This window comes from Tsuneonella suprasediminis (genome assembly GCF_003605755.1).
GTDB lineage: Bacteria > Pseudomonadota > Alphaproteobacteria > Sphingomonadales > Sphingomonadaceae > Tsuneonella > Tsuneonella suprasediminis.
Genome location: NZ_RAHJ01000018.1, coordinates 57,672 through 115,342, shown reverse-complemented (window position 1 = coordinate 115,342; position 57,671 = coordinate 57,672). Strand labels below are relative to the sequence as shown.

General features: G+C 60.7%; 41 protein-coding genes (2 of these 41 cut by a window edge). 23 read left to right on the top strand and 18 right to left on the bottom strand.

The features are described 5' to 3' along the window. A protein-coding gene (locus tag D6858_RS06515) for a phosphoglycerate kinase (RefSeq protein WP_120108438.1) crosses the window boundary here: on the bottom strand, window positions 1-485 show its beginning. 715 nt of this gene lie to the left of the window's left edge; the window shows 485 of its 1,200 coding nt (coding positions 1-485); the start codon lies at window positions 483-485; its stop codon lies off the left edge, out of view. 77 nt (window positions 486-562) lie between these two features. On the opposite strand from D6858_RS06515, the gene D6858_RS06510 reads away from it, so the two are divergent. Next, window positions 563-1,588, top strand: coding sequence for a universal stress protein (locus tag D6858_RS06510; RefSeq protein WP_120108435.1), 1,026 nt, complete (start codon window positions 563-565; stop codon window positions 1,586-1,588). Window positions 1,589-1,632: 44 nt separating this feature from the next. Here the strand turns inward: D6858_RS06510 and D6858_RS06505 are convergent, their stop codons facing one another. Together D6858_RS06505 and D6858_RS06500 are read right to left on the bottom strand one after the other, a co-directional pair. Then, entirely contained in the window at window positions 1,633-2,538 is a 906-nt protein-coding gene (locus D6858_RS06505; protein ID WP_120108432.1) for a fructose bisphosphate aldolase, read from the bottom strand. Between the two features lie 218 nt (window positions 2,539-2,756). Further along, entirely contained in the window at window positions 2,757-3,536 is a 780-nt protein-coding gene (locus tag D6858_RS06500) for an IS5 family transposase (RefSeq protein WP_205664912.1), read from the bottom strand. 247 nt (window positions 3,537-3,783) lie between these two features. Between D6858_RS06500 and D6858_RS06495 the strand changes: the two genes are divergently transcribed. The 5 genes from D6858_RS06495 (at window position 3,784) to D6858_RS06475 (ending at window position 10,411) form a co-directional block, all read left to right on the top strand. Further along, window positions 3,784-5,361: an ABC1 kinase family protein gene (locus D6858_RS06495; protein WP_205664894.1), complete on the top strand. Its 1,578-nt coding sequence runs from the start codon at window positions 3,784-3,786 to the stop codon at window positions 5,359-5,361. A gap of 70 nt (window positions 5,362-5,431) precedes the next feature. Further along, window positions 5,432-7,246: a phosphogluconate dehydratase gene (edd, locus tag D6858_RS06490; RefSeq protein WP_120108427.1), complete on the top strand. Its 1,815-nt coding sequence runs from the start codon at window positions 5,432-5,434 to the stop codon at window positions 7,244-7,246. A gap of 72 nt (window positions 7,247-7,318) precedes the next feature. Beyond that, on the top strand, window positions 7,319-8,953 hold the full coding sequence (locus tag D6858_RS06485) for an alpha-D-glucose phosphate-specific phosphoglucomutase (RefSeq protein ID WP_103022889.1): 1,635 nt from the start codon (window positions 7,319-7,321) through the stop codon (window positions 8,951-8,953). Window positions 8,954-9,091: 138 nt separating this feature from the next. Continuing rightward, complete coding sequence (locus D6858_RS06480) at window positions 9,092-9,619, top strand: hypothetical protein (protein WP_133305252.1); 528 nt, start codon at window positions 9,092-9,094, stop codon at window positions 9,617-9,619. Window positions 9,620-9,667: 48 nt separating this feature from the next. After that, window positions 9,668-10,411 carry a Bax inhibitor-1/YccA family protein gene (locus D6858_RS06475; RefSeq protein WP_420823821.1) on the top strand — a complete coding sequence of 248 codons (744 nt, stop codon included), beginning with the start codon at window positions 9,668-9,670 and terminating at the stop codon, window positions 10,409-10,411. A gap of 260 nt (window positions 10,412-10,671) precedes the next feature. Here D6858_RS06475 and D6858_RS06470 read toward each other — a convergent pair whose 3' ends face one another. Further along, the gene (locus tag D6858_RS06470; protein ID WP_082134960.1) at window positions 10,672-12,045 is read right to left on the bottom strand and encodes an SAM-dependent methyltransferase; all 1,374 of its coding nucleotides are present in this window, start codon (window positions 12,043-12,045) and stop codon (window positions 10,672-10,674) included. A gap of 249 nt (window positions 12,046-12,294) precedes the next feature. On the opposite strand from D6858_RS06470, the gene D6858_RS06465 reads away from it, so the two are divergent. From D6858_RS06465 to D6858_RS06440, 6 genes are all read left to right on the top strand, one after another. Continuing rightward, window positions 12,295-12,576, top strand: a complete 282-nt coding sequence (locus D6858_RS06465) for a DUF2933 domain-containing protein (protein WP_224199591.1) — start codon at window positions 12,295-12,297, stop codon at window positions 12,574-12,576. A 2-nt stretch (window positions 12,577-12,578) separates the two neighbouring features. Beyond that, window positions 12,579-13,232: a methyltransferase family protein gene (locus tag D6858_RS06460; RefSeq protein WP_046904092.1), complete on the top strand. Its 654-nt coding sequence runs from the start codon at window positions 12,579-12,581 to the stop codon at window positions 13,230-13,232. A gap of 52 nt (window positions 13,233-13,284) precedes the next feature. Further along, window positions 13,285-14,400, top strand: a complete 1,116-nt coding sequence (locus D6858_RS06455) for an NAD(P)/FAD-dependent oxidoreductase (protein WP_103022885.1) — start codon at window positions 13,285-13,287, stop codon at window positions 14,398-14,400. 2 nt (window positions 14,401-14,402) lie between these two features. Next, window positions 14,403-14,588 (top strand): YHS domain-containing protein, encoded by a 186-nt coding sequence (locus tag D6858_RS06450; RefSeq protein ID WP_046904089.1) that lies wholly within the window; start codon window positions 14,403-14,405, stop codon window positions 14,586-14,588. Window positions 14,589-14,948: 360 nt separating this feature from the next. Then, on the top strand, window positions 14,949-15,974 hold the full coding sequence (locus D6858_RS06445; protein WP_165859652.1) for a universal stress protein: 1,026 nt from the start codon (window positions 14,949-14,951) through the stop codon (window positions 15,972-15,974). After that, window positions 15,974-24,193: a GH36-type glycosyl hydrolase domain-containing protein gene (locus tag D6858_RS06440; RefSeq protein WP_240623730.1), complete on the top strand. Its 8,220-nt coding sequence runs from the start codon at window positions 15,974-15,976 to the stop codon at window positions 24,191-24,193. The genes D6858_RS06445 and D6858_RS06440 overlap by 1 nt, the downstream gene beginning before the upstream one ends. Window positions 24,194-24,302: 109 nt before the next feature. Here the strand turns inward: D6858_RS06440 and cls are convergent, their stop codons facing one another. Both cls and D6858_RS06430 read right to left on the bottom strand, forming a co-directional pair. Continuing rightward, the gene (cls, locus tag D6858_RS06435; protein WP_158246581.1) at window positions 24,303-25,724 is read right to left on the bottom strand and encodes a cardiolipin synthase; all 1,422 of its coding nucleotides are present in this window, start codon (window positions 25,722-25,724) and stop codon (window positions 24,303-24,305) included. A 288-nt stretch (window positions 25,725-26,012) separates the two neighbouring features. Next, window positions 26,013-26,606, bottom strand: a complete 594-nt coding sequence (locus D6858_RS06430; RefSeq protein ID WP_120108418.1) for an RNA polymerase sigma factor — start codon at window positions 26,604-26,606, stop codon at window positions 26,013-26,015. 207 nt (window positions 26,607-26,813) lie between these two features. Here D6858_RS06430 and D6858_RS06425 point away from each other — a divergent pair, with 207 nt between their 5' ends. Together D6858_RS06425 and mrdA are read left to right on the top strand one after the other, a co-directional pair. Beyond that, entirely contained in the window at window positions 26,814-27,536 is a 723-nt protein-coding gene (locus D6858_RS06425) for a lysophospholipid acyltransferase family protein (protein WP_047822097.1), read from the top strand. 255 nt (window positions 27,537-27,791) lie between these two features. Beyond that, entirely contained in the window at window positions 27,792-29,699 is a 1,908-nt protein-coding gene (gene mrdA, locus D6858_RS06420; RefSeq protein WP_165859651.1) for a penicillin-binding protein 2, read from the top strand. A gap of 4 nt (window positions 29,700-29,703) precedes the next feature. Here the strand turns inward: mrdA and D6858_RS06415 are convergent, their stop codons facing one another. The 5 genes from D6858_RS06415 to D6858_RS06395 all read right to left on the bottom strand — a co-directional run bounded on the left by D6858_RS06415 (window position 29,704) and on the right by D6858_RS06395 (window position 37,285). Continuing rightward, a complete protein-coding gene (locus tag D6858_RS06415) occupies window positions 29,704-30,705 on the bottom strand; it encodes a hydroxyacid dehydrogenase (protein ID WP_046904082.1) in 1,002 nt (333 codons plus the stop codon). After that, on the bottom strand, window positions 30,702-33,122 hold the full coding sequence (ppsA, locus tag D6858_RS06410) for a phosphoenolpyruvate synthase (protein ID WP_120108412.1): 2,421 nt from the start codon (window positions 33,120-33,122) through the stop codon (window positions 30,702-30,704). The genes D6858_RS06415 and ppsA overlap by 4 nt, the downstream gene beginning before the upstream one ends. A gap of 120 nt (window positions 33,123-33,242) precedes the next feature. Beyond that, on the bottom strand, window positions 33,243-34,481 hold the full coding sequence (locus D6858_RS06405) for a cation:proton antiporter (protein ID WP_047822095.1): 1,239 nt from the start codon (window positions 34,479-34,481) through the stop codon (window positions 33,243-33,245). Next, a complete protein-coding gene (locus D6858_RS06400; protein ID WP_120109495.1) occupies window positions 34,478-36,082 on the bottom strand; it encodes an L-lactate permease in 1,605 nt (534 codons plus the stop codon). Before D6858_RS06400 ends, D6858_RS06405 begins: the two co-directional genes overlap by 4 nt. Window positions 36,083-36,241: 159 nt before the next feature. After that, the gene (locus D6858_RS06395; protein ID WP_120108410.1) at window positions 36,242-37,285 is read right to left on the bottom strand and encodes an alpha/beta fold hydrolase; all 1,044 of its coding nucleotides are present in this window, start codon (window positions 37,283-37,285) and stop codon (window positions 36,242-36,244) included. Between D6858_RS06395 and D6858_RS06390 the strand changes: the two genes are divergently transcribed. Further along, entirely contained in the window at window positions 37,284-38,213 is a 930-nt protein-coding gene (locus D6858_RS06390; protein WP_120108407.1) for a 1-phosphofructokinase family hexose kinase, read from the top strand. The genes D6858_RS06395 and D6858_RS06390 overlap by 2 nt on opposite strands. Window positions 38,214-38,298: 85 nt before the next feature. Further along, window positions 38,299-40,692: a heavy metal translocating P-type ATPase gene (locus D6858_RS06385; RefSeq protein WP_088712491.1), complete on the top strand. Its 2,394-nt coding sequence runs from the start codon at window positions 38,299-38,301 to the stop codon at window positions 40,690-40,692. A gap of 54 nt (window positions 40,693-40,746) precedes the next feature. On the opposite strand, the gene D6858_RS06380 is transcribed toward D6858_RS06385, so the two are convergent. After that, entirely contained in the window at window positions 40,747-42,402 is a 1,656-nt protein-coding gene (locus D6858_RS06380) for an acyl-CoA dehydrogenase family protein (RefSeq protein WP_120108404.1), read from the bottom strand. 82 nt (window positions 42,403-42,484) lie between these two features. Between D6858_RS06380 and D6858_RS06375 the strand changes: the two genes are divergently transcribed. The 5 genes from D6858_RS06375 to D6858_RS06355 all read left to right on the top strand — a co-directional run bounded on the left by D6858_RS06375 (window position 42,485) and on the right by D6858_RS06355 (window position 48,825). Further along, window positions 42,485-43,819, top strand: a complete 1,335-nt coding sequence (locus D6858_RS06375) for a hypothetical protein (RefSeq protein ID WP_240623727.1) — start codon at window positions 42,485-42,487, stop codon at window positions 43,817-43,819. Between the two features lie 86 nt (window positions 43,820-43,905). Next, window positions 43,906-45,270, top strand: a complete 1,365-nt coding sequence (locus D6858_RS06370) for an MBL fold metallo-hydrolase RNA specificity domain-containing protein (protein WP_120108401.1) — start codon at window positions 43,906-43,908, stop codon at window positions 45,268-45,270. Then, window positions 45,267-46,805: a thymidine phosphorylase family protein gene (locus D6858_RS06365; protein WP_120108398.1), complete on the top strand. Its 1,539-nt coding sequence runs from the start codon at window positions 45,267-45,269 to the stop codon at window positions 46,803-46,805. The genes D6858_RS06370 and D6858_RS06365 overlap by 4 nt, the downstream gene beginning before the upstream one ends. Continuing rightward, window positions 46,802-47,719: a ribose-phosphate pyrophosphokinase gene (locus tag D6858_RS06360; RefSeq protein ID WP_120108396.1), complete on the top strand. Its 918-nt coding sequence runs from the start codon at window positions 46,802-46,804 to the stop codon at window positions 47,717-47,719. Before D6858_RS06365 ends, D6858_RS06360 begins: the two co-directional genes overlap by 4 nt. Window positions 47,720-47,775: 56 nt before the next feature. Beyond that, window positions 47,776-48,825 (top strand): type II glyceraldehyde-3-phosphate dehydrogenase, encoded by a 1,050-nt coding sequence (locus D6858_RS06355; RefSeq protein ID WP_103022876.1) that lies wholly within the window; start codon window positions 47,776-47,778, stop codon window positions 48,823-48,825. 272 nt (window positions 48,826-49,097) lie between these two features. On the opposite strand, the gene D6858_RS06345 is transcribed toward D6858_RS06355, so the two are convergent. Continuing rightward, window positions 49,098-49,727: an RNA polymerase sigma factor gene (locus tag D6858_RS06345; protein WP_120108393.1), complete on the bottom strand. Its 630-nt coding sequence runs from the start codon at window positions 49,725-49,727 to the stop codon at window positions 49,098-49,100. Window positions 49,728-49,815: 88 nt separating this feature from the next. Between D6858_RS06345 and ppk2 the strand changes: the two genes are divergently transcribed. Further along, a complete protein-coding gene (gene ppk2, locus D6858_RS06340; protein ID WP_205664893.1) occupies window positions 49,816-50,640 on the top strand; it encodes a polyphosphate kinase 2 in 825 nt (274 codons plus the stop codon). Between the two features lie 6 nt (window positions 50,641-50,646). Here ppk2 and D6858_RS06335 read toward each other — a convergent pair whose 3' ends face one another. The 5 genes from D6858_RS06335 to D6858_RS06315 all read right to left on the bottom strand — a co-directional run bounded on the left by D6858_RS06335 (window position 50,647) and on the right by D6858_RS06315 (window position 56,219). Next, entirely contained in the window at window positions 50,647-51,678 is a 1,032-nt protein-coding gene (locus D6858_RS06335) for an ABC transporter permease (RefSeq protein WP_240623726.1), read from the bottom strand. Between the two features lie 79 nt (window positions 51,679-51,757). Then, window positions 51,758-52,849, bottom strand: coding sequence for an ABC transporter permease (locus tag D6858_RS06330; RefSeq protein WP_205664892.1), 1,092 nt, complete (start codon window positions 52,847-52,849; stop codon window positions 51,758-51,760). Window positions 52,850-52,872: 23 nt separating this feature from the next. Next, window positions 52,873-54,594, bottom strand: coding sequence for an ATP-binding cassette domain-containing protein (locus tag D6858_RS06325; protein WP_240623725.1), 1,722 nt, complete (start codon window positions 54,592-54,594; stop codon window positions 52,873-52,875). Between the two features lie 6 nt (window positions 54,595-54,600). Continuing rightward, window positions 54,601-55,605 carry an HlyD family secretion protein gene (locus tag D6858_RS06320; RefSeq protein ID WP_120108382.1) on the bottom strand — a complete coding sequence of 335 codons (1,005 nt, stop codon included), beginning with the start codon at window positions 55,603-55,605 and terminating at the stop codon, window positions 54,601-54,603. Beyond that, window positions 55,602-56,219, bottom strand: coding sequence for a TetR/AcrR family transcriptional regulator (locus tag D6858_RS06315; protein WP_165859650.1), 618 nt, complete (start codon window positions 56,217-56,219; stop codon window positions 55,602-55,604). The genes D6858_RS06320 and D6858_RS06315 overlap by 4 nt, the downstream gene beginning before the upstream one ends. Window positions 56,220-56,361: 142 nt before the next feature. Here D6858_RS06315 and D6858_RS06305 point away from each other — a divergent pair. Continuing rightward, window positions 56,362-57,671, top strand: a protein-coding gene (locus D6858_RS06305) for an IS3 family transposase (protein WP_120108378.1) whose coding sequence is annotated in 2 segments (ribosomal slippage) — window positions 56,362-56,698 and window positions 56,698-57,671 — 1,353 coding nt in all (it continues 42 nt past the right edge of the window). Because the reading frame shifts where the segments join, the coding sequence is not laid out codon by codon here.

Below are 57,671 nucleotides of genomic sequence, written 5' to 3'. Positions count from 1 at the left end.
ACTCCCACCGTGGATGCATGCGCCCGGTGTGAGGCCGAGAACGCATCGTTGACATAAAAATCCGCAAGATCGGCCATCGCGCTTGCAAGCTCGGGATCGTTGCTTTCTTCGCCTGCGTAGAAGCGGGTGTTTTCCAGTAAGGCAACATCGCCCGCCTCCAGCTCGGAAACCGCGCGCTGCGCTCCCGGGCCAGTCCAGTCTTCGAGAAAATGAACCTCGTCTCCGAGCAGGGAGCTGTAGGTTTTGGCAACCGGCGCGAGCGAGAATGCCGCGTTCGGTTTTCCTTTGGGACGACCAAGATGCGAGAGCAAAAGGATTACCGCGCCGCGCCTTCTGAGCGCCATCACCGTTGGCAAGCTCGCTCGCAAGCGCGTATCATCACCGACCGCGCCGTCGTTTCCGATTGGTACATTGAAGTCGACCCGGACCAGCGCAATTTGGCCAGCGATTTCGCCCAGATCATCGAGGGTTTGCGGAACCGACATGCGACTATTGCTCCTTGCTGCAGGAATGGGGCGAAGTCGCGGCTCAACCGCGCGCGCTTCCCTCCATTAGGGACGGAATGGCGCGCGAAGGCTTACATAGCAGCAATGAGATAGCGAAAGGCGCCGCCGAAAAGTGTAAGTCGCGCGGGCTTCCGGCGTCCTTTTGGATCAGGTCCAGCAGGGGCGAACGCAAGGCATCTGCCAAGAGTGGCCTGATATGCGTCACTCCAGCGGAGCGCCGGGCGGCTTGCCGAAGCTCGCAAGGTTACAGGAAGGGAATGAGACAAATGAAAACAGTGCTGCTGCACGTCAATCGCGACGCCGGACAGGTCAGCCGCCTGGCTGCGGCGATCGATCTCGTGCGAGATCACAAGGGCCTCCTCATCTGTCTGCAAGCCACAAGCTGGAATTCCTATGTTTTTATCGGTGATCCTTATGGTGCAAGCTATATTTCGCCCGAAGCGTTGCAATCGGTTCGCGATGCGGAAAATGAAGATCGCCAATTGATCGAGAGCCGCCTGGCGCAAGAAGGCGTTGAGTGGGAATGGCGCCGCGTCGAGGGTTCCGCCGGACAGGCGCTGGCTGCGCACGCGACGCTGGCCGATCTGGTGGTCATTAGTCAGCCTGAGCAGAAAGATGCCGTTCTGCCGCGAGCCGCGCCGCTCGCCGCCGATCTTGTCGTTCATATCCAGTCTCCCTCGCTGGTCGTACCGCTCGGCGGAAAGCGGTTCGCGCCTAGGGGGAATGCGATCATTGCGTGGAATGGATCCGCCGAAGCCGGGCATGCCGTTCGCTTGAGCCGATCACTCTTGCGCGATGCTGCTGAGGTCCACATCGTAACCGTTAGCGAGGACAAAGAAGGTTCGTCGCCGGACGAACTTGCGCAATATCTTGCACGACACGGCATCGAAGCGCAGGCCCGGCGGCAACCCGCCGATGATGCATCGATCGCTGAAGCGTTGGTGGCTGCGGCGAACGATCTTGGAGCGGCTTACATCGTGCTTGGTGCCTATGGGCACTCGCGTATCCGGGAAACGATACTCGGTGGGGTAACCCAGGAGATGATCCTGCAAAGCCCGATTCCAATGATTCTCGCGCATTAGATTGGAATAGGCAGAACGGACATGGGACCTGGTCGACCGGCAATTTATCGATCGGCCAAACGCTTGACTGTCGAAGCCCGGTAGATGCGCTCGACGGCGCGCCCGAGCACATCGTTGAATTCCTGATCTTGCATGTGCGCCCGCAAATCCTGCAGCAAAGCCCGGCTGAAGCTCGCGATCATGCCGCGGTTTCTTTCGAGCGCGGCGCAAGCGGCATCCTGGGAGAGCCCACCCGAAAGGGCGAGCACCCGCGCGCAACTGGGATGGGCAACGAGGGGCGCGTAAAGCCCGTCCGAAACCGGCAGCGAGAGTTTCAGGACCACACGGCGGCCATAGCCTTGCCCATCGAGCGCATTGCCGAGTTCGGCCAGAAGGATTCTCTCGCACTCGTCGCGCGTTGCACTTGCGATATTCACTTCCGGTTCGATAATCGGCACAAGTCGCTGGTCGAGGACATGGTTGGCCAGCTCGAATTGCTGGCGCACGACATCGCCGATCCCCCGGTGCGATGCGACGTTGATCACTGAACGCATCTTGGTACCAAGAACGGCCCTAGAGCGCGCACGGGACAGCAGGCTTTCAAGATCCGGCATGGGCTTCATGAGCTGGACGCCGCCCGTATCTTTCTCCAACCCTTGGTCGATCTTGACGAAGGACACGATCCCCCGCCGCCAGAGAAACTCTGGCACCGGTACGGTGTCAATCTGCGCATCCATGGTCCGCTCGAAGAGAATAGCGCCGAGCACCCTTCGCCCATCGATGCATGGGGCTTTCATGATCCGCACGCGAAGTTCATGGATAAGCGCGAACATCTCGTCCTCTCCGGAATACCGGTCCGCGCCGATGCCGAAGGCCTGAAGGGCAGCAGGTGTCGAGCCGCCGGACTGGTCGAGGGCCGCTACAAAACCGGCACCACCCACAAGCTGCGCCATCATTTCCGCATATTTCATGGGGTCTCCCCGGCTCCAGTCTATGCAAACGCGACCGATCGACGCGGCCGCGAATAATATCGTCAATGCGTAGAGAATGGACGCCTTTGGCAGCGCTTGATTACAAACGCCGCTACCGGCGAGCAGACCTTGGGCGGCAATACCCCTCGGTCAGTGTAGCAACTTCGCCGCGCGGGTTCTCCTTCTCAGAGTCTGACTCGAAACTATCTGGCGTAAGTTCATAGGCTTGCCAGTCTGCGAGTGAGCATCTGCACGGCCGCGGTGAAGAGCCAGCACCGGGCTGATGCTATGGTGGTTTCGAAGTCTTTAGCGAGGCGGCGGTTTCTGCCCAGCCAGGCGAAGGTTCTCTCGACGACCCAGCGCCGAGGCAGGACCTCGAAGCCTTTTGCCTTGTCGGATCGCTTGATGATCTCAATGGTCCATTGTCCGAGACGGGCGATGCCGCGCTTCAGTTTCGGTCCTGCATAACCGCCATCGGCGAAGAGATGCCGTAGCCACGGGAAGGATGTAACAATCTCGGCCAGCACCAGCGGAGCACCATCGCGGTCCTGGATGTCGGCAGTGTGGATCATGCCATGAACCAGATTGCCGTCGGTATCGGTGATGATGTGGCGCTTGCGCCCCTTGATCTTCTTGCCTGCGTCATAGCCGCACGGACCGCCGCTTTCAGTGGTTTTGACAGACTGGCTGTCGATCACTCCTGCACTGGGCGATGCCTCCCGGCCTTGCGCAGTGCGAAGGTCTTGCAACAGGTAATGGTTGATCAGTTCCCACAGACCCGCATCGCGCCACTGGTAGAACCAGCGCTGAACTGTCGAGACTGGTGGAAAGCAGGGCGGCAACATCCTCCACGGCAGGCCACCACGCAAAAGGTAGAGGATCGCCTCCACCACGCGCCGCATCGGCCATTTGCGCGGACGACCAGTATCGGACGGTGCGGGGAAGAAGGGCTCCAGAAGCGCCCATTCCGTATCCGTCAAATCGCTTGGCAAAGCCAGCCCCTAGCGCGCATACTGCGAACGGGTGGTATCGGTCCACATCACTGATCTCCAGAAGTTCTTCGCAAAACTCCTGAATCAGCCCTGGATTTGGCCGTCAAGCTAACTCGCTGATATCACCCAACTTAGTTTCGGGTCAGGCTCTCAGGCCAGCCCCGCACAGTAATCCACCCGCATTTCGAGCGTCCAATCATGGTGAGGACACAAGAGGTCAGAGCGGGCTATGATAATCCGGGGAATTCAGATCATGTGGACAGCAACCCGGCTCCTGCTGGATGTGCTGAGCGCAATGATGCTGAATCGGATGGGGTTCGGTCGGCGCATGACCACGCTTCCGCAAAGGACCACGCGGCGTCTCGAAAATCTCGGCCCGACCTTCACCAAGCTCGGTCAGGCGCTGAGCGAGCGCCGCGATATCCTCGATGCGAACTGGGCCGCGAGCCTCTCGAACCTGCAAAGCAAGGCCGCTCCTTTCCCTGCCGATGCAGCGGTAGGGATCATCGAGCAGTCATTGGCCGCGAACACGGCAACGGCCTTTGCCGGCTTTGAACGCGAGCCTCTGGCCGCAGGGTCGGTAGCACAGGTCCACGCCGCAAAGCTGCATGACGGACGCGAGGTGGTCGTCAAGGTCCTCCGGCCCGGAGTGGGCGAGCAAATTGCGCGAGATATGCGCATCCTGCTCGTATTGGTGCGCCTGTTTCAGCACGTCATACCTGCACTGAGACGCCACCGCGCGGCGGCCCTGGCGAAGGAGCTTTCGCACAATCTGAAAAGGGAAACCGATTTGCGGCAGGAAGCGCGCAACATCCGCCTGTTCGCCCGCGCTTTCGCTGATTCTGAGACGGTTTACATTCCCGATGTCGTCGACGAGATGTCGGACGCCTCAGTCATTACGCAGGAGCGCAGCATGGGCACCCCGCTGGATGAGCGCGAGGCCATCGAGCGCGGCAATACGCTCACCGAGACTTTCATCGATTTCTATCTGCAACAGTTTTTCGTTCTTGGTGCCTTTCATGCCGACCCGCATCCGGGAAATTTGCTGATCATGTCGGACGGGCGTCTGTGCGTGCACGATTTCGGAGCTGTCGGCAGGCTCGACATTGGCACCCGCGAGGCTCTGCTCGGTTTTGTGGCAGCGTTCATTTACCTCGATTCCGAATGGCTCACCGATGCGGCGATCGACCTCGGTCTCCTTTCGGTCACTGCCGACCGCGCGGCACTTACCCGCGGCGTGGACGGTATCCTGGCGGAGCTGCAGGGCGCCGCCATGTCGGAATGGTCTCTTGCCAAGACCATGCTCGATATCGGACGGTTGTCGGGGTACAGGACACTCAGCTTGCCGCCGCATCTGGCCGCCCTGGTCCGTACTGTGTTCACGGCAGAAAGCACCCTGCGCAAGCTCAACCCCGAGGCGGACCTGCTGCTTGTATTGCAGGCGACCGGAAACCGATTTCTCGCTAATCGGCGCAGCGCCGTGATCGGCAATCTCCATACTCCCCGGCTCGAATGGGAAATCGCCCGATTTGTCCGGCGGGCACCCACAATCGGCGCCGGGTGGCTACAAAGGGTTCCCGCCGGGGCGGCGGGGCATCCGATCGGATCTCTCGCCCCTGGAAGCGGGCTTGACCATGCTGTCAGGCAAGTCGCCTTGGCAATTGCCGCGCTCGGCAGCTACCTCGCCTCGGCAGCGTTGATGCTGGCCGATCGGGGTCCGCGCGTGCTCGGCGATATTCCTCTTCCGGCAGCCATCATCCTTGCAGCGGCCCTCCTGCTGACCATTCAAATCCTCATCCAATCGCACCGTCAAAGCGAGCAACAACAATGAGGGAAATGCACAGTCAGGCAGCGCGCGCCACGGCTCATGGCATTTCCCAAACGTCCCGGAGGGACCGCGCATGAACCCTGTCGTCGAAGCCGTTACTGCCCGTATTGCCAACCGTTCGAAGCGGCGACGCGACGCCTATCTCGCCTTCATTGACCGTCAGCGGGATGCCGGCCCGCGACGAAGCGCGCTTTCGTGCAGCAATCTGGCGCACGCATTTGCCGCATCGGGCGAGGACAAGCAGACCATCGCGGGCGCCCATGCGATCAATATCGGAGTGGTCACCGCCTATAACGATATGCTCTCGGCGCATGCGCCCTATTATCGATATCCCGAGCAAATCAAGATCTTCGCCCGCGAGGTCGGCGCGACAGCGCAGATTGCGGGCGGCGCACCGGCGATGTGCGACGGCGTCACCCAGGGCCAGGACGGCATGGAGCTCTCGCTGTTCAGCCGCGATACAATCGCGCTCGCCACCGCGGTAGGGCTCAGTCACGCGATGTTCGAAGGCGCGCTCCTCCTCGGCATTTGCGACAAGATCGTGCCTGGCTTGTTGATCGGAATGCTCCGTTTCGGACATCTGCCTGCGATCCTCGTGCCCGCCGGGCCGATGCCGTCAGGACTGCCAAACCGCGAAAAGGCGCGCATTCGCCAGCTCTTCGCCGAAGGAAAGATCGGGCATGACGAACTGCTCGAAGCCGAGAGCGCCTCCTATCATGCCCCTGGCACCTGCACATTTTACGGCACCGCCAATTCCAACCAGATGATGATGGAGGTGATGGGCCTCCACGTGCCGGGCGCTGCGTTTGTCAATCCCGGCACGAAGCTGCGGCAGCAACTTACGCGCGCTGCAGTGCACAGGATTACCGAGATCGGATCTGAGGGCCAGGATTACCGTCCGCTAGCGCATTGCATCGACGAAAAGGCGATCGTCAATGCTGCCGTGGGTCTGCTCGCAACCGGCGGCTCGACCAACCACACCATTCATCTGCCGGCCATCGCCCGTGCCGCTGGCCTGGAGATCGACTGGAGCGATTTTGAGGAGTTGGGCACGGTCGTTCCGCTCGTGGCCCGGATTTATCCGAATGGCGGTGCCGATGTGAACGACTTCCAAGCGGCAGGCGGAATGGCCTTTGTCATTCGCGAACTCCTCGAGGCAGGTTTGCTTCACCAAGATGTCCTGACAGTCTGGAAAGGCGATCTTGGCGCCTATGCAATGCAGCCGGCATTAGATGGCGATGAACTTGTATGGCGCAGCGGTGAAACAATAAGCCGCGACGAAAGCATTTTGAGAACCGCTCAGGCACCGTTTTCGCTCGATGGCGGGATAAGGCTCCTCACCGGCAATCTCGGTCGCTGTGTCATGAAGACGAGCGCGGTCGCCCCCGAACGCTGGACAATCGAGGCGCCGGCGCGGATTTTTCCGGACCAGGATGACGTGCTACGCGCATTCGAGGCGGGGGAGATCGACCGCAACATGGTGATCGTCGTGCGTTTTCAAGGGCCGCGCGCGAACGGGATGCCCGAACTGCATAAGCTCATGCCGGCTTTGGGCGTCCTTCAGGACCGCGGGCTCAGCATCGGGCTTGTCACGGACGGCCGTATGTCAGGGGCTTCGGGCAAGGTGCCCGCGGCGATCCATGTCTGGCCCGAAGCGCATGCTGGTGGTCCGCTCGCGCGCTTGCGCGACGGCGACGTGGTGCGGCTGTCTGCGGATAACGGCGTGGTCGAAGCCCTGGTGAGCGAGAAAGAATGGAACCAACGCGAATGTGCTCTGCCGCCGCCGGAAGAACAAGGGCTGGGCCGTGAGCTCTTTGCGATGATGCGCCAGCACGCCGACGAGGCCGAAAAAGGCGCGTCAGCAATGCTGGCACTGGCGGGGCTTTAGCGCGGTGAATGCGAGCACTCCAGGAAAGCGCTCGTCCGCTCTAGGTTCAACGCCGCTTTACAAGGATCGCAGATGAACGTCCTGACCATGCCCGCGCGCCCCTACGATGATCAACGTCCAGGCACTTCGGGGCTCCGAAAACCGGTGGCTATATTCAGGCAGCCGCATTATCTCGAGAACTACCTGCAGGCGATTTTTGAGACGGTCGGCGGAGGCGCGAACCGGACGCTTGTCATCGGCGGAGACGGCCGCTTCTTCAATCGCGAGGCTATCCAGACAGCCAGCAGGATGGCGGCCGCGAATGGCTACAAGCATCTCGTCGTTGGCCGAGCAGGCCTGCTGTCCACGCCGGCAGCTTCCCATCTTATCCGAAAGCGCGGTGCAAGTGGCGGTTTGATCTTCTCGGCCAGCCATAATCCCGGTGGACCCGAAGGTGATTTCGGGATCAAATACAACTCCGCGAACGGAGGGCCTGCCTCGGAAACTCTGTCGCGGGCCATCTACGCGCGTAGCAAACGGATAGTCGCCTATCGCTTGGTGGACGAGCCCGACATCGACATCGATCGATTGGGTAAGGTCTCGCTTGGCGAGACCGAGGTCGAGGTGGTGGATCCGGTGTCGGACTACGCGGAACTTATGGAGACGCTGTTCGATTTCGAGCGCCTCGCCGAATTGCTGACGAGCACCAGTTTCAAAATGCGGTTCGACGCGATGCACGCGATCACCGGACCTTATGCGCGAGCAATCCTCGAGGAGCGCCTCGGGGCGCCGGTCGGAACCGTCATCAATGGAAAGCCCTTGCCGGATTTTGGCGGGGCGAAACCGGACCCAAATCTTGGGCGGAGCCGGAACCTGGTCGACTTCATGTTCGGGCAGGACGCCGTGAATTTTGCTGCCGCCTCGGATGGCGACGGGGATCGCAACATGATCCTGGGTCGCAAAATGTTCGTGACGCCAAGCGACAGTCTCGCCGTGCTGGCGGCAAATGCGCATGTCGTCCCGGGCTACAGCGGCGGTCTCGCCGGCGTCGCGCGCTCCATGCCGACGAGCCGCGCGCTCGACCGTGTCGCGCAAGAGCTCGGCGTTCCCTGTTTCGAAACGCCGACCGGGTGGAAGTTTTTCGGCAATCTGCTCGACGCCGGCAGGATCACGCTGTGCGGCGAAGAAAGTTTCGGGGCCGGGTCCGACCATGTCCGGGAAAAGGACGGCCTGTGGGCGGTGTTGTTCTGGCTCACGATCATCGCCGTTCGCGGCATGCCTGTACACCGCATCATTAAGGATCATTGGGATCGCTACGGGCGTCATTTCTATGCGCGGCACGACTATGAAGCTGTGGACGCCGCCGCGGCGAACTCGCTGATGGACGCCTTGCGCGATCAGGTCGGCGACATGGCTGGCAAGCGGCTCGCCGGGTCGATCGTCAGCATGGCCGACGATTTCAGCTATACCGATCCGGTCGACCGCAGCGTGGCCGAACGCCAGGGCATCAGGGTCCTGCTCGAAGACGGCTCTCGCATCGTCTACCGCCTCTCCGGCACGGGAACGGGGGGTGCGACATTGCGGATTTATCTGGAGCGGTATGAGGCCCGTGCGTGGTTGCACGATAAAGACGCCCGAAAAGTACTGAACGACCTTTCGTTTGCCGCAGGCAGTCTGGCCGAAATTCCGGCACGCCTCGGGCGCGAACGTCCATCGCTTGTAACATGAGACCCAAGCGCGTCTTGGCGCAGGCGGGCAAGAGCGATACCGCGTTTTCCGGACCCCGCAGTCCCGATGCCGCTCGCCCGCGCGATGTAATTTCCGTCCTCCCCATGCGCCTTACCTTTCACGCAAATGGAGCCCGATATGATTTCGAAACACATTCGGTCAGCAATCGCGCTGGTTGCAGCGGCAGGTATGTTCGCAGCGGTCATGGCGCCGACCAACAGTCACGCAGGGGTGGTCGATGGTGTCAGGACCGCGGACGGGTTAATGATGTATCTGGGCGTGGTGCCTGCCGCGACAGTGCGCGGCCACGCCAAGAGCCACCCCGAAGCGAGGATGCACGGCGGCGTGCCCGCCGGTTCGCACAGCATGCATATCGTTGCGGCCGTTTTCGACGAGGCTTCCGGCGCCCGGATAACCGATGCGAAGGTCAGGGCGCATATCACCGAGCCCGGCGGTTTGCAGCGAACGATCCGTCTGGAACCCATGACCGTCGCCGGCGCGCTCACATTCGGTGGTTTCACGACATTCCAACGCGGCATCAAATACCGGATCGGGATCGAGGTCGAACGCCCCCCGCATATGCAATCCTCCCCGTCCAAGAATACGCCGCCAAGAATGCACCGGGTCCCCGCCGTCACGGCGCACTTTGCCTATACCCACGACTAACGATCGGGCCGCGAGGTGCCGATCCGCGCAAGAAAGGGAATTCTACTTATGGAAGACCACCGATCCACGACAAGCTTTGATCGCGCCTCTATCCCTCAATCGGTTCCCTCGGGGACGTTTGACGCGGGGCTGCGATCATACATGCTCGGCGTCTATAATTACATGACGAGCGGATTGCTTCTTACCGGTATCGTCGCACTTTGGGTCGCGAATACCGCCAGCATTCGCGAGATCTTCTTTTCCGCTACCGGCGCGCCAACGGTGCTGGGCTGGATCGCCATCTTTGCACCCCTGGCCATTGTCTTTGCCTTGGGATTTGGGATCAATCGTTTCTCGGAAAGGACCGCGAAAACGCTGTTCTGGAGCTATGCGGCACTCATGGGCGTGTCGCTATCGACCGTATTCCTCGCCTATACCGGGGTGAGCATCGCCCGGACCTTTTTCGCCGCCGCCTCTGCCTTTGGCGGCCTGAGCCTGTGGGGATATACAACCAAGAAAGATCTATCGGCCTGGGGCGCCTTTTTGATCATGGGGGTTGTCGGCCTGCTCGTTGCCCTGGTCGTCAATATGTTCCTCCAATCCTCGACAATGGACCTGATTGTCAGCGGTCTGGGCGTGCTTATCTTCGCGGGCCTGACTGCCTATGACACGCAGAAGATCAGAAACATCTATTTCCAGGTCGGGCAGACCGAGTTTCGCGGCAAGGCCATCGTACTGGGCGCCCTGACGCTCTATCTCGATTTCATCAATCTGTTCCTGTTCCTGCTTCGCCTGATGGGAGAGCGCCGCTGAGGCAATCTGCCGCGGCTCGTGCGAGCAGTTCAAATGCCAGAACAGGCACGGCACGGATGGGCGCGATCCGAAGCGTGGGTTCGTTTCGAACCGTTGGCTCGGCGATACTACGCAGACGGGTCGTACAAATGCTTTCGATCAGCAATTAATTTCGCATCGCTGGCAGCACCGCAGATGCTGTGCTTCGCAACCGCTTGCGAATTGCACCCTCACAAGCGGCTCGACTCTTACCGGACGTGCCTTTGTTCTGCCGTTCAACCTCAGCTGGTCGACGAACCATCGTAGCGCATCGGTGGAACCCCTTCGGAGTTCGACGTCCCAAGCAAACGCGAGCGAGCTGAGCAGCTGCAGCGCAAATGGTTCCCGCCTGCATCGCGCGGCACGGCGCTTTGATCGCGTGGGGCGTAGAGATATTCACGCGTCAGCGGGACCGCGTCCCGCTTGTGCGCAAGCTGGAGCTGGAAAACCATAAGATTGCCATTGCGAAACATCATTTCGCAGGCGGCGAGATAATACTCCCACATCCGGCAGAAGCGCTCGTCGAAGAGTTCGAGCGCCTTTTCGCGGCGCGATTGAAAGCGCTCGTACCAATGCGCCAGCGTTTCCGCATAGTGCAGCCTCAGGATCTCGATATCGGTAACCCACAGGCCCATGCGCTCGACGACGGACAGGGTCTCTGACAGCGACGGGATGTAGCCGCCGGGAAAGATGTACTTGTCGACCCAGGGATCCTTTCCGCCCGGGGGAGCCATTCTCCCGATCGAGTGGACGACGGCGACCCCATCCGGAGCAAGATGCTCTTCGATGGCTCTGAAAAAGGACCCGTAGCTGGCAGGGCCGACATGTTCGAACATCCCGACGGAAACGATACGGTCGAATTCACCCTGAAGGTCGCGGTAGTCGCAGAAATCGAACCGCGCCTCTTCTGCAAACCCAGCCTCCTCGGCGCGCTGGCGCGCCAGCGTCAGTTGCTCTTGCGAAAGGCTGATGCCTAACACTTCGGCCGCGCCCTGCTTTGCCAATTCGATCGCGAGGCCGCCCCAGCCACAGCCAATGTCAAGGACGCTCATGCCTTCACCTACCATCAGCTTTTGACCAATATGGGAGCGCTTTGCGGCTTGAGCGTCCTCTAGCGAGGAACAACCTTCGCAAAAATAGGCACACGAGTATTGCCAGTCTTCGTCGAGGAAGAGTGCATAGAACTCGTTCGAAAGGTCGTAATGACGCGCGACGTTTCTGGCCGCTTTACGGCGCCGGTTGCCTGTGAGACGGGTGGCTATGCGCGCGAGCGGTGCGCGGAGGCGTTCGATCGGCAATTCATCAAGTCCGTCGAGCCCGGAAGTAACAATTGCAAGGAGATCGCGAATGGATCCGCCCTCCACAGTGAGGGACCCATCCATATAGGCCTCGCCGAGCGCAAGCGAGGGGCGCGAGAGAAGCTTGAACGGCAGCGCAGCGCTATGAAGCTTGATCGCAACCGAGGGTCCTGGTGCACCCGAATCGATGACCAGTCGCGTCGCGTGAGCACCGATGACTGTAAGTCGACCAGCCTTCACGACGGCGCGCAAGGCCGGCTTCAATGCACGCAGACCAAGTTCGTGACGCGCTGATTTTCCTCGTTGTCTCTGGGTCATACCGCCTCTCAGGTCTTGAATGATTGTGTTCCCAAAGACGAGCGGTCGGTGATCAACTTACACTTCCAAGTCCGGCGTGGGTGGTTTCGGGCACCACAAGAAAGCCTCCCTGTAAGAACGCGGCCGCCTCTGCGTCTACTTCTTGAAGCGCCGCCAAACGAGGCGCGGCGCTGCGATTGAGGAATAACTATGCGAAAGGGGACAAGTGGTCCGGATCGGCCATTTTTTGGAACGCGCGCGGGAATAACGGTGATCGTGTTTCTTCTCGCCGCCGGGTTTCTGCTGCTGTTCGAGCATCAGGCCCATATCCCCGGCGACTATTATCTGCTCGGATTGATCCTGGCGTTTTGCGTGGGCATCCACCTCTTCATGCACGGTGGGCATGGCGGACACGGCGGGCATGGCCAGGCCGATACACCACCTTCCGGGCACCATGGCGCACATGACCAGACAACCGATAGCGCGTCCAAGAAAACTGCCTCCCGCTATGCGGCTAATGACCGGCCGGGCAACGAAAGAGGAGTGCGCTGACGATGCACGATTCCGCATACGGACTTTGGATATTGGTCGCCTTCAACTCGGCGATCTTCATTCTTTTTGCGTTCAGCTTTTTCAAGCCGAAATCGGGCCGCGATTGGCGCTCCTTTGGGGCGTTCAGCGCCTTTCTCGTGGCGCTTTTCACCGAGATGTACGGCTTCCCGCTTACCATCTACTTCCTGTCCGGATGGCTGCAGAGCAATTATCCGTCGGTTGACTGGTTCGCGCACGATTCCGGTCATTTGCTCGAAATGCTGTTTGGCTGGCGCGGCAATCCGCATTTCGGTCCGTTCCACCTCCTCAGTTTTGGATTGATCGGAGGTGGTTTCATCCTTTTGTCGGCCGCGTGGCGCGTGCTCTATCAGGCACAGAAGGGGGGGGCACTTGCAACCGAAGGACCTTATGCTCGCATCCGCCACCCGCAATATGTCGGTTTCGTCCTCATCATGCTGGGCTTTCTGGTTCAGTGGCCGACCATACTTACGCTGGCCATGTTCCCGATCCTCCTCCTCATGTACTGGCGGCTGTCGCTGCGGGAGGAGCGAGAGGCACTCGCCGAGTTCGGCGAACGCTATCGTCAGTACGCAGCACGCGTTCCCCGGTTTTTCCCGAAGTTTCGCACGCTCGTCTCCGCCAAGCCAGGGAGGTGACAATAACTTGCTCCATTCCTGCCGGGGCGCGGTTCGCGACTGACCTGACCTAATGAGCGCAGCCGTTACAGTGGTCGGCGCAGGTCCGGCGGGTCTCGCCGCGGCGATCGTGCTCGCCAAAGGCGGAAGGGATGTCGAGCTTCACGAATGGCACCGCCACGTCGGGGCGCGGTTTCACGGCGATTTCCAGGGCCTTGAAAACTGGAGCTGCGACGAGGATACGCTGTGCGAACTCCAAAGCTGGGGGATCGATATCAACTTCCTGGCCCATCCAGTCCGGACAGGCACGGGTTTCGATGCGCGCGGACGGCGGCACGAGATTTCAGCGCGCCGCCCACTCTATTATCTCGTTGAGCGCGGCGGATCGGTGCAAAGCCTCGAGTATGGGCTCCTCAAGCAGGCAGAGGCGCTTGGTGTGCGGGTCCATTTCGGGAGTCGCGTTCGCGAAACCGAGGGAGAAACGATCCTCGCCGGGGGACCGCGCAAAGCCGATATTATCGCCTCGGGATATGTATTCGAAACCGAGTGTGAAGATGGAGCTTACATTGCCTTCGACGACCGTTTGGCACCGCGAGGCTATGCCTATCTCCTCGTCCATCAAGGCCGCGGGACTATCGCAGCGTGTCTTTTTAGCGGCTTCAAACGGCAACAGGAATTTGTCGAGCGAACCTGTGATTTCTTCCGGGAGAAAGTCGGGCTCGTGATGCGTAACGAACAAGCCTTCGGCGGTTATGGAAATCTGCGACTCCCAAGAAGCGCAGTCCAGGGGCGCCATCCGGTTGCGGGCGAGCATGCTGGTTTCCAAGATGCCCTTGCGGGGTTTGGTTTACGCTATTCAATCACTTCGGGCGCGCTCGCTGCACAAAGCATCCTCGAAAATCGAAGCTATGAGCAATTGTGGCGCCGTTTGCTTTTACCGAGAATGAAGGCGGGCATCGTCAATCGTTTTGTCTTCAACAGCATCGGAACGACAGGACGCCATTGGGTGACAGCGAAACTGATGCAAGCCAATACGGGAGAGAGGCTGCACAAGCTGTATGCGGCATCATCTCTCCACGCTATGCTCTTCCCCGCTGCAGAACGTCGCCTGCGCAGGGGCTTACATGACCCAAGTTGCGACCATCAGGACTGCACATGCGTGTGGTGCGAACATGGAACGGCGTTCTGACGATGCAGGTGACCGATCCAGTATGCCAGCGTAGCATTCCGCTAGAGACCGTCGAGGCCCACCGCGAATTTTTGGGATGGTCTTATTTCTTCTGCTCGGCTCAGTGCGTGCGGCGCTTCGATCAGCGCCCCGAGAAATACATTGATCGGCAGCAAGGCGGGCCGCCGGCGCACATTGCGCAGCCCTGACAGGGCAGAGCCTCTTCGCTTGGAGGCGAATGCGCATCGACCCTTGCGCGCAGTCTGGTGAGCAAGATGCCCCGCCGGGCCAGAGCCTCCACCGATCGATAATCCCGGTTCGATCTTGGAACGCGAGACCGCACGCGAACCAATGGTGCGGGTGTAATTGATCAGTGCCGCTCGCGTCCAAGTATATGTCGGCCTTCCCCGATCGGCCGGCTTTCGAGAAGAAGTCTCGCTGCCCTGCATGAGGCTGGTGAGACCATGCCGGTGCTTCCTGCGTCTGATGGCCGATGTGCCATAAAATCCATTCGCGGGGGCACCAGGCATGATTGCCTGGGCGAAACGATGATGCCGGAGCGTACTGCCATGTCGACGAATACCCGATCACGTGCCAGCACGGTGCTGAGGTCGCCGGTTGGAGACGAACGCACCCGCTTTTCTAGCCAAGCGCCGCAAATTCTTGCTTGTCTGGACGAAGACATGAACCGCCTCGAAGTGACACGGCACGCGCGCGCAATCGCGAAAGCTCTCGACCTGCAGCTTGGCTTTGCCCAGATCGTTGAAACGGCCCCGCATGGGGTTCTTCCTGCCGACCCGATCGAGTGGAACCTGCGCTTCACCGAATGCCGCGACGGCATAGGCGAGCTTATTGGGGAGGCAAGCGAGACGGTCTCGGATGTGCTGCCCGTTGTTCTCCCGGGGACCGCCCATGAACGGCTGATAGACTGGGCGGAGGGTCATCGCGGGTCGGTCCTCGTCCTCGCGCGGCATAGCGGGCGAGGTCCACATTCAGGCCTGGGCACCACCGCCGACCGGCTGCTGACAAGCGGCGCAGCATCCATGCTTCTACTTCCTTCGGGACGCGAAAGGAAATGTTCGGCCGAGTACCGCAGACTTCTGGTGCCGCTTGATGGATCGCCCAATTCCGAGAGCGTGCTGCCGGTTGTCACAAGGCTTGCCCAGTCGCTAGAAGCGCAAGTGATCCTGGCGCACATTGTTTCTCCAACCGCCGAGTTGCCCTCACTCGAAACACAGGCCGGTTCCGATAGGAGCAATACCTCCGCGCGCGCCCGCAACTATCTCGAAACATGGAAGTTGAGGCTCCTGCGGCAAGGCATCGACGCTACCGTGTATTTCGGAACCGACAGCGAAACGTGCGAGCGGCTCAATCTGATCGCATCCCGCCTCGAAATCGACCTTGTTGTGGTCGCTTCCCATGGCCAGACCAACCTTGCCAGCGCGCCCTACGGAAGTGTCGCCGGCGCTCTGGCGAAAAGTGCGCCCTGCCCGACATTCATCGTCCAACCGGACCTTCGGATTCCATTGGCCAAACCGGGCCGCTCTGGCTTCATGTTCGAGGCCCTCGCTGCGGAAACTGAATTCGCCAGCTGATGTCGGACATTAATAGCGATTTCTCGGCGCTCGATCATGCTGCAATCCAGTTTGCCGAGGAGGACCGGATATCCCCGCAAGCAGCGCAAGAGATTCCCGCTCGCACGGGAACCGATGCCATCCTCGAGTGGCTGCGTGCGGCTTGCCTGGCATGCGCCAAGGCTGGGGCCGAAGCCAGCAAGGCGGCGGAATGGTTGCTCGACAATGACTATGTGGTCCAGCGCGCGCTGAGGCAGATCAAACAGGATCTGCCGACCGGCTTCTATAGCAAACTGCCAGCCCTCGAGGGTGAAGAAACCATTGGCTTCCCGCGTGCCTTCGTGCTCGCGCACCGTTTTCTCGAACTGAGCCGAATGCAGGTTTCGGCATCGGCCCTGAGCCGGTTCCTGATCGCTTATCAGCGCACGGCGCCGCTCCGCATCGGAGAACTCTGGGCGTTCCCGGCCATGCTTCGCATCGCTTGCGTCGAGATCCTCGTGGAAACCCTGTCGACCCTGCTGTGCGATCAGCTCGACGTGCCCGTCGCGACCACCTCATGGGCAGGCGAGGCGCATGCACTGGAAGCAAATGAACGGGTCGCACGCGCGATCGCCAATCTCAGTACCCTTGATGCCATCTCGTGGGAGGATTTGTTCGACGACGTAAGTCCGGTAGAACAGATCTTGCGAAACGACCCATCCGGATATTACGGGCAGATGGATTTCGATAGCCGCGATCGCTATCGCCGCGCGGTTGAAGAACTGGCGGAATATGGCGATTTATCCGAGACCGATGTCGCACTCGAGGCGATCCAAGCAAGCCGCGCCGCTTTGCCTGACGACCGATCTCATCACGTCGGATTCTGGCTCGCCGGTGAAGGACGCCGGGCATTCCGGCAACAGACGGGAGCGGTATTCCCGGCTCGGGTTCGGCTTCTGGACTATGCCTTGCGCCATCCTGGCCCGGTCTACTTCGTTTCGCTCATCGGGCTCCTTGTCTGGGCCCTATTGCTGCCAGCGATATATCTCGACGCCGCTGACGCAGGCGCGACGGGATGGTTCGCCGGCTTGTCCTTGTCGCTCATTCCCGCCTCGGTTGTCGCGATCACTTTCTTGCATTGGTCGATCACGCGTCTCTTGCCACCGCGAGTTCTTTTCAAACTCGACTTTGGTGACGGGCTGCCGGAGGACTGCGCTACGCTGATTGCGGTCCCGGTCGTGATCGCCCGCGAGGACGAAGTGCCTTTCCTGATCGAAAAGCTGGAGAACCACTGGCTTTCGAACGGCGAGCCGATGGTGGACGTAGTGCTCCTGGCCGATCTCGCCGACGCGGCGAGCGAAAGCACTGCCGGGGACAAGCAAATCGAGCAGGCACTAGAAAGGGAGATTCTCGCGCTCAACACTCGCTATCGCAGCGAGGGAAGCGAGCCGTTTCACCTGCTGATGCGCCCTCGACAATATTGTGAAGCACAAGGGTGCTGGCTCGCATGGGAGCGCAAGCGCGGAAAGCTTGAGCAGCTCAATCACATGCTCATCGAAGGCGATGGTGGAGCATTCCATCGACATGTCGGCTCGCGCGAAATACCCCGCAATATTCGCTTCGTCGTCACTCTCGATGCGGACACCACCTTGCCTACAGGCACTGTGCGAAAGCTCGTCGGCACGCTTGCCCATCCACTAAACCAGGCCAAGTTCGATCCGGACACTGGAACGTTGCTTGGAGGCTATACGATCATCCAGCCTCGGGTGGAGATTTCGCCCCAGAGTGGATCGCGAACGCTGTTCGCACGGCTCTTTGCCGGCGATACGTCAATCGACATCTACAGCCGGGCTGTCTCGAACGTCTATCAGGACCTGTTTGGCGCGGGAATTTTTGTCGGTAAGGGCATTTACGACCTTCATGCTTTCCACCGCAGCGTTGCCGGGCGCGTGCCCGAAAATTCCATTCTCAGCCATGACCTCTTCGAAGGTGTCCATGGCCGGGTTGGTCTGGCCAGCGATATCGTCCTGTTCGAAGGCTTTCCCGGAAACTACCTCGAATATGCGCGGCGCGCGCATCGCTGGATCCGCGGGGACTGGCAGCTCCTGCCATGGCTGGCAGGCAAGGTGAGGCGATCAGATGGCACAAGATCCCCAAATCCGATCGCCGCCATCGACCGATGGAAAATTATTGACAATCTGAGGCGGAGTCTGGTTGCCCCGGCAACGATCTTGCTGGCGATCTCGGGTTGGCTCATCCTGCCGGGACAAGCCTGGTTCTGGAGCCTGCTGGCCTTCTTCATGCCAGCGGGCCAGGTATTCACCGATCTGGTGACCGGATTGGCGACAGGACGGCGGCGTGGGACATCGCGTAGCCTGGGGCCGCAATTGCGCGATCAGGCCGGCCGCTGGTTTCTGGCCGTCGTCTATCTGCTCGATGACGCCATATTGTCGGTGCGTGCGATCGCGGTCACGCTCTGGAGGCTTTTTGCAAGCCGGCGCAACCTCCTCGAATGGACAAGCGCCGCGCACTCCGCCACCGACCTCCGCTCGAACCGAGCGCGAGGTGTCATATGGCGCAAGATGTGGTTGGGACCGACTATTTCGGTCGCTCTCGCGGCGCTTCTTGCCGCCATCAAACCTGACGCTTTGGCCGCATCCCTTCCGCTGCTCATTCTTTGGATCGCCGCGCCGGAAATCACTTGGGCGATGGCCCGCGAACGCCGCGAAGATGCGGAACCGCTTGCCGAGGATGACCGGCGCTTCCTGCGGGGCCTGGCGAGGCGGACCTGGCTCTTCTTCGAGACCTTCGCTGGTCCGGAAGACAATTGGCTCCCCCCGGACAACTACCAGGGCGCTCCGCATGCAGAAATCGCGCAGCGCACGTCACCGACGAATATCGGCATGTTGATGCTATCGACAGCCGCAGCCTGGGACCTCGGTTACATCGGCCGTTCGGAACTCGCGGCGCGGACGGCGAACCTTTTCGCCACGCTCGATCGCCTGGAACGATATCGAGGACATTTCTACAATTGGTACGACACAAGAACGCTCGCGTCGCTGGAACCTCGATATGTCTCGACGGTGGACAGCGGCAATCTCGCGGCGGCCCTGCTCGCCTACGCTGCTTCCTTGCGTGAGGCGCGGCGTGCGGAAGGTATGGAGGAGCAACGCTGGCGCGGCCTGATCGATGTGATCGATCTGATCGAACAAGTCGCGCAAAACTCTGAGGATGCAGCGCTGCCTCGTTGGATCACCCAGCTAAGGTCGCGCCTGGAGGGTGTCGAGGAAGACCGTGCCCACTGGATGGCCGGCCTGCAGGATATCTGCGAGGTATTGATCCCGGAGATGGAGGCAGCGCTTGGTCTGGGCGAGCAGTCCGAAAAGGCAGCGCCGAACCATCTGGTCGACATCGAGGTGCTCGTCGATCGGTTGCAGTACCAGATACGTTCGATGTGCCGGGACCTGGGGAACGGCGGTATCCCGGCTGACCAACTGTCCAGCCTCGCAGACCAAGCAATCGAGATGGCCTATTCAATGGAGTTTGCGCCGCTCTATGACGAGCACCGGCGCCTCCTGCGCATTGGCATCAATGTCAGTCTGGGACGTCCCGATACACATTATTATGACCTCCTCGCTTCCGAGGCACGGCTAGCGAGCTTTTTCGCCATCGCAAAAGGCGATGTTCCGCCAGAACACTGGTTCCATCTGGGCCGCCCGTTACGGCGCGTCGAGGGTGGAGCGATGCTGATCTCCTGGAACGGCTCGATGTTCGAATATCTTATGCCGCGCCTGCTGCTCAAGCCGGACACCGGCACGCTGCTGGGCGAGAGCGAGCGGATGGTGGTCGACGTCCAGGAGCGCTACGGGCGAGCCCAGAGCGTTCCCTGGGGTATCTCGGAATCGGCATATTCCGCTCGCGATCCTGAACACCGTTACAGGTATCAAGGGTTCGGCGTTCCCGAACTTGGCTTGAAACGGGGCCTCTCGCGGGACATGGTTGTCGCGCCTTACGCAACTGCGCTTGCACTGGCAGTTGCACCAAAGAAGGCAGTAGCGAACCTCAGGCTGCTGACACGATCGGGCGGCAGCGGTCGATATGGCCTGGTCGAAGCGCTCGACTTCACGCCTGAGCGGTCCCCGGGCAGCGGTCCCCGGACCGTTAATGCTTATATGGCACACCACCAAGGCATGCTCCTGTCGGCGATCGTCAATGCGCTGTTCTCAGACCGGTTCGCTAGCCGTTTCGCCGAAGATCCACGAATGCGGCCCACGATGTTGTTGTTGAGCGAACGGGTGCCACGCGAGATTCCACCAGAAATTGACAGGCTTGCCGACCCTACGATTTCCATGGTTCGGGGAACGCCCGTCACTCTGCCTGCGTCATGGCAACCCAGGCGCGAAGCATCCGTGCCGCAAATGCTCCTGCTTGGAAACGGGCCTTTATCGACGTGGCTCTCTGATAGCGGTAGCGGCGGACTGCGCTGGCATCACCGGGCGCTGACACGCTTCGTGGCCGACGCCACTCACGACGCGGACGGTTACTGGATCTACATCGCCGATGAAGACACCGGACGGCTATGGTCGGCGACGCTCGAACCAACCGGGTCCGAAGCGGAAGAGTACGAGGTCACATGCCATGCGCACCAGGCAGTAATTCGCCGGCGCGATCAAGGCGTTGTATCGCGTCTCGAGATTGGCGTTCTTGCCGGAAGCGACATCGAGGTGCGGCGCTTGCGGCTCATCAACGAGAGTTCCCGTCACCGCAAGCTTCGCGTGACGACCTATGCCGAGATCGTGCTCGGCGAGCCGCTCGAGGACGAGCGGCACCCGGCATTCAGCAAACTGTTTATCAAGAGCGAGCATGTCCCATCGCTTGGTGGTCTGCTGTTCGAGCGCCGCGCGCGCGCGCCACAGGACACGCCGCCGGTGCTCCTTCATTTTGCGGTCGATGGCGGGGGACCGGTTCGCAATGCCCGCTTCGAAACCGACCGGCGCGCCTTCATCAGGCGTCATGAAAGCCTGCGCTCCCCAACAGGAGCGACCGAAGCCGTGCAGAACACCCAAGGGTGGACCCTGGACCCGGTCATGGCTCTTCAACACCTCATCGACCTGGAGCCGTTCGAGATTAGGGAAATCTGTTTCCTGACAGTCGCAGCCGCGTCGCGCGAAACCGCCGTCGAGCTGGCCGAGCGTCATTCGTCTCTCGATTCGATCGAATGGGCGCTCCACGATACGGCAACCGAAAATGCACGCTCCCTGGTTCACATGAACATCGAAGCCGAACACCTGCCCGTCGTGCAGCAGCTCGCTTCGGCTCTCATCTATCCGCAGAACGCCCCATCGAGCGCGCGGACGATCAAGAACGAGAACAGTCTCGGACAAGCGGATTTGTGGGGGATGGGCGTGTCCGGCGATTACCCCATCCTTCTGCTGCGGTCTGCCGGTGAGACCACGACCCTGCTGCCCGTCCTCCTCGCCGCCCATCGATTGTGGCGGCGGCACGGACTAGAGGTGGATCTGGTGATCCTCCAGCTTGCCGGCTCAGCTTACATCGAACCGGTGCTCGACCAGCTCAGGGAGGCGCTGCAACGCGCGAAGATGGCGGAGCTGCTTGGACGCAAGGGCGGCGTGCATATCGTTTTCGCGGATCAGATCGGTGCGGATCGGGTGCGCCTTCTGGAGAGCACGGCGCGTGTCACCCTCGACGACGCACGGGGTAGTTTGCAGGAACAGCTGGAAGAAGCGCACGATGTGCCAAACCGCTTGCCGCTGTTTTCTGCAACAAGGGCTGCGCAGCATCCCTCGATGACATCGCTCGAACGTTCAGCGAACCTTCTCTACGACAATGGTCTGGGTGGGTTCACGGCGGATGGCCGCGAATATGTCATCTTCGTCGAACCCGGGCAGGCGACGCCTGCTCCGTGGTGCAACATTCTCGCCAACCGTGACTTCGGCGCGCTCGTAAGCGAAGCTGGCGGGGGGTATACTTGGGCAATAAACAGCGGCGAGAACCGTCTCACAACATGGTCGAACGACCCGGTCACGGACCGTCCCTCCGAAACACTCTACCTGCGTGATGAGGAAACTGGCGAGGTATGGACCATAACGCCTGCTCCTGTTGGCGATGCCGCTGCCTGCGAAGTCAGGCATGGCGCGGGTTACACCAAATGGTCAAAACGGTTCGCCGGCTTGGCCCATCAGCTCACAATGTTCGTACCGCTTGATGCATCGGTGAAGATCGTTCGGCTGCGGATCCGCAACTGCGAAGACCGGCACCGGCGCGTAACCGCAACCTATTATGCCGAGTGGCTGCTCGGCTCTCTTCCCAATATCGCACGCCCGCACATAGTCTGCGACTTTGACACCGAGACGCAGACCATCACGGCAACGAACCGCTGGAACAGCGATTTTGCCGGACAGGTGGCGTTTCTCACGGCAAACCGCCCACCGCACGGCTTCACGACCGACCGCGGCGAATTCATCGGCAGGGGTGGGGACCCGGCGGATCCCGCGGCGCTTCGGCGATGGGGTCTAACCAACAGCGTATGCGCGGGCGGCGATACATGCGGAGCCTATCAGATACACCTCGATCTTGGCCCGGGCGAGGAAGAAGAAATCCTGTTCGTGCTCGGCCAAGGGCTAGGCCACCATGCGGCCATGGAACTCGCCCAGCGCTGGCGTGAGCCAGACGAGGCAGAGACGGCAATGATAGCGCTGGAGAATTTCTGGGATGAGACACTCGGCGCCCTTCAAGTCTCAACCCCGGACCCTGCTTTCGACGTCATGGTCAACCGCTGGCTGCTCTACCAGACGCTGTCGTCCCGTGTTCTCGCGCGCACGGGATTCTATCAGTCGAGCGGGGCCTTCGGCTTTCGCGATCAATTGCAGGACGTTCTTGCGCTTCTCCACACCGCGCCGGCGCTCGCTCGCGCGCACATCCTCGAAAGCGCGCAGCATCAATTCGTAGAGGGCGATGTTCTGCACTGGTGGCACCCCCCTGCTGATCGCGGCGTGCGAACGCGTTTTTCCGACGATTTACTCTGGTTGCCTTATGTTGTCGGCATCTATGTCACGACGACCGGTGACCTTGATATCCTCGACGAGGAAGTCGCGTTCCTCGATGCCGATGAACTCGCCCCCGACGAAGCCAATCGATATGCGCAATTCGATGCGACCGAGTGGCGCGGCTCGCTGTTCGAGCACTGCGAGCGCGCACTGCACCGCGCTCTGGCAGTCGGGGCCCATGGACTGCCGCTGATCGGCGCCGGGGACTGGAATGATGGAATGGACCGCCTCGGCGCGAAGGGCCATGGCGAAAGCGTCTGGTTGGCATGGTTTATCACGGTCACAGCGCAAGGCTTCGCCGACATCTGCCGCCGGACCGGTCGGATGCACGAGGCGAAAGAATGGGAAGAACGGGCATCCGAGATAAGACGGCGCGCGGAAGAAAGCGCGTGGGATGGCTCATGGTACTTGCGCGCGTTCGATGATGACGGGCGGCCCATCGGCTCGGCAGAAAGCGACGAATGCAGGATCGATTCGATCGCGCAGTCATGGGCGGCCTTTGCCTCGGCTGATCAAGAGCGCGTGAGCGAGGCTCTCCAGTCCGCATGGGATATGCTTGTTTCGCAGGAAGACCAGTTGGCCAGGCTGCTCTGGCCCGCGTTTGACGAAGGCTTGATCGATCCCGGTTACATAAAGGCCTATCCCCCGGGAATTCGCGAAAATGGGGGTCAGTATTCGCATGCGACCGCGTGGCTGGGCATGGCCTTTGCGCGGGTGAAGGACCCCGAGAAGGCCTTTGCCCTGTTCAACATGATCAACCCCGTCCGTCGCTCTGACGATCACGCCAAGGCCGAGCATTATCGCCTGGAGCCCTACGCCGTCGCCGGAGACATATCTGCGGGCAAGCAACATACGGGCAGAGGGGGCTGGAGCTGGTATACTGGGGCCGCTGGCTGGGCATGGCAGCTCGCCACAAAAAGCATCCTGGGGTTGCAACAGATCGATGGCCAACTCATCGTCAATCCCTGTATCCCGCCCAACTGGGGCGGCTTCAGCGCGACACTGCGCGTTGGTGGCGGGTTGGTGTCAGTGAAAGTCGAAGATCCGCAAGGGCTTGGCTGCGCTGACGTCGAACTCACCGTTGATGGCAAAACTCATGCCGGGAATGCGATTGTACTCCCGAAGAATGGCGAAACAGTCGAACTTCGGGTCCGCATTGTTGGACGCAATGTACAACACCCCTCCCCCGCCTGAGAATTCCGCCCGGAGCTATTCAAACGCTCCTCCCAGCGCGTGAAAATCCTGGCGGGGTGTTTGGCAAAGATGCGCGACGCGAAGTCTGCCGTGCAAAGCAAAGTTGATCCTATAATAGCGGGCTAAAGAGCCGTGCTGCATTTTCCGCAGCGCGGGCAAGCGCAGGTCTGGCATTCCATTCGGCGCGAACCAAGCGCTCACTCCCCGCAATGTTGCGCGCCTCCTCTTCGCGCAGGCGCGCGACTGTGTCCTGATCATAGATGAGGAGGCCAGCTTCTCCGTTCAACTCCAGCGAGCGCAAATCGATGTTCATCGAACCGACAAGGACGAGGTCATCGTCGACGCTTACATGCTTGGCGTGCAGGAAGCCGCGATGATAGAGGTGTATGTCGATGCCCGCTTCCAGCATTCGATCGAAGAAAGAGCGCTGCGCCAGATCGACCAGACGATGGTCGCCCTTCTTCGGTAGAATCAAGCAGACCTCGACACCGCGGGCGGCGGCCCCTTCGAGCGCGAGCAGGAGCGCTTCGTCCGGCACGAAGTAGGGGGTCGTGATGACCAGACGGTGTTCGACCGTATGCACCAGCGCATCGAGCAGCAGCCGGATGACAGAGCGCCGATATTCGGGTCCGCCAGCCACCAATTGTGCGCGCGCCGCCCCTGCGGACCGTTCATGCGGAAAGAGCGCCCCGTCGCTCAACAGATCGCCGGATTCCAAAAACCAGTCATTGGCAAAGAGCGCCTGCATCTGGAGCACGACGGGTCCGTTGACCCTCACCACGAATTCCTTGCTGCGCTGACCTCCCGGTAGCTCGGCGCTGATGACGTTCTGCGAGCCGATATATCCGAGCCGTCCGTCGATCACAGCGAGCTTGCGATGATTGCGCAGATCGGGCCGCAGGGCCTCCATGTTCGTTAGCGATACGGGCAGCGCGCGGCGCACCGTTATCCCGCAGCTCCTGAGTTTTCGAATGATCCGGCGGGACCACCAATAGGAACCGAGCGCATCGATCAGAACCCGGCATTCTATCCCGCGGCTTGCGGCAGCCACGAGCGCCGCGATGATCTGGTTGCCCACAGCATCGTCGGAGAAGATGTAGGTCGTGAGATGAACATGGTGCCGGGCAGTACCAATGTCGGCCACGAGACGGTCGATCACTTCCTGATAATCCGCTAGCGCTTCGATGTTGTTTCCACCCACCGCAGGGAACAAATTGACCCGCTCGATGAGCTGCGCTGCCCGAACAAGATGCGCGGGAAGCTGCGGCGGTGAGCAGTGCTGCGACATCAGGATCTGGCGGCGCGCAATCTTGAGCTGCCTTCGCGCTTCAGCAAAACGCGCACGCCTGCGCGCCGTTGCCAGCGGACGGAACGCCCAGAGAACAACGAGAATGGCTGGAATGGGGAAGACGAGAACCAGCGCGAGCCAGCCCTGTGCGCCAACCGCTGGTCGGCTGAAAATGATCACCGCGAAGATAGCAAACCGCGCGAGCCAATCCAGCGTGAGGAATAGCAAGAGCGTATCAGACACCGGTCTTGCTCCCGCTTGTCGGAAAGCAATGGCGGCACGCCGTAGGAGGGGGGAGGATCACGGCGTGCCGCACTGCCGAGGCGCGGGGTTGGAGGCATCGCCGCGGCAACGAGCTTGGCGGGTTCGGGCTTTTACGCAGCCAAATGGTCCCGACAATTCGACCCTTAGAGCTCGCATGCATGTACATAGACGCGGGAGCGCGCCTGCTATTACAGCGCAGACCTCGTTTCGGTCTCACTGAATAGGCATGACATAGTCTCTGCCCGCCCACACGAGCGCGTCGGCTCCTCAAGTTTGCAAAGCAATAGGGGTGTCGGCCAAAGCATCGCGAAATGCGCCGCGGGCACGATGGAGTCTTACGGCGAGATTGTTGGGCGAAATGTGGAGGCGCGAAGCGATGACTGAAGGCTCGTCCCGCCCCAGGTCCATTTGCCGGATGATTTGCGTATAGGCTGGCCGAAGCGTCGCCAATACCTCCTCGACCACCTCGCTTTCATCGACCGACAAACTCTCTCCCGAGATTTCTTCCAAGGGTGGGCCGCCGGGTTCAAGCGGGGTCGTTTTGGCGTTGAGCCGCGCCGAGGCCCGGTAATGGTCGAGCAACGTCGTCTCGAAGAGGCGCCGCAGCCATCCGTGGACGGCATTTTCATCGCGCAATTGATGCGCGCGCTCAAGCGCTTTGACGCAGAAGGACTGAAGGACATCATCCGCCGCGAGGCGGTCGCGCAGACGCTTGAGAGCAAGCCGGCGGAAGATGACATAATCGCCAACAAGAACCCGCTCAATAATCTCTCTGTTCGTCTCTCGCCGGTTCTCAGGTTCGGAACGCTCCTGCTCTTCGGCAACAATATCCTCTGATTGTGCGGCGTAAGATAATGGCATGAGTTCTTCCCCACCGAAGTTCCACCTACTTGGAATACGCAGGGAGAGGCCCCGCCCCTCAGATTTCTTTGGTGTTTCGGCGGATGATGAGAGGTTCCGGCCGGGAAACAACGCGCTGATGCGCTTCGTCCTGTAAGCCGAGCTGCCGTGCCCCGTCTCTTGTTTCAGCCCGTTTAGAAATCCTCTGCACCGAGACGAGAAAACCCGATGAGCCGCCTGATCACCACTATGCGAAGTCTCGCCTTTGCAGTGTCGGCGGCGGTGTGGACTCTCCTTTTTGCGCCCTTGATCCCGCTATTGGTTCTTCTGGGTCGTCCGCCGCGGATCATTCGGCAGCTCACCCGGATTTGGGCGCGCGGCCTTCTCTGTCTCCTCGCTGCGCTGGCCGGAATCCGCTATACGGAAAGGGGACGCGTTAACCTGCCCGAGGGTCCCGTCCTCATCATCGCCAACCATCAATCGGCCTGGGAAACGTTTGCCGCACTCGTTCTCTTCCCTGACGTGGCGATTGTCACCAAGCGTGAGCTTCTGGCGCTGCCTGTGATAGGATGGTTCCTGAAGAACTCCCCCATGATCCCGGTCGATCGCGCTCAGTCGGCGCGGGCGCTGCGTGAAATGCTTGCGGCCTGCCGCGCGGAAGTAGCGGCGGGTCGCTCGGTGCTCATTTTCCCCGAAGGCACACGCAAGCAGCCGGGAAGCCCGATCGAATTCAAGCGCGGAGTGGAACTGCTCTATCGAAATCTGGCGATACCCCCAGTAATCGTTGCCCACGATGCCGGCCGGCTCTGGCGGCAGGGCATGCGGCTGCATCCTGGATCGATTACCGTTTCGATACTCCCGCCGATCCCACCTGCTACCGATCATGGAGTTCTTGTCGCGCAGGCACAGCGGTCCCTCGCGGTCGAAGTCGCCAATCTGAACAAGGCCTAGACTGACCGCCGAAAGGGCCCGGATCCCTATGAGGATGAGGAGGCCTGCGCTCCCATGAACATGATCTTGCATCTCATTGCGAGAGGCAACACCCATTTGTTCTGAACTTCGCCGTCGGCGACGTTCTCGTAATCACCAAGCGCGCCCCGCGTCTGTTTATCCGAATGAGGTGCCGCCCGGGCAGGCCAGCGCGCACCAGGAGCCGGTCTGGACGGACAATCAAAACCGGGAGTCTTGCAATAAGGAGCAGTGTGTGTGGCGAAACCGCCAACGAACAAGAGGATATTGGAGCAGCAGTTTTCTCGCCGGGCGACAATCTTGTGCGCGGTGCAGCTCGGTCTCGGCGGTGTGTTGGCAGGCCGGCTCGCCTGGCTTGCGATCGCCGAAAACCAAAAATGGCAACTGCTCTCCGAGAGCAATCGGCTTCAGCTGAGCCTGATCCCGCCGAGGCGCGGATTGCTGCTTGATCGCACGGGCGTCCCCCTCGCCAGCAACAAATCGGTCTTCATGATCGATCTCCTGCCCGATCGCCTCGAGGACGCCGATAAGGTCCTGAAGCAGCTTGCCGAGCTGCTCGATCTTAGCGCCGATGAGACGGACCGCCTCAAGACCGACCTCGAACAAGCATTGGATCACCAGCCCGTGCGGGTTGCGAGCGATGTCGAGTGGGACCAATATGCCGCTGTAAATGTACGCCTTCCCGACCTCCCCGGCGTATCCCCGATGAGAGGGTTTTCGCGGCACTATCCAGCAGGAGCCGCGACAGCTCACTTGCTCGGCTATGTCGGAGCCCCAAGCCGCGAGGAGTATGAAAAAACCGGCGATCCCTTGCTAATGGTTCCGGGCATGCAAGTCGGCAAGGATATGCTCGAGAAGACGCTCGACGAGCATTTGACGGGCAAGCCCGGCGCGCGCCGGGCCGAAGTGACAGCCACGGGCAAGGTCGTACGCGAGCTAGAGGTCCGATCCGACACTATAGGTAAAAGCGTACAATTGACCATTGATGGTGGGCTTCAAACCTATGCGTCGCGGCGACTGGGCACCCAGTCCGGCTCGGTCGTGGTGCTCGACGCGGTCACCGGCGGCGTTCTCGCTATGGCTTCGATGCCAGCCTACGATCCCAACAGTTTTTCGGATGGGATCAGCCAGTTCGAATGGGACATGCTGTCGCAAGACGAACGCGTTCCACTCAGAAACAAGACCCTCCAGGGACTTTATCCGCCCGGATCGACCATCAAGCCGATCACGGCCCTGGCTTTGCTGAATGAGAACATCGACCCAGACGAAACCGTCCTTTGTACCGGCCGGATCAACATTGCCGGCGGCACGTTCCATTGCTGGCGCCGTAGTGGCCACGGTGTAGTCGACATGAACCGGGCGATTGCAGAAAGCTGTGACATATATTTCTATGTCATGGGCATTCGGGTGGGCATTCAGCCAATTGCCGACATGGCCAGACGTTTTGGGCTTGGCGAGCGGTTTTTAGGCTTGCCGGTTCCCTATCAGTATTACGGCACTGTCCCCGATCCTGCCTGGAAACGGCGACGATACAACGAGCCTTGGGAAGCCTATGACACTGTCAATGCGACAATCGGGCAAGGCTATCTGCTCGCCAACCCGCTGCAGCTTGCGGTCATGACGGCGCGGCTTGCCGCCGGTGAGAAAACCCATCCCAAGCTACTTGCCGCAAAGGAGGCGCCTGCCGCACCACTCGAAATTGACCCCCGAATGCTTGCGATCGTCCGCCAGGGAATGGAGGATGTTGTCAATGGCCAGGGCACCGCAACCCGCGCCCGCCTTCCCCTTCCGAACATCAAGCTGGCGGGCAAGACGGGCACCGCGCAGGTTCGCCGCATCACGATGGCCGAACGTCGCCGCGGCGTCCGCTCCAATGCCTCTCTCCCCTGGAAGCAGCGCGATCATGGATTGTTCGTTGGTTATGCGCCGGTTCACCGGCCCCGCTATACGGTGGCGGTGGTAATCGAACATGGCGGAGGGTCTGGAGCGGCCTATCCCATCGCAAGCGATACGCCGCTCTATCTGTTTGACGAACGGCAAGCCATGAAGCGCCTGGCATCACTGGAGAATGGCTGGGGTGGCGGAATCGAGGAGCGAATGGCGCGCGAAGCGGCAGAATTCGTCGCCCGCACACCGAGCGACTGACCCCCTAAACAATGAGGTTCTTCGGCGAACCCATTGCAAAAGCTTCGATATTCTCAATTGTCGTCTCGATGATGCGCGCGACCGCCTCATGCGTGTTATAGGCGACATGCGGAGTCACGATGACGTTCGGAAAGCGCAGAAGCACATGATTGGCCACGAGGGCCTCCAAATTCTCCTTCTCCAGCGGCGGTCCGCGAAACACTTCTGCCTCTTCACGGACGAGCGGCTCCTGCGGGAGCACATCAAGGCCAGCGGCGCGGAGTTTCCCCTCCGCCAGCGCGCGCACCAGAGCGGGAACGCTGACGATGTTGCCGCGCGCCGTATTGATCAGGAGCGCGCCGGTCTTCATGGCAGCGAACTCGGCATCGGACAGGAGATCCTGGGTCTGAGGGGTTGCCGGCAGATGCAATGTGACGATGTCGGCTTGGGAAAGGAGTTCGGCGAAAGGCAAATAGGTAAAGCCGAGATTTGCTGCCGCAGAGCTATCCGGATCGACGTCGAACGCTACGACATTCATGCCAAACCCGCGCGCGATCTCGATCGCGCGGCGCCCGATGCGGCCGGTCCCGACGACGCCAAGGGTCTTCCCGCGCAGCTCGATACCGCGCAGATCATCCTGTGAAAAATTTCCGCGCCGTGTACGTTCGACCGCCGGAACGAGATATCGCGCGGCAGCCAGCATCAAGGCAAAACTGTGCTCGGCTACAGTAACATCACCATAGTCGGGAACGTTGGCGATCTCGATGTCTTCTGCGGCGCACCAGGCCAGATCGATGTGGTCGTGGCCGGTCGAGCGGGTGGCGATCAGCCGCAGCTCGGGGAAGTGGCGCAGGACTTCTGCATCGAGCCGTGAATTGATGAATGTGCTGATCACTTCGGCATCGCTGTATTTTGCCGCGTTATCAGATGTCAGCCGTTCCTTGACACAAGTGAGTTCGTGATTGCCGGAAAGTGCGCGGCATGCCCTCGCCTCCCATTCCTCGGCCTCGAAGATGACGACCTTCATATCCGCGAACCCTCAGCCGGTTGTGCTCGGCCTTTATCCGACATGGCCTCGGCTTGAGCGACCACCTTGACTGCGACAACAAAACTGTCGGGGTTAAGCGAAATGGAGTCGATCCCGCAATCGACCAGGAAACCGGCAAACTCGGGATGGTCACTCGGTGCCTGGCCGCAAATTCCGATCTTTATCCCGGCCTGGTGCGCCTTGATAATGGCTTCGCCAATCGCCCGTTTTACCGCCTCGTTGCGTTCGTCGAACTGATCGGCGAGAAGCTCGGAATCGCGGTCGATCCCGAGCACGAGCTGGGTGAGATCGTTGGAACCTATCGAAAATCCGTCAAAGCGCTGTGCGAACTCCTCCGCGAGCAGGACGTTCGCCGGAATCTCGCACATCATATAGATTTGGAGACCGTTTCGGCCTCGTTCGAGACCGTTTTCCGCCATCACTTCGAGGACCCGATCGGCTTCGGCGAGCGTACGGCAGAATGGCACCATGATGATGACATTCTCAAAGCCGATCTCCTCGCGTACGCGCCGCAAAGCGCGGCATTCGAGCGCGAAACCCGCCTTGTAGCCTGGGCTGTAATAGCGCGAAGCGCCGCGCCATCCGATCATCGGATTTTCCTCATCCGGTTCGAAGGCCTCTCCTCCGAGAAGGTGAGCATATTCGTTTGTCTTGAAGTCGCTGAGGCGGACAATCACCGGCTGCGGATGAAACGGGGCCGCGAGCTTGGCTATGCCGAGCGCGAGCGTGTCGACGAAATAGTCGGTAGGCTCGGCATATCCGTGCGTAAGCTCGGCGATCGCGCGCCTGGCATCCTCGCTTGTGACCTTCTCCGGGGCGACGAGCGCCATCGGGTGAACTTTGACCAGGTGGTTGATCACGAATTCCATCCGCGCGAGGCCTACTCCGCGCGCGGGAAGGCGCCACCAGCGCATGGCGGCGGCCGGACTCGCGATATTCAGCATCACATCGGTTTCGGTCTCGGGCAGATCCGCCAGGTCGAACTCGATGGTTTCGAACTCGAGCGTCCCTTCATAGACCGCACCGCGGTCGCCTTCCGCGCATGACAGGGTGATGGGCTGCCCGTCCTGCAGGGTGCGCGTCGCTGTCTGTGTCCCAACGATGGCCGGCACGCCGAGTTCGCGGCTGACGATCGCTGCGTGGCTGGTAGTTCCGCCGTGATCAGTGATGATACCCGCTGCGCGCTTCATGATTGGCACCCAGTCCGGATCGGTCATGCCTGTCACAAGGATTGCACCATCTCGAAAAGCCTCGATCTGCGAGGCGTCCCGGATCGCGCAAACCTCCCCGGTGGCGATCGCCTCGCCGACCGCCGCGCCCGTAAGCAGCGGTTCGGCGCGCTGTTTCAACCTGTAGGTAGTCAGTCTTCCCGCTGCCTTGCCCGCCTGAACCGTTTCCGGGCGGGCCTGGACGATGAAGAGTTCGCCGGTTGCACCATCTTTCGCCCACTCCATGTCCATCGCGCGACCATAATGCTTTTCGATGGTCTTGGCGCAGCGCGCCAGCTCAAGTACCTCGTCATCGGAGAGGACGAAGGTCTCGCGTTCGCGGCGCGTGGTTCTCTTGGTCAACGTCCTGACGCTGCCGCCGGTCGCATAGATCATCTTGCGCTCCTTGGCCCCAAGACTGCGCTCGATAAGCGGAACCGTATCTGTACGTTCGAGAAAGGGTTTGAAGACACGGTAGGTGTCAGGATCGACCGAGCCCTGGACGACAGTCTCCCCAAGCCCCCAGGCGGCACTTATCACGATCACGTCGGGGAAACCCGTTTCGGTATCGACTGAAAACATGACCCCCGATCCAGCGAGATCCGAGCGCACCATGCGCTGCACTCCGATCGACAGGGCAACATCCATATGGTCGAAACCCTGTGCCTGACGGTAGCTGATCGCCCGGTCGGTAAAGAGCGAGGCAAAGCAGCGCCTGCAGGCATCGAGAAGTGCGCGCTTCCCGGTGACATTGAGAAAGGTCTCTTGCTGCCCGGCGAAGCTCGCTTCGGGAAGATCCTCCGCTGTCGCGCTGCTGCGGACCGCGACGCTGACCGCATCCTGTTCGCTGCGCGCAGACAAAGCGTCATAGGCTTCACCGATGGCCGCCTCGATCTCCGGTGGAAACGCCCCTTCCAGAAACGCATGCCGGATCGCAGCACCTGCCACTTGAAGCGAGGCGCGCCCGGCATCGAGCGCTTCGATCCAGCGCCTCATTTCGGGTTCAATGCCGTTGGCCGCGATATAGTGCCGATAGGCCTGCGCCGTTGTGGCGAAGCCTCCCGGCACTCTGATACCGCGCTTCGACAGCGCGCCGACCATCTCACCGAGCGAAGCATTCTTTCCGCCAACCATGGCGACGTCGCCGCGTCCAATATCCTCAAACCAGGCAATAAGGGCGTCGGGCATCGAAATCTCCGGGTCATTCGCGAGCGGTGCTCGGCAGTGGTCGAACGTGGACGTTGCCTCGAGCGGCGGCTAAATCTTACCCGTCGCCGCCGAAGCATCGTCCATATGGTGAGACGGTTTTCAGCCCGGCCGATTACAGCCCTGCTGCCCCCGCTCGCGAAAAAGCCAGCGCAGTCCGATGGGTGTGACAATCGTGGTGACGAGCGCCATGAGGACGAGAGCGGAAAAGAGATTGGCGACGACCGTGCCGGGATAATCGAAGAGCCCTGCCTCCCATGCGATACTCACGATGATCAATTCAACCGCCCCGCGGCCGCTCATGCCGAACCCGACCCCGAGCGCCTCCTTGCGGGTGAGACCAGAAAGCAGAGCAGGAAGCCCGGCGCCAATGATCTTGCCCATAAGTGCGACTAGAATCAGCGCCAGCACGATGCCAGGAATGATGGCAAGGGCCGCGAAATCCACGCGAATACCGATCGAAAGAAAGAAAAGCGGGGCCAGCAAGCCCATCGTGAGATCGCTGACCGTTGCTTTCAGGCGCGCGAAAGAGGCTTGACCCAGGCTCTTGGCGTTGAACAGAAGGGCGGCGGCGAAGGCTCCGATGATGAAGTCCATGCCAAGCAGTTCGGCCAGCCCTGCAAACCCCAAGGCTGTCAGAATGAGCGCGGTAAACTCAGGGGCGGGAATCCGCAGGCGCGAGATCAGATTGGCGATCCTCGGCGCCCCGAAATAGCCGGCGGCAGCGACAATGAGGAAGAACAGCGCGGCTTTGCCAAGCAGCGGCAACATCGCCCCAATCCCCGGGACGGAACCTGCCGCAATTGCGCCGGTCAAGATCGCGAGGAGCACAAGTCCGATGATATCGTCGAGAATTGCAGCGGCGATCACCGTGCGACCGGTTGGGGTGTGGACCATGCCGAGATCCATGAACACGCCGATGGCGACCGGGACCGCAGAAATTGACAATGCAACGCCGACCAGCAGAGCCTGGACGAATTTCATCGGGTTGTCGGGAAGCACCCACCACGCAAGGGCCATGCCCAAAGCGAGTGGCAACAGCACGCCTCCGAGCGCCACGGCAGCCGAGCGACCCGAATGTCTGAACAGCTCTCCGGGGGCAATTTCGAGGCCGGCAAGCAGCAGCAGGAAGAAAATTCCGAACTCGGCGGCAAGGTCGAGAAAGGCGCTGCGCGACAATTCGGCGAGAAACGGAGCGTTGAGGGAGGCCGCCAAAACCGCCAGTATTAGCCCGGCCCCGATCTCCCCCACCAGCGCGGGCTGGCCGAGGCGCGTTGCAATCTCTCCGAAGGATCTCGCCGCCAGCAGCAGGAGAATGAGATGCAGCACATGCTCGATCATCGTGCGAACCCGATTGCGGCAGCTGCGACAAGGCCAACGGCGGCAGTATAGGCGAGCATTGGCACAAGCGTGACCCGGATGATCTCTCCCTCGCGCCCGACACGGCCGACGACGGCTGCAGCTGCCACCACATTGACGACCGACACCATGTTCCCCGCGCTGGCGCCAAGGATCTGGGCGCCAAGGACGGTTTCCGGTGGCAGTCCGGCCTGATTGGCTGCGGTGACCTGAAACAGGGCAAATGTCATATTGCTGAAGGTCGCACTTCCTGAGAGAAAACTGCCCAGCGCTCCGATAAATGGTGCAATCACCGGCCAGTTCTGTCCGGCGGCATCGGCCGCAAGAACTGAAAGCGCCATTGGCATGCTCGGCAAACCGTCCGAATTGATTCCCGAATACACAAAGACGCGCACCATCGGGACCGCCGCCGCAAGCGTCACCGCGCTTGCGGCCGTGATCTTCAGAGTGTCCCGGCCAGCGCTGCGTAGACGCTCACTGTCGAGAGGCAAAATACAGACGGCCAAGAGACCCGCGATCAAAAACATCGAACCAGGCAAATATAGCGGCGCAAGCGCTATGTTGATCTGCGTCCCCAGAACCGAATCCCAGGCAAAAGAGACGTCCTGCAAGGCCTGTTTGACCGGCAACAGATCTGCGCGGCTCACGAGAAGGAGCGCGGCGAGCAAGAGATAGGGTGCCCAGGCCCGCTTCAATGTAACGCGTGACGTTTCTGCGGCAATCGGCGCGCCCGAAGTGGCTGCGCCAGATCTGGGTTTGAGGAAACCGCGTTGGGCTGCTGGAACCACGAGCACGATGGCACAGAGCGCGCCGACAAGCGCGGGAAGTTCGGGACCTAGCGTCGCACTGACGACAAAGGCAGGTATGGTGTAAGCAAGACCGGCAAACAGAGCGAACCGCCAATATCCCAGCGCACTGGACCAGCTTCGTTCTTCGGAAAAGAACCGCGAGTAGATAAGGATGAGCGCGAACGGGACGAGCGAGCCGGTAGCGAGATCGATAGCGCCTGCCACCTGCGCCGAGTTTTCAATCAGACTATCGAGCCCGCCATCTGCGGCGGGTTGACGAAGTCCTTCGCGTAGCCCGATGGCTACCGGCGTGCCGATCGCACCGAAGGCTACCGGACTGCTATTGGCAATCAGTGCAAGTGACACGGCTGCCATCGGTGTGAAACGAAGCGCCACAAGCAGCGGGGCGGTAATGGCGGCCGGGGTGCCGAAACCGGCGACGCCTTCGAGGAAGGCACCGAAGGTCCAGCTTATGACGATAAGCTGAACCCGCGGTTCCGGCGATATGGCCGCGAATCCTTCGCGTATCCGTGACATCGCCTCGCCTTCGGTAAGGAGCCTCAAGAGAAGTATCGCACCAAAGATGATCAATAAGACCGAGGCCGCGATCGCCAGACCCTCGATCGAAGCGGCGAGGATTGTGCGGGGCGCCATTTGCCACAGGAAATAGCCAGCAGCGACGGTTACGAGATAGGCCAGTGCCATGGCCCGCGATGCGGGCATCCGCAGACCGACAAGGAGAAGCAGAACCGCAAGCAGGGGCGAAAGCGCTGCAAGAAATAGGCTGAATGTAATGTCGCCCTCCGCTCGGCCGTGCGCAGCGTCAGACTGCGTCTCGTCTATCGGACGGGAAAGAGGGCCTGCGATTACGGCGGAGACCGGCGCAGATGCACCCTCGGCCTGCGTCAACGCGGCTGGGCCCTCCCCATCCGGGGCCAAAGGAGTCAGGCGGGCTTAGCCATTCGGCAGCATGGCTTTTCGCGCCGCTTGCTTCACAAAGCTCGCGATAAGCTCACAGCACTTTTTCGGCGCTCGCAGAAAAGGGTGATGATCGAGCCCCTCAAGGACGCAAAGCTCAACATTCGAGAATGCATCTGCGAGCGCTCTTACCGGCGCAAGCGGTGCCATGATGTCATCGCTCCCATGAATACACAGCACGTGGTGAACGGGCTCTAGAATTCTCAGGTCGGCCGCTACGTCATGGCGATAGACAACATCCCATAGCGACGAGGTAGATGACCTCCACGTATGCTGGACAAGGTCTTCGACGATCTCGCGCGGAATATCTCGAATGAGATAGGGCAGAATTCTCCCTAACAGGCGGCGCGTGATGATGCAGGCTAGAATGGTCAGCAGGACGTTGGTGTATATGAGCCCTCCCTTAACCGGTCCCTGGCGCAAATATTCATAAGCCTCGTCCTGCGATCCGAAGTGAGGCAGGCTGATGAGTACGAGGCGCTCGACGGTCTCGGTGTGTCTGGCCGCATAGGCTGCGGCAATCAGGGCGCCCAGCGAATGGCCGACGAGCGTTACCGGCCCGAGAGGGGCGAGAACGCGCTGCAAGGCATCGACATGCCGCTCGACGCTATACTTCACCCACGGCTTGGGCGATCGCCCGAAGCCCAGCAGATCGACGAGCACAATTTTGTACTCTTGCGCTAGCTCGGTTACCCGCGCCTCCCAATATCGCGTGGTCCCACCCAACCCTGCGACGAACACAAGGGTCCGGGCACCGCCTCCAAGTATCTTCACAAACAGCTCAGGATTGCGATCGCGTCTTGAGGGGGGAATCGAATCTTGCACCATTTCTCTAATTTTGCGCGCGTCAGCCCGAGGGACAGACGCCTTGGCGTCGCCAAAGTTACACGGGCGGCTCAGCCTGACGAGCGCCGACGAGACCAGACAGGCATACGAGCGGATCATGGTGGCGTAAGGCTGCGTATCCTGCCGCGTCCTAACCGGGGAGACCGCAAAAACGACAAAGGATTGCCTCGCCATGATCGCCACCCTGACGCTGAACCCAACAATCGATGGCGCGGCGCAGGCCGAGGTGGTGAAGCCGATGCACAAGATCCGTACATTCGATGAGCATTATTATCCTGGCGGAGGCGGTCTCAACGTTGCACGCGTCATCAACGAACTCGGCGGCGAGTCCTACGCGCTTTATCTTGCAGGTGGGGCGACAGGCGGCGTGCTGCAGGAGCTCATTGAGCAAGCACGGGTGCGTGCCGAACGCTTCTCGATCTCCGGCTCCACGCGGATCAGCCACGCGATCTACGAACGGTCCACCAATCTCGAATTTCGCTTCGTGCCGCAGGGTCCGGAAGTCTCCGAAAGCGACTGCGAAGTCGTCCTGCGAGCGCTGCAAACGCTCGATTGCAAATATCTCGTGGCAAGCGGGAGTCTTCCGCGCGGCCTGCGTAGCGATATCTACGCCATCATCGGTGCGATTTGCCTGAGCCGAGGCATCAAGCTGGTCCTGGACAGTTCTGGAGACGCTCTGCGGCATGGCATTGGCGGCGGCGTTCACCTGGCAAAGCCGAGCCTAGGCGAACTCGAAACGCTCGTCGGCCGAAGGCTGGCGACCGCGGCAGAGCAGGAAACGGCGGCCCAAGCCATCGTGCGCGATAATGGCCTCGACATGCTCGCTCTCACTCTGGGGCGCGATGGCGCCATGCTTGTAACGCCCGAGAAGACCGTGATGCACGCCGCCCCGAAGATCAATGCACAAAGCGCCGTCGGTGCGGGAGACAGCTTCCTTGCCGCAATGACCGTTCGCCTTGCCGCAGGCGACGCGCCCGAGGCGGCCTTTCTTTACGGCATGGCAGCTGGCGCTGCCACGGCGCTTACACCAGGAACTTCGCTATGCAAGCGCAGCGATGTCGAGCGGCTCTATGCCGAACTCAGAGCGCGCAGCGAGGGCTAGGGTGGCAGGCAAGCAACTGTAAGAGCCAGCGCTCATTACCGTCTTGATCCAGAAGCACTATGGTTCAGCCTAGAGGGAATTCGCTTTGGCAACACTCACTTTAGAAGTCGGAAATCTCTTTGAAGAACTCGATCACCTCGGCGTGGAGAAGCAGCTGCGGCATGAAGCCGGCGTAAGCCGAGCCACTGCAAACCCCGCGGGGGGCAGCGTGACCGTGGAATACGACCCTGCGCAGACCGATGGGACGCGGCTTCAGAGCCTGATCAAAAGCTGCGGTTTCCGCTGCCGTGGCGGCATCATGCCGAAGCATGTCTGTAAACCGGCGGAAGCAAATCTTTCGGAATCCGGCACGGGACCGGGGCGCGGTGCGGACAGCAGGGGAGAACAGGCAGTTCACCACGACCACCGCCAAGGCGGGGCGAAGGACGAAATGGCCCAGGAAATGGGCCACGGGGCAGGCATGGACATGCAGGAGATGGTACGCGACATGCGCAACCGTTTCTGGATTGCCTTCATCTTCACGATCCCGATTTTCATCTACTCCCCGATGGGCGGGTTTTTCACTCCTCCGGCCCCGCCGTTCGGCATGAATCTTGAGCTTTTTCTGTTCGGCCTGGCGAGCGCGGCCGTGCTCTATCCGGTCTGGCCATTTGTGGTCGCTGCATGGCGCGCCCTTCGCAATGGCATTCTCAATATGGCCGTGCTTGTCGTGCTTTCGGTCGGCACCGGCTATCTCTTCAGCGTCGGATCGACATTTTTCTTTCCCGGCGTGCAATTCTATGAGGCCGTCGCCATCCTGCTCGTGTTCATCCTCCTCGGGCACTGGCTGGAAATGCGCGCGCGCGCGGGCGCGTCGGCGGCGATCCGGGCTCTGCTCGACCTGGCCCCGCCAATGGCGGTCGTTCTGCGCGATGGCGAGGAGCAGGAAATCCCAACGGCCGACGTCCTTGAAGGCGACACCGTGCTCATCCGCCCGGGCAACAAGATCCCCGTAGACGGGGAGGTATTGGAAGGCAGCTCCCAGGTCGATGAATCGATGCTCACCGGTGAATCCATGCCGGTCGCAAAAGGACCCGGTGACGAGGTCATCGGAGCGACCATCAACAAGAGCGGCAGTTTCCGCTACCGGGCGACCAAGGTCGGCGCTGACACGGCGCTCGCGCAAATCGTGAAGCTCGTGCAGGAGGCGCAGAATTCCAAGGCGCCCGCGCAATTGCTCGCCGACCGCGCGTCGCAATGGCTTGTTCTGATCGCGATCGTCATTGGCCTCGGAACGTTTGCTGTCTGGTTCTGGTGGATCGGTGAAACATTGCTGTTTGCCGTGACCCTGACAATCACGGTCTTCGTGATCGCCTGCCCCGATGCGCTCGGACTGGCCACACCGATGGCGGTCATGGTCGGCACCGGGCTCGGCGCAAGTCGCGGCATTCTGTTCAAGAACGCGTCGGCGCTGGAAGACGCCACAAAGCTCAATGTCGTTATCTTCGACAAGACCGGCACCTTGACGATGGGCGAACCGCGCGTCGTGGATATCGTGGCCGCCGAGGGCCGCATGCCCGAACAGGTGTTGCTACTGGCCGCTGCGGTCGAAAAGGGATCGGAGCATCCGCTCGCCCTTGCGATCCTTGACAAGGCCGAAGGACTGAAGATCCCCGAAGCGCGCGATTTTCTCAACCGCGACGGGAGAGGGGCGCAGGCGGAGGTCAACGGCGATACCGTTTTCCTCGGCAACCGCCGGCTGATGGACGAAGAATCAATCTCACTGGGAGGGCTGGCTGACAAGGCCGAGGAACTCAAGGGAGCGGGCCGCACGGTCGTCCATGTCGCTCACCAGGGGATTCTTGTAGGCCTGATCGCGATCGCCGATGCGCCGCGTCCGACGGCCAAGGCCGCGATTGCCCGGCTGCATGACAAGGGCGTCGAGGTCGCCATGCTCACCGGCGACAATGAGGGTACCGCGCGGCGCGTGGCCGAGGAACTGGGTATCGACATCGTGCTCGCCGATGTGCTTCCCGGCCAGAAGGCCGACAAGGTGAAAGAGCTTCAGGCGCAAGGAAAAAGAGTCGGAATGGTCGGGGATGGCATCAATGATGCGCCTGCCCTGACCCAGGCCGATGTGGGCTTTGCGATCGGGGCCGGTACCGATGTGGCCATGGAAAGCGCAGACGTCGTGCTGATGCGAAGTGATCCCTACGATGTTGTGGGCGCGGTGGAGCTGTCGCGTGCGACGCTGCGAAAGATGCATCAGAACCTGTTCTGGGCGGTCGCCTACAACGTCATCGCCTTTCCCGCCGCCGCCGGTGTCTTCTATCCGTTCATTATCAGTCCCGCTGTCGCAGCAATCGCGATGTCCGGCAGTTCCGTCCTTGTCGCGGTCAATGCCCTGCTGCTCAAACGCACCCGCCTAGACAGCTATAAGCCTGAAAATTTTGCCGAAGAGGCCCCCACACCGCCTGTTACCGGTCAGGCGAGTGCCTGAGTGTCAGGCCTTGATGCCGTCCAAGTGTCCTTCACTGCAAGAGCGTCCGACGCCTCATTCGCTCGGCAGGGCACGGGCCAACAGCCGGTCGGTGTCAAGCGAAGCATTCGCTCCGCCATAAAGAAACGCACGGTTGTCGGGGTCGAGCCGCGTCACGCAGAACCCGGCGAGAACGGCAGATGGTGCATCGCGGAGGCAGACTGCCTCGAGCGACAGCGCGACCGTCTCGACGAAGGCGCGCGCTTCGGATTCCGCGGGGACACCATTGACACGAATGCCGTCGAGGCGATCGATGGCCGCATCGAGCAGCGGATGCGCGCCCTGCGCCCGGCCAAGCTCCGCGCGCAGGGCTTCCCACGCTTGCGGTTCGCGCGTGAGCGCGCGGAGGGCATCGAGCGCGATCACGTTACCCGACCCCTCCCAGATCGCATTCAGAGGGCTCTGCCGAAAAAGGCGCGGCATGGGCCCCTCTTCCACAAAGCCGGCGCCGCCAAGACACTCAAGCGCTTCGTAGACGAAGCCGGGTTGACGTTTGCAGACCCAATATTTTGCGATCGGTGTCGCGAGGCGCGCAAAGGCCGCTTCGCGTTCGTCGCCGGCCTGCGCAGCGTCGAACGCCGAGGCGATGCGGATCATCAGCGCCGTCGCGGCCTCGACCTCGAGCGCGAGGTCGGCGAGAACACCGCGCATGGCGGGCTGGTCGGCCAATTGGCGCTGGAAGGCCGTGCGGTGCCGCGTATGCCATGCGGCTTGCGTAAGAGCTGCACGCATTCCCGCGGCGGACCCTGCAATGCAGTCGAGCCGTGTACCCTGCACCATATCGATGATCGTCCGTATGCCCCTACCTTCTTCCCCGACACGCTGGGCCCAGGCGCCGTGATATTCGATCTCGGACGAGGCGTTGGAGCGGTCGCCGAGCTTGTCTTTGAGCCGCATGATGTGAATGGCATTGCGGGTCCCGTCGGGGCGCCAGCGCGGCACGAGAAAGCAGGTCAGACCGCCTTCTGCGTAGGCGAGGGTCAGAAAGGCGTCGGACATCGGGGCGGAACAGAACCACTTGTGGCCGATCAGCTCATATTCCCCCGTGCCGAGCGCATGCGCGCGTGTAGTATTCGCGCGAACGTCGCTACCGCCCTGCTTCTCGGTCATCGCCATGCCCATTGTCGCGCCGGTCTTCTCAGCCGCCGGGATAAACCGCGGGTCATATCGGCCGCTGGTAACGCGCGGCTCCCATTCAGCGGCTACGGCCGGTTCGGCGCGGAGCGCGGGAACGACCGCGTAAGTCATCGACATCGGGCAGGCCGTGCCCGCGTCGGCCTGGGTCATGAGGTAGAGGAGCGAAGCGTGCAGCGTATGACCCGCCTGTTCGGCGGTCCAGGCCGCCCCCGACACGCCCGATTCAAGACCGAGGCGCATGAGTTGGTGGTAGGCGGGATGAAACTCGACTTCGTCGATCCGGTGGCCGAAGCGGTCGAAGGTTTTCAGCTTTGGCGGATTTTCGTTGGCAAGGCGCCCCCATTCGAGCGCCTCGAAACTGCCGACGCGTTTGCCAAATACAGCAAGCTGGTCGCTGTGCGCAGCCGCCCCGTTTCGTTCGAGTGCGCTTTGCAGAGGAACGTCGAGCTCGAAGGCGTTGAAATCCACAAGGGGTGGAGGCTGGTTGAGCACCTCATGCGTGGCAAGCTGGTCTGGCAAAGAGATTCTCGGCATATCCGAGTCTCGCCGAGACAGCGAAAAAGCGCAACTCCTCACTGGGCGAAGTGCTTTATCTGCCCATTATTGATGGAACCGAATGATGCCATGCGATGACAAGACCGACAGCTGTGCTGCAGAACAGGCTGAAGGGAAGGCGGCGGACTGGGCCAATGCCGAGTGCATGTGCGTAACGCTCGACCGGCAGCGTTTGGCGACCCTCCTCGATACGGAACTCGGCGAGAGCGGAGCCGGCGACACCCTCCTTGCATCACAGTCGAACCTTTTCGCCAACGCCCCGGTTTTCATCGATCCAGCTACGCTTTCGGCCATGACGGAGGTTGTGACGGCCATCGAGACCGTCGCCAAAACCCCCGCCTTCCGCTCGGTTGTCATGGGCTGGGCGCCTTCGTCAGCCGCCCGAGATTTCGGGCCCAAAGGGGTTCTTATGGGCTACGACTTCCATCTCACCGCCAACGGTCCGCGGCTCATCGAGATCAACACCAATGCCGGCGGCGCTTTTCTGAACGCCTTGCTTGCCGATGCGCAAACCCAATGCTGCAGGGAAACACGACCGGCTCTGGCCGCAGACATCTCACAGGACACGTTTCGGACAAGAATTGCCCGGATGTTCGAGGAGGAGTGGCATGCGCAGGATCGTGCCGGTGAGCTCGAATCCATCGCCATCGTCGATGATGATCCTGAAGGACAGCCGCTTTTTCCCGAATTTCTCGCAGCAAGGACCCTGTTGCAGGAGCACGGATATGAAGCGGTGGTCGCCGGGCCCGAGGATCTCGAGCTGTCCCCCGCCGGATTACTCTTCGAGGGCAGGAAAATCGATCTTGTGTATAATCGCCTGGTCGATTTCTCGCTCGATCGCCCGGAGAGCCGGACCCTTCGGGAAGCCTATATGACAGGCCGCGTCGTGCTCTCGCCAAATCCGCATATCCATGCGCTCTATGCCGACAAGCGGAACCTCTGCCTGCTTTCCGATCCGGATTGGCTGGCTTCGTGCGGTTTGAGCGAACGCGAGAAAAAAGTGATCCTCGCCGCGGTGCCGAAAACAGCAATCGTCGATCGTTTTAACGCCGAGAAATTCTGGTCCGAACGGCGAGACTGGTTTTTCAAACCTGCCCGCGGTTATGGCAGCAAGGCCGCCTATCGCGGAGCGAAGCTGACGAAGCGGGTCTGGTCCGAGATCGTCGAGGGCGGCTATGTCGCGCAGCGGTTTACGCCTCCGAGCACGCGCAAGGTCCGCCTTGAGACGGATATCGTCGAGCTCAAAGTGGATGTGCGGCTTTATACCTATGCCGGAGAAATACTGTTGCGCGCGGCACGGCTCTACCATGGCCAGGCGACAAATATGCGAACCCCGGGTGGCGGCTTTTCGCCGATACTTCCCATGACGGATGATCCTGCCTGCGGATTCCGGTAAGTTCGGACGGTTGAACTGTAATTTCCGCCACGTGCTCCCGTCTGTTGGGGGTTACGCATCTATCCGATTGGCGGGGAACACGTCTGGTGAGCTACAAACTAAGTTTTCTAGGAGCAGCTGGAACGGTCACCGGATCGAAATATCTTCTGCAGACGCCTGATCACAGGATCCTAATCGATTGCGGTCTCTTTCAGGGTTTCAAACAGCTTCGTGAGCGCAACTGGAAGCCGTTTCCGGTCGATCCGGCGTCAATCGATGCGGTCCTCCTCACACATGCTCACCTTGATCATTCAGGCTACGTTCCAGCCCTGATCCGCGACGGGTTTAAGGGGCGAGTGCTGAGCACGCACGCAACGCTCAAATTGTGCGAATTGCTGCTTCCCGACAGCGGTTATTTGATGGAGGCCGACGCCCGCTATGCAAAAAGGAAAGGGTACAGCAAGCACAAGTCGCCTCGGCCCCTATACACCCAGGCCGATGCGAAAGCCGCGTTGAAGTCATTCCGGCCTGTGCCCTTCCAGCAGCTGGTCGAAGTTACGCGCGATTGCAAGGCGATCTTCCGGCCGATGGGCCATATTCTCGGCGCATCAAGTATCGAGCTGCAGTGCGGAGATATGAAGATTGTCTTCTCGGGTGACATCGGCCGCTATGGCAGCGCCACGATGGTCGACCCCGTGCCGGTTCCAGAGGCCGATTACATCGTCACCGAATCCACATACGGCAATCGCCATCATGGCGAGGCCGATCCTGAAAGTGTACTCGAAGACGTTGTCGGAAGAACGGTCCAGCGCGGCGGGTCGGTCATCATTCCTTCCTTCGCGATCGGGCGCGCCCAGACGCTCCTCTACCATCTCGGTCAGTTGCGGCAGCAAGGCCGCCTGCCGCAAATCCCGATCTATCTCGACAGTCCCATGGCGGTGAACGCCAGCTCGATTTTCTGTGACCATCTCGGCGAACACCGGCTCACCGAAAAGCAATGCCGCGATGCCTGCGGAATTGCCGAATATGTTCGCGAAGCCGAAGATTCGAAGCAGCTCAATCGCAGCGCCATGCCGAAGATCATCATATCAGCAAGCGGCATGGCAACCGGGGGACGCATTCTCCACCACCTCAAGCATTATGCGCCGAGTCACCGCAACACGATCATCCTCGCAGGATTTCAGGCTGGCGGCACGCGGGGGGCAGCTTTGCGGGATGGCGCGACCGAACTGAAAATCCACGGCAGTTACATCCCCATCCGCGCCGAGGTGGCACAGCTCGACATGCTCTCGGCCCATGCCGAGCAGGACGAGCTGCTGCGATGGCTCGAAGGTTTCCAATCCTCTCCGCGGCAGGTCTTCGTAACCCATGGAGAACCCAGTGCTTCCGACACACTAAGACATCTTGTTACCGAACGTCTTGGCTGGAATGCGCGCGTCCCCGAGCACGCCGAAGAGGTTGTCCTTTCATGAGTGAGGCCATCCTTTCCCCCACCTCCTCCACGGATGCACTTGCTCATCCGTTGCGCGCGCGGGCTTTGCCGATCGAAACCGATGGCGAAGCGATGATCTTCATGCATGAGGATTGTCCGGTTGCGCGGTCCGAAGGGTTTCGCGCCCGCGTGCGGGTGGAACTTGTCGCGAAAGGAAGAAGGCTTTTGGCGACGCTTTACCGGGCTACGGATGATCTCCTGGCCGACGATGAAGTGGGCCTGCCTCACCGGCTGATGGCACGGCTTTCTCTCGCCGAGGGCGACGAGCTTCAAGTCAGGCATCCTCATCCGTTGTCGTCGCTCAGCCACGTTAGAGCTAAACTCTATGGCCACCGGCTTGACGAGATCCGTCTAGGACACATTATCGCCGATATCGCGGACGGTCGGTATTCGGATGTCGACATCGCCGCGTTCGTGTCCGCTTTCGCTGCGCAGCCAGCACAAGGAGAGGAAACCGCTGCCCTCACCCGAGCGATGCTCGCTGCGGGCGACCGCCTCGAATGGAATGCCGACCGCGTGATGGATAAACATTGCGTCGGCGGACTGCCGGGCAATCGGACAACACCTATCGTGGTCAGTATTATCGCGGCAGCCGGTCTCACGATGCCAAAGACGTCATCCAGGGCGATCACATCACCGGCCGGTACTGCGGATGCGATGGAGACCATGGCGCCCGTGACGCTCGATCTGGCGGCCATGCAGAAGGTGGTCGAACGAGAGGGCGGCTGCATCGTTTGGGGCGGCAGCGTCAATCTCAGTCCTGCTGATGACGTCCTCATTCGGATCGAGCGGGCTCTGGATGTTGACAGCGATGCGCAACTTGTCGCTTCAGTGCTTTCCAAGAAACTTGCTGCCGGATCGACGCACGTATTGCTTGACCTACCAGTAGGACCGACCGCGAAGATTCGGAGCACAAGGGACGCCGATGCGCTTGCGGGGCTCCTCGAGAACGTGGCGCGGCAATGCGGACTGCACGTCGCGACAGTCCAGACCGACGGGACCCAGCCAGTTGGACGCGGGATCGGGCCGGCCCTGGAGGCACATGATGTCCTTGCGGTCCTCGCCAACCGCGACGACGCGCCGCAGGATCTCAAAGCTCGCGCGCTGGCGCTGGCTGCCGGCATCCTCGAATTGAGCGGCGCACCACGCTCCGATGCTCTCCATCGGGCGACGCAATTGCTGGTCGAGGGGCGCGCAGAAAGCAAATTTCTTGCTATCTGCGAGGCCCAGGGCGGCTTCAAAGAGCCAGGGCGGGCGCTCCAGACGCGCGAATTCCTCGCCGCGCGCGCAGGGCGGGTAGCCACCTTTGACAACCGCCTGCTTGCGCGCACTGCCAAACTCGCTGGCGCACCGCAGCGCGCGACGGCCGGTATCGCTCTGCATGTGAAGTCGGGCGATTTGGTTGAGCAAGGCCAGCCCCTCTTCACCATTCACGGCGAAAGCATGGGCGAGCTTGATTACGCTTTCGCCTTTGCTTTGCGCAACAGCGATATGATCAGATTGGAGGCACAATGAGCAGGGTCGTCTTTTCCCTTAGCGCGGCACCGGGCATGGCCGAAGGACTTGCCCGGTGTTTCGAGGCCGATCTCGGCGAACTCGAGACGCGCCAGTTCCCCGATGGAGAAACCTACCTGCGGATCGCCACACCCGTAAGTGGCCGCGATGTAGTCCTGCTTTGCACTCTTGACCGGCCCGATGCGAAAATCGCGCCATTGCTGTTCGCGGCGGATGCGCTGCGCGATCAGGGCGCACGCAGCATCGCGCTCGTCGCGCCGTATCTAGCCTATATGCGCCAGGACAAGGCCTTCAATCCAGGTGAGGCCGTCACGTCCGTTTCGTTCTCGCGGCTGCTGTCGTTCTATTTCGATTTCCTCGTCACCGTCGATCCCCATCTGCATCGCATCGACAATCTCGACGAGATTTATTCGGTGCCGAGCAAGGTCGTGCCCGCAGCGCCGGCGATCGCGGATTGGCTAAAGGCCAACATCCCGAACGCTTTCGTCATCGGGCCCGACGAAGAGAGCGAACAATGGGTGCTCGATGTCGCAGAAAGGGCCGGCATACCTTCAGCCGTACTTGAGAAGAAACGCTGGGGCGACTTCGATGTGGCGATCAGCGGCGGGAGCCTTCCCGATATGGACGACAAACAACCCGTCATCATCGACGATATTGCCTCAAGTGCGCGAACGCTTGTCGAAACAGTCAAGCTGCTCTCGAAGGCTGGAACAAAGCCGCCGGTCTGCGTTGTGGTCCACCCCATCTTTGCCGGCGATGCATATGACGAGCTCCTGCAGGCCGGGGCCAAGCGCGTGATCAGCGTCAATGCCATCGCGCATCCAACCAACGCGGTGGATATTTCGCCGGCACTCGCCGAGGCTTTGTGCGCATGGAGCGTCCAGAACGATGAGCTGATCGGAGCCGGCCACTAATCCCACCCTTTCGGCGTAACGAAAGCGCCGCAACCACCAACTGGAGTTCATTTTCAATGACAAAGGAGCCAAACAAGATCTCGGTAGGGGTCGTAGGAGCAGGGGTAATCGGTCGCCGCGTTGTCGGCGCCGTAAGGCTGCAACCCGATATGGCATTGGCCGGTGTCGCCGACGTCGCCGCCGATTGGCGGATCGCAATGCTCGCGAAGGACGGCGTTCGCCTGTTTGCGGCCAGTTCGCAGGCCTCGCAAACCTTGCCGGATGCGGGTCTCGACGTTGCGGGTTCGCTAGAGGACCTTATCGCGGCAAGCGACGTCATTGTCGACTGCACACCCAAGGGCATCGGCGCCAAAAACGCAGACATCTATCGCAGCGCCGGGAAGCCATTCATCGTGCAGGGAGGCGAGAAGCACGACGTGGCGGGGCACTCATTCGTCGCCGAAGCAACCTACGGGAGCGCATTCGGGCGAGATGCGACGCGGGTCGTGTCATGCAACACCACGTCGATCGTCCGCACCCTAGGGGCGCTGAAGCGCGCAGGCCTGCTCAAAAAAGCGCGCGGGACACTTATGCGCCGGGCCACCGACCCCTGGGAGAGCCATCTCGGGGGGATCATGAACACGCTCGTGCCCGAGCCGACAATCCCGAGCCATCAGGGGCCGGATGCCCGGCATGTGGATCCGGAACTCGATGTGGTGACGATCGCGATCAAGGTTCCTGAGACCCTGGCTCATCTTCACAGCTGGTATGTCGAGCTCAACCGGCCTGCGACAAAGGAGGAAGTCCTCGACGCATTTGCGGCCTCGCCAAGAATTCTGCTCATCGATGGAGACAGCGGACTGTCGGCCCTCAACAGCGTCAAAGAGGCGATGGCGATGGAGGGGCGGCCCAATGCAGACCTCTACGAGGTGGCCCTGTGGAGCAATATTCTCGCGGTCGATGGCACCGAACTGTGCTACAATTACATGGTTGACAATCAGGCCATCGTCATTCCTGAAACGATAGATGCGATCCGTGCCCTGGCGTCGAGCGAGGAACAGCCCGAGGTCTCGATGCGGTTGACAAACAAAGCGCTTGCTATCGGAGCAGACGAGCTGAGATTGTAGCGCTTGGAGGCAAGAGCGAAGCCAATGACGAACGCCCCCACGGACCGGCCACGATGCAAGCCAGAGACGCGATCCTCCGGCTCGGAAGAGCGAGCGATCGACGAAGCTTTGATCGAAACGTTTCCCGCAAGCGATCCTCCTTCCTGGACCTTGGGCGTCGACAGCGATCCAGGCCAAAACGATAAAGCTATGCGACCATGCAGCCCAGGAGACGCGCGGCTCAAGGACGGAGACTAGCATCGCCCAGATAGTGCGGCCCCGACAGTCCGCGCCTACGGCGCGGGTGCTTGCTCCTTCTCATGCTGGCATTCGCAATCGAGAAAACCGTGAATGACACAAGTGCGGCACATCTGGAGCAGACGCGTGCGAAGCGCGCCGCGCGCACGATGAAGACGTACATTGATATTGTTGACACTTGTATCGAGTGCGTCGGCAATGCTTTCGCGCGGTTCCTCAAGCAAATCAGCGCGCCAGATGACTTCGGAATAATCCGGCCTGAGCGTTGGCAGGAGTCGATAGAGACAGTTGCAGACGGCAGCTTCTATCTCTTCGTCCGACACGATTTCCGCCTCGGCAAGTTCGGCAAGTTCCTGAGGATCAATGGCGGTTTCGTGTTTACGTCCGCGCGCAGCCTGTCGGTAAAAGTCGGCAATGGTCGTCGCCAGCACTCGGGAGAGCCATCCCTTGACCGAACCCACGTTCCGCAGGTCCCCAGCCCGCTCGATCGCGCGAAGCATGAAACGCTGAAGAACTTCCTCCGCCTCCTGACGCCCCCGCATACGGCCGATAAGGAAACGCAGCATATCTTCGTGGCTATCCACCAGGGCCCGGCGCACTGCTTCATCCATCGGTCGCAACGCCTCCTCGGACCCGTCAGCTTTATCGGCTTTATTTTCGATCATGGAAAACCCCGAAGCGCCAGTGCCCCAATACCGGAGAAGGGCCCGTCCCTTCCTGTAAAACGGTCGCAGGCGGTAGTATCGTTACGACATGTTCGGGGCTCGTCCCCTCATCGCAGCTAAAGAGCCGGAGAGCAACATGTCGAGTTCGCAAAAGAAGAAAATATCCAAGAGCGAATACAAGCAACAATTGCGCGCGCTGCAGATCGAACTGGTCAAGATACAACGCCAGGTCATCGCCCATGGCGAGCGTGTTCTGATCATCTTCGAAGGGAGAGATGCGGCCGGAAAGGACGGTGTGATCAAGCGTGTGCGCGAACATATGAGCCCGCGCGAGACGCGGGTCGTCGCTTTGGGAAAACCTTCCGATCGCGACGCGCGCAGCTGGTATTTTCGCCGCTACAGCGAACAGCTGCCCGCCGATGAGGAGATTGCTCTGTTCAACCGCTCCTGGTACAACCGGGCGGGCGTCGAGCGGGTGATGGGCTTTGCCGGCAAGGAGGAAGTTGCCGGCTTCTTCGCCGACGTTGCGCAATTCGAAGAAATGCTGGCGCGCGACGGGACCACGCTTCTCAAATATTATCTCGACATTGATCGAAAAGAGCAGGCCACGCGTCTCGAGGCGCGGCGCACTGATCCGCTCAAGCAGTGGAAGATCAGCCCCATCGATGCAGCGGCGCTTGAGAAGTGGAATGATTATTCCAAAGCCCGGGACGAAATGCTGACACGCACAGATTTTGCCTATGCTCCGTGGATTGCAGTGCGCGCCAACGACAAACGCGCCGCACGCCTCAACATCATCCGGCACATGCTGCAATCTATCGCATGTCCGGCGGTCGATCGACGCCTCGCGCGTCCCGACCCTTCGGTCATCCTCCCGGTTGCCGAACTCGGGATTGGTCGCTTGGCCCCGTGAAACTGTCTAACCCGTTCGGCGGCGAAACAGCCAGGTCGCCGCCAGCAGGCTCGCGGCAGCGATAAGCGCCATGGGCCAGATGTGGGAGAAATAGAGCCAGAGTGGCGCTTCACGAAGATACACCGCTTTGCTGATGACTATGAAGTGGGTGATCGGCGTGGCGGCGGCAAGGCCCTGCAACCAGTCGGGCATGTTTTCGACCGGCGTGGCATAGCCCGAAATAAGCACGGCCGGGACCATATACATGAACAGCCCGATAATCGCCTGCTGCTGGGTCTTGGCGAGCGATGAGATAAACAGGCCGATACCGATTATTGCAGCGAGATAGACAACCATTCCGAAGAAAAGCAGGGCGAGAGAACCGCGGATCGGTACGTTGAGAAACAGCATCCCCAGAACCAGCATCGCACTTGCGCTCGTCAGCGCAATCAGGAGAGCCGGCACGCTTTTGCCGATCAGGATCTCGAAGGGGCGCAGCGGCGACACCAGCAATTGCTCGAAGGTACCGAGCTCGCGCTCGCGGGCGATCGACAGCGCGGACACCATGAAACCGACCACGGCTACGAGGACGGCAAAGAGCGCTGGCACTGCGGACCAGAGCGGCTCGAGATTGGGATTGAACCAGGTCCTTTGGACAAGACGCACAGGTGCCGTCGCGCGCAGTCGATCGAGCCGCTCCTGATTATAGGTTTCGACGATCCGGCTGCTGTATCCCAGCAGGATCTGAGCGGTGTTGGATCTGCGGCCATCGAGGATTAGCTGAACCTCGGCACTTTCGCCGCGCTCGAGTCGCCGCGAGAAGTCTTCGCCAACGCGCATGACCAGCGTCGCACGGCGTGCGTCGATTGTCGGCGCGATATCCGCGCCTGCTCGCAAATGGATAATCTGATCGAATACTTCGGCACCCTCGAAGCGGCTGATAAGCTCGACCGAGGCATTGCCGTGGTCCTGGTTGTAGACCGCCAGGGTGACGTCCGATACTTCCTGCGTAATTGCAAAGGCGTAGATGAGGAGCAGAAAGGGCGGCGAAAACAGCACCACCCAACGGGTTTGCGGATCGCGCGCGCTTGCCAGAAGCTCCTTCACGATCAAGGCGTAGATGCGTTGCCACATGGTCTCAGTCGAGCCGGGTGCGTGTGAACAGAGCGCAGATCGCGAAGATCACAATCGCGAAGATGGCAAGGGCAGCGAGATCGGGCAGCAGAACCGCCCAGACATTGCCGGCAAGAAACTGCGTCTGCAGGGTAGAGACGAGAAAGCGCGCCGGGATCGCGTAGCTGAAGAGCTGGAGCGCCAGTGGCATGCTGTCGAGCTCAAAAACGAAATTGGAAAAGTAGAACGCGGGCAAAAAGGCAAGCATCACCGCGACCTGCGCTGCCACAAGCTGGTTGCGGGTGAGCGTCGAAATGAGCAGTCCTTGGCCCAGCGAGCACAGCATGAAGAGTGCGGCTGCGAGCGAGAGCGCGAGAAACGATCCGCGGAAGGGAACACCAAAAAACGCCACGGCCACAAACACGGACAGCATGAACGAGCCGAGGCCCAGCACGAAATAGGGCACAAGCTTGCCCAGCAGCAGTTCGAGCGGACCGACAGGTGTCGCAAGAAGGGCCTCCATTGTGCCGCGCTCCCATTCGCGGGCAACCACAAGCGCTGTGAGCAAGGCGCCGATTATGGTGAGAATGATCGCCACCGAGCCGGGGACCAGATAGTTGCGGCTCGAAATCTCGGCGTTAAACCAGACACGCGGCTCAATCGAGACGAGAGGCGCGAGCGGCGGTTGCCCGCGATCGAGCCATTCCTGCTCGAGCCAATTGATAACGAGCAATTCAATATAGGAGCCAACCAGTCCGGCTGTGTTTGGATCACCCCCATCGACCAGGATCTGGATCGGCGCCGCCTCTCCGCGGAGCGCAATTGCGCTGAAATCCTGTGGCAGGATGATGATCGCATCGAGCTCGCCCGCGGCCATGAGGGTTTCGAAGTCCTTTCGCACAGGCGCTGTTTCAATCTCGAAATAGCGCGTGTTGCGCAGCGACGCGACAAAGCTCTCCGTCTCTCCGGTCGGCTGTTCGACCACAACGCCGACCGAGAACTGCCGGGGGTCGAACGAAACCGCATAACCGAACAGGAAGATCAGCATGATCGGCAATAGGCCGGCAATCATGAGTGTGCTCGGGTCCCGAATAGCCTGCCGGGTTTCCTTGCGCATGATCGCTGCGAAACGCGAAAACCTCATGGCGCGTTTACCGCTTCGTTCTCTTCGACGAGAGCGATGAATGCATCCTCAAAGGTCGGGTTGGGCAAGGTCGAGGAGGCCGCCTGCGCCTTGAGTTCGGCGGGAGTTCCCAAAGCGATCATCTGCCCGCGATATATGAGCGCAGCGCGGTCGCAATACTCCGCTTCGTCGAGAAAATGTGTCGTCACGATGACGGTTACGCCGTTCGTGACCATTGCGTTGATATGGGCCCAGAATTCACGGCGCGTACGCGGATCGACACCCGAGGTCGGCTCGTCGAGAAAAAGGACGTCAGGCTCGTGCATGACGGCGCAGGCGAGTGACAGACGCTGCTTGAACCCAAGCGGGAGCTGACCGGAATTCTCATCGAGCTTGTCCGTGAGGGCGAAGCTTTCGATCATACGCGCAATCATGGTACGCTGCCGCACTCCGGTAAGGCCGTAAACACGTGCGAAGAACCGCAGATTCTGCAACGTGCTGAGATCGCCATACAGCGAAAATTTTTGCGCCATGTATCCGAGACGAGCCCGTGCCTCGCTCGCGGCAGTACGCAAATCGACACCGGCAATACGAGCCTCACCGCTGGTCGGCTTGAGAAGGCCGGAGAGCATTTTGAATGTAGTCGACTTGCCCGCGCCATTGGGTCCGATAAGCCCAAACACTTCACCTCGACGCACATCGAAACTGATTTCGGACGCCGCAGTGAAGGAGCCGAACATCCGCGTTAGTCCGCGCGCCTCTACGGCAATCGCTATATCGTGGCTGCGCTCCGATCCACCGGCGAAGGGCGACTCGGCGCGAAACCCGCCGCCGATGAGATCGATGAACGCATCCTCGAAACGCGGCGCGACAGGTTGCAGCCGAGCTTCATCCCCCGCGCCAATCGAAGCCAGTGAGGGGGCATGCGCATTCTCGTTGAGCAACAGCCTGACGTCGCTGGCCTGGATTGTTCCATCCATCACAGCCTCGTGTTGGCGAGCCTTATTCAAAACGTAGCGCCGATCGCCCTCGATGCCCTCGATCATAAACACCCGGCCTTCGACACGCGCGGCCAGATCGGCCGGCCGACCGTCGAAGATGAGATCGCCCTCGCTCAACACGAGCACAGTCTCGCATTTCTCGGCCTCATCGAGGTAGGCGGTTGCCCAAACGACCGTGATCCCTTCATCGGTCAGTCGGCTTACCATTCGCCAGAGTTCGCGCCGCGAAATAGGGTCTACGCCGACGCTTGGCTCGTCCAGCAACAGGAGTTCAGGTGTCACAACGAGAGCGCAGGCGAGCCCGAGCTTTTGCTTCATGCCGCCCGACAAGGCGCCCGCCAATCTGCCGGTAAATGGCGCTAGGCCGGTAAAATCGAGAAGCCGCTCGAATGTCGCCTTGCGCGCTGATCCAACCAGTCCGCGCAGATCTGCGTAGAGATTGAGATTTTCCTCCACGCTCAGATCCTCGTAGAGGCCGAAACGTTGCGGCATATAGGCAATGCGCGCGCGCACCTCCTTCGCGTTGGCGACGGGATCGAAACCTCCCACGTCGATCCCGCCTTCATCGGCGCGCAGCAGTCCGGCGATCAAGCGCAAGAAGGTTGTCTTCCCCGAGCCATCGGGCCCCACCAGCCCGACGATGTGGCCCGATCTGATCTGTGTACTAACACTGCGCAATGCCGGTTCGGCTTGCTTGGGGAACCGTTTGGTCAGGCCTTCGATGGTTACCAGGGCCACCACCCGTCAACGCCCGCGGGCGACGGGACGGACGATCACGGAGACCGGCATGCCCTGCTTCAGGATTCCGTCTTGATCTTCGGTACGCACACGCACCCGGTAGACAAGGCTGGTGCGTTGTTCGCGGGTCTCAACGGACTTGGGTGTAAACTCGGCTGTCGGTGAGATGTAGGCAATGCGGCCGGGAAATTCGCGGCCAGCCTCGGTCAACACTGTCGCGGGGGTACCGATCTCGACGCGCTCGAGGTCGGGTTCCTCGATATAGGCCCGGATCCACATGGGCGAGGTGTGTGCGAGTGTGAATACGGTTTCGCCCGGCCCCACGATGGCTCCAGCCTCGCGTGCGCGCGTCAGGATGATCCCGTCAGCGGGCGCGTAAAGGTTCGCGTCTACTAGGCGTTGCCGGGCGAGTGCAGCGGCAGCTCGCTCGGCTCCAAGCGCCGCGCGTCCTTGCCGGATTTCTTCGCGTCGGGGTCCCTCGCGGACAAGCGAGAGTTCTTCGAGTGCCGCCTGCCGCTGAGCGGCCGCGCGATCGCGCTGAGAGCGCGCCTCGTCCCGGGTCTGCCGTGAGGCAAAGCCCTTCCCGGCGAGGTGTTCGACCCTGTCCAGGGTTGCCTGGGCAACGCTCAGCGCGGACTCCGCTTCTGCAACCCGCGCTCTCGCCCACTCGATCTCCTCCGGCCTGCTGCCCGATTCGAGAGCGGCGAGCGCTGCGGAGCGTTGGCTGGCACGCGCTTCGGCAAGCGCGATCTCGTTCTTATAATCCTGAGGTTCAAGCGAGGCCAAAAGATCGCCAGCTTCAACCCTATCTCCCTCATCGAACGCCAATCGGTCGATCCTGCCTGGAACCTTGAACGCCAGATTGACCTGCCGAATATCGACATTTCCATTGAGTACCAGATGACCTTCTCGCTCATGCCGATCAGGCTGCATCAGCCAGATTGTCGCTGCCGAAGCGGCTAGCAATACGAGCAGGCCAATGCCGATGTAGACCTTCTGTCTGGATCTCATGATTCGCCTCCGGTCCTAGCGGCACTAGGTTCCAGCAGGCCCAGGAGTTCGAACTCGGTGCAATGCCCTGCCAGCGACACGCTCGGTGCGTTCGGCGCGACAAAAACGGCGTAGTGCATTGCCCGCTCGATCATTCCGACAAGAAGCCAAGCAATGAGTCGCGCCGGGAGATTCTTCACCAGGCCGAGCTGTTGGGCATCTTCGAGATACCGCGCGAGCGCGTCAGCACCTTGCTCGAAATGTCGATTGATATGAGCGCGCTGCTCGGGCGGAAGCGCATAGGCCTCACGCAAGACCAGCCTGGTCAGAATATCATGCTTGCGGCCATACCGAATGATGGTCATCCAGATCTCCTCAACCTCGGCTGATAGATGCTCTCCAGTTTGCAGCCGCTTGGCGGGATGGCGGGCAATGGTCTCCTCAATCAGTCCTGCAAAGAATTCATCGATAAGCGCGACAAACAGCGATGGCTTGTTTTCAAAATGCAGGTAAAAGGTCCCCTGCGCTACGCCCGCATTCGCGACGATGTCGGCGACGCGGGTCGCCGTAAATCCGTGCTGAGTGAACAGCCAGGCCGCGGCAGATTTCAATTTTCCGGCGATATCATCGGCCATTTGAACACCTCGATATGACTGACGCATCAGTCAGCGAGATATTACAGATCGGCAGGGTGTCCCCCGTCAGCGCCAATGGCACAGATTTGAGGTTGTGATTTAAGGAGGATTTGGGCTTCGTCGTAGTGACGAAGGAACGAAGATGAAGCCCAAATCCTCAAGCTCCAAAAAGCCCGCCGAACAGGTGGTAAAGGACATCCGCCGCAAGACCCGCCGACACTTCTCAGCGGAAGACAAGATCCGGATCGTGCTCGATGGGCTACGAGGCGATGACTCCATTGCCGAGCTGTGCCGCCGCGAAGGGATTGCGCAGAGCCTGTATTACACCTGGTCCAAGGAGTTCATGGAAGCCGGCAAGCGCCGTCTGGCTGGTGACACTGCGCGTGCTGCGACCACGGACGAGGTGAAGGGTCTGCGCCGTGAAGCGCGCGATCTGAAGGAGTGCGTGGCCGATCTCACTTTGGAGAACCGGCTGCTCAAAAAAAGCATGATCGCGGATGGGGAAGACGACGAATGAGGTATCCCGCATCCGAGAAGCTCGAGATCATCCGGATCGTCGAGCAATCCCACCTGCCCGCCAAGCGCACGCTGGACCAGCTCGGCGTTGCTCGCCGGACCTTCTACCGCTGGTATGATCGCTACCTTGAAGGCGGGCCCGAAGCGCTGGCAGACCGGCCATCGACGCCGAGCCGGGTGTGGAACAGGATCGCGCCCGAGGTTCAGGATCAGATCGTCGACATGGCTCTGGAACACAGCGAGCTATCGCCGAGAGAGCTGGCGGTGCGCTTCACCGACGAGAAGCGCTACTTCGTGTCCGAAGCCACGCTCTACCGCCTGCTCAAGGCCCACGACCTCATCACCAGCCCGGCCTATACGGTGATCAAGGCGGCAGAGGCGTTCCACACGAAGACCACGCGCCCGAATGAGATGTGGCAGACAGACTTTACCTACTTCAAGATCATCGGGTGGGGCTGGATGTATCTGTCGACCGTGCTCGACGATTACTCGCGCTACATCATTGCATGGAAGCTCTGCACCACCATGCGAGCCGAGGACGTCACTGACACGCTCGATATGGCGCTAGCAGCCTCAGGCTGCGATCACGCCAACGTGCTGCACAGGCCCCGCCTGCTCAGCGATAATGGCCCCAGCTACATCGCTGGCGGACTGGCCGAATACATCGAGGCCAACAAGATGAGCCACGTGCGCGGCGCACCCTTCCACCCACAGACCCAAGGCAAGATCGAGCGCTGGCACCAGACCCTGAAGAACCGCGTGCTGCTAGAGAACTACTTCCTGCCCGGCGATCTCCACCAGCAGATCGAGGCCTTCGTCGAGCATTACAACCACTGCCGATACCACGAGAGCCTCGACAATGTGACACCTGCCGATACCTACTTCGGTAGGGCTCCTGCCATCATCAAACGAAGAGAAAGGATCAAGCGAAAGACA

What these genes read in the sequence shown, in the direction of transcription:
- D6858_RS06510 (WP_120108435.1), top strand. Translation starts at nt 563, where the DNA reads ATGGCGCGCGAAGGCTTACATAGCAGCAATGAGATAGCGAAAGGCGCC.
- D6858_RS06505 (WP_120108432.1), bottom strand. Translation starts at nt 2,538, where the DNA reads ATGAAATATGCGGAAATGATGGCGCAGCTTGTGGGTGGTGCCGGTTTT.
- D6858_RS06495 (WP_205664894.1), top strand. Translation starts at nt 3,784, where the DNA reads ATGTGGACAGCAACCCGGCTCCTGCTGGATGTGCTGAGCGCAATGATG.
- edd (WP_120108427.1), top strand. Translation starts at nt 5,432, where the DNA reads ATGAACCCTGTCGTCGAAGCCGTTACTGCCCGTATTGCCAACCGTTCG.
- D6858_RS06485 (WP_103022889.1), top strand. Translation starts at nt 7,319, where the DNA reads ATGAACGTCCTGACCATGCCCGCGCGCCCCTACGATGATCAACGTCCA.
- D6858_RS06480 (WP_133305252.1), top strand. Translation starts at nt 9,092, where the DNA reads ATGATTTCGAAACACATTCGGTCAGCAATCGCGCTGGTTGCAGCGGCA.
- D6858_RS06475 (WP_420823821.1), top strand. Translation starts at nt 9,668, where the DNA reads ATGGAAGACCACCGATCCACGACAAGCTTTGATCGCGCCTCTATCCCT.
- D6858_RS06470 (WP_082134960.1), bottom strand. Translation starts at nt 12,045, where the DNA reads ATGACCCAGAGACAACGAGGAAAATCAGCGCGTCACGAACTTGGTCTG.
- D6858_RS06460 (WP_046904092.1), top strand. Translation starts at nt 12,579, where the DNA reads ATGCACGATTCCGCATACGGACTTTGGATATTGGTCGCCTTCAACTCG.
- D6858_RS06455 (WP_103022885.1), top strand. Translation starts at nt 13,285, where the DNA reads ATGAGCGCAGCCGTTACAGTGGTCGGCGCAGGTCCGGCGGGTCTCGCC.
- D6858_RS06450 (WP_046904089.1), top strand. Translation starts at nt 14,403, where the DNA reads ATGCAGGTGACCGATCCAGTATGCCAGCGTAGCATTCCGCTAGAGACC.
- D6858_RS06445 (WP_165859652.1), top strand. Translation starts at nt 14,949, where the DNA reads ATGTCGACGAATACCCGATCACGTGCCAGCACGGTGCTGAGGTCGCCG.
- D6858_RS06440 (WP_240623730.1), top strand. Translation starts at nt 15,974, where the DNA reads ATGTCGGACATTAATAGCGATTTCTCGGCGCTCGATCATGCTGCAATC.
- D6858_RS06430 (WP_120108418.1), bottom strand. Translation starts at nt 26,606, where the DNA reads ATGCCATTATCTTACGCCGCACAATCAGAGGATATTGTTGCCGAAGAG.
- D6858_RS06425 (WP_047822097.1), top strand. Translation starts at nt 26,814, where the DNA reads ATGAGCCGCCTGATCACCACTATGCGAAGTCTCGCCTTTGCAGTGTCG.
- D6858_RS06415 (WP_046904082.1), bottom strand. Translation starts at nt 30,705, where the DNA reads ATGAAGGTCGTCATCTTCGAGGCCGAGGAATGGGAGGCGAGGGCATGC.
- ppsA (WP_120108412.1), bottom strand. Translation starts at nt 33,122, where the DNA reads ATGCCCGACGCCCTTATTGCCTGGTTTGAGGATATTGGACGCGGCGAC.
- D6858_RS06405 (WP_047822095.1), bottom strand. Translation starts at nt 34,481, where the DNA reads ATGATCGAGCATGTGCTGCATCTCATTCTCCTGCTGCTGGCGGCGAGA.
- D6858_RS06390 (WP_120108407.1), top strand. Translation starts at nt 37,284, where the DNA reads ATGATCGCCACCCTGACGCTGAACCCAACAATCGATGGCGCGGCGCAG.
- D6858_RS06395 (WP_120108410.1), bottom strand. Translation starts at nt 37,285, where the DNA reads ATGGCGAGGCAATCCTTTGTCGTTTTTGCGGTCTCCCCGGTTAGGACG.
- D6858_RS06380 (WP_120108404.1), bottom strand. Translation starts at nt 42,402, where the DNA reads ATGCCGAGAATCTCTTTGCCAGACCAGCTTGCCACGCATGAGGTGCTC.
- D6858_RS06375 (WP_240623727.1), top strand. Translation starts at nt 42,485, where the DNA reads ATGATGCCATGCGATGACAAGACCGACAGCTGTGCTGCAGAACAGGCT.
- D6858_RS06365 (WP_120108398.1), top strand. Translation starts at nt 45,267, where the DNA reads ATGAGTGAGGCCATCCTTTCCCCCACCTCCTCCACGGATGCACTTGCT.
- D6858_RS06360 (WP_120108396.1), top strand. Translation starts at nt 46,802, where the DNA reads ATGAGCAGGGTCGTCTTTTCCCTTAGCGCGGCACCGGGCATGGCCGAA.
- D6858_RS06355 (WP_103022876.1), top strand. Translation starts at nt 47,776, where the DNA reads ATGACAAAGGAGCCAAACAAGATCTCGGTAGGGGTCGTAGGAGCAGGG.
- D6858_RS06345 (WP_120108393.1), bottom strand. Translation starts at nt 49,727, where the DNA reads ATGATCGAAAATAAAGCCGATAAAGCTGACGGGTCCGAGGAGGCGTTG.
- ppk2 (WP_205664893.1), top strand. Translation starts at nt 49,816, where the DNA reads ATGTTCGGGGCTCGTCCCCTCATCGCAGCTAAAGAGCCGGAGAGCAAC.
- D6858_RS06330 (WP_205664892.1), bottom strand. Translation starts at nt 52,849, where the DNA reads ATGCGCAAGGAAACCCGGCAGGCTATTCGGGACCCGAGCACACTCATG.
- D6858_RS06320 (WP_120108382.1), bottom strand. Translation starts at nt 55,605, where the DNA reads ATGAGATCCAGACAGAAGGTCTACATCGGCATTGGCCTGCTCGTATTG.
- D6858_RS06315 (WP_165859650.1), bottom strand. Translation starts at nt 56,219, where the DNA reads ATGGCCGATGATATCGCCGGAAAATTGAAATCTGCCGCGGCCTGGCTG.